We start from the raw sequence: 57,671 nt of genomic DNA, 5'->3' as shown, positions 1-57,671 counted from the left end.
TTTTTTTTCGGTCAATCTTGTAACAAATGTCAGCCACCTCTAGAATGAAGCTCTGATCATGAGAAACAAAAATGATGGTTCCTTCATACGCATGAATAAAATGCTCCAATGCCTCTATCGCATGAATGTCTAAAAAGTTTGTTGGTTCATCAAGCAACAGCAGATTGTATTCGCCTAAAAACAACTGGCAAAGCTGAAGTCGGATCATTTCGCCGCCGCTCAGTGACTTCACTTTTTTCTGAATATCCGTACCGTCAAATTGCATTCTGTGCAGGACACTGCGCAAAAACCCTTCATCATATTCCGATCGCTTGTTCACAAATTGAAAGACCGTTTCGTCAGTTGCCACTTGATAGCTCAATTGTTGAAAATACCCGATCTGCACTTTGGGAGAAAGGATAATCCCTTTCCCGTTAGAGGCAATATGATGAAGCAAGGTACTCTTGCCCGATCCGTTTGCCCCAGTAATGGCAATTTTCATTCCAAGCGGAAATTGAAAATTGACTTCATCTAGCAGCCGTTTTCCTTCCACCTGGAGCGTGAGCCGATCCGCCATTACCGGGAACTTGTTATGAAGTTTCAATACCTCCACCTGCCGAAATACAATAGGCCGTTCCGCTTGTACTGCCTCGACTTCCTGTAGTTGCTCCATCCGCTGTTCAATGGCCTTGGCCACACGATGCATTGCCTTTTGACTCGTCCCTTTCGATTTCGTCTCGGACATTCGATTAGGTTTGGCGTTCACTTCTCGTCTTGACATGCCTGCGCCCTGGGCAATTTTTTCAGCTTTTTTCATTTTTTCCTGAGCAGCTTTTTCCAAACGGCTTTTTTCTTTCACGTACTGCTCATGCTCTTGCATCTGCTGAGATCGTTCCAAGCGCTTTTGTTCAGCGTAATCGCTATAATTTCCGCCATACACCTTGACCTTTCCATCTGCCACTTCCCAAATGGTCGTCACCAACTGATCCAGCACATCACGATCATGGCTGATTATGATCAGTACGCCGTAATAGTATCGTAACTGCTCCAGCAGAAAGTCGATACCTTCCCGGTCCAAATGGGTCGTAGGTTCATCAATAAGCAGCGCCTCGTGATAATGGGTGAATAACCCAGCTAGCTTCAACCGGGTCTGCTCACCACCGCTAAGCTGAGGGGAATCGGTCGGCACCGACAGTCTGCCTATTATGGCGGGGTCCGCTTCGATCACTGTGGGAGCTTCGATTTGTTTAAAATAGATACTCTCCACATGTGACTTCACTCGCCCCTTGGCAGGCTTAATTTCCCCGGATAATAATCTCAGCATGGTACTTTTCCCCGCACCGTTTTTCCCGACAATGCCGATCCTGTCAAATTGATGTACAGCCAACCTCTCAATGTTCAACACTTCTTTATCTAAATAGATCACTTCAATATGCTCTAATTCAAAACAGATTTTTTCCATGATCGCTACCTCCGAAATTCGTAATTTCGTACCGATAGCTAAGACCGATACGAGCTTCATGCAAGCCCGTATCAATAGAATAATAAAAATTGCATGTTTCTTTCCTCCTATTTCACTCTCATCGTCAGTATTGCATTCAACATAACTAGAAAACCTACCAACGAAAATAATAGTGCTACATTGGTTAATTCCGTGAATACTCCAGCCAAACCTAACCCAATAGGCGTTGCAAGCAACGAAAGACTTGTAATAAAACTAAACACTCGCCCCAGTAAATGTGGTTCAATTTCTGTTTGAATATAAGCATAGAATGGAGCCGAAAATAACGGACCGGATAAACCGACCACGCCACTTAGCACAACAAATACATAAAAGGTTGACGGCGGGAGTACACCTGAAATAAATAAAGCAATTCCCATCAACATCATACCGACTACCATTGTTTTGATTTTATTAAACCGATCTCCTAATATACCTAAAAGCGAAGCACCGACAATTAAACCAATTGCAAAAACAATTTCAACCATACCTGCCTCTACAACCCCTTTTTCAAAATGATTCCGCACCATCAGTGGAAAATACGTTCCTACGGGGATATAGAGAACAGCTACAGCAGTCATTAACATCGTTAGTCTAAAAATAAAAGGGTGCTTCACAATAGCGTAATACCCTTCTTTCATTTCCTCTACAAAACTGCTAGTACTCTGTTCCTCTGTTCTTGCAACTCTAGGAATATGAATAAATAGTAAAATAGTACAAGCAATAGCAGCACCTAAAACATCCAATAGCAGTACCCACTTAAGCGAACTAAAAGCAAGTAAGCTCATACCTATTGCTGGTCCTGCAACATTAGTTATCGAACTGATCATCTGTCCCCAGCCTGCCACCTTTGTCAAATGTTCTTCAGGAGCAAGTAATGGCACAGATGCTTGCATGGAAGGCATATGAAAAGCAGTTGCAAGTGAGCGAACAACTAAGACGAGTATAACTAACACGTTACTCAAATCTTTAAAGTACATCATAAAAAATAAAAATAAACTGCCTATTGCAACCGTCATATCTGCCAAAATCATCATCCGTTTACGAGAATAGCGATCAACAATTGTTCCTGCAAAAGGGCCTACCAATGCTTGTGGTAAAAATCCTGCTATCCCTGCCACTGCCAATACAAGCGGTGAACCGGTTGTATCTGTTAACCACCAAATAATGCTAAACTGAACAGCAGCACTACTGAGCAAAGAAAAAAATTGACCTGTATATAACGCAATAAATATTCGTTTCCATTTCTGTGTTCCCATTATTATCGATACCTCCTAAAATTAACGTATCGATTCTGCATCGATACGAGCTTAACTTACTAAGCTCATATCAATAAAAAAGTAACATCATCATATAAATCCCTCCAATTAAAAAAGTACACAGACTACTGCTCTGTGTACTTAAAATTGGCATAAATATCCCGTAGAACGAAAGATGTCTACAACACATTTAATCCATACACATAGCAAATATGCCCTCAACTAGAGTGCATTTTTTCTAAATTACGTGTAAGAATCAATACCGTTGTAGAAAAGCCATATTTATTATCGCTCCTTTGATTTTTTATTATTGTATAAGGTATCACATTTAAAGTCAATTACATTTTCAGAACCTCCACGGTTTCCCATTCGATTTTGACAAGTTACTTTATTTGCTCACGCACACGAAACTGCACCATTTCTTTCAGCAAATCATAAGGAAGTGGTTTATCATAAGGGAACTGCACCGTACCTTTGGAATATTTATAGCCAGAGCTAGTCAATCGTTCAGCAAATGATGCTATTACACTTGGTGTTGGATGAAAACCTAAATGACGTTTCTCACCAGAAAAATGTACTAGATTTCCGTTTAGGACAAAAGTAGCCATCCCCCATAATATTTTTTCTGTGATGTCAGGCGAGCATTCATGTATCAGTTCCCGTAGTTTTTCCATACGCATGCGAACGTCACTATCATAACGGGCAATATATTCATCGATTGTATTGTAGTCTGGTTTAGCACTTTCTCTTTCCTGTAAGGTTACATGAACCATATCACCAGGTTGTTTACCGATTTGCTCACGAATATCCTTCCGAATACTGATGATATGCCCTTCTGCTCCCATTCTAACGAGTTGTCCTTGATAGGGAACGTTATCGAATGTGGCGTGGACAGCAACACGATCTTTTCCAAACTCCTTTTTTACGTTCAACGGAATTGCGATATAAGCAGCATTACTATCTGGCTTTTTGATAATTGCTCCGTTGAACTCATACACTTTACTCACTTCACCATCTCCTTTTTAAAAACAATTACAGTTACTTAACATCACGTTATTCTCCTCACGAAGTGGCTTGATATCCAGTGGGATCACGGAATATTTTGTATCAACGAATTGAGTTTGAAAAGTACCTTTATATCGAAATACCGATCCGATAAGTGGATTGTTAACTTCTACGGATATTTTATACCGTTCTTCCGAGTCATCATACCATTCACATACGAGATCGACAGCCAAATGTTATTTGTTGCCTAAGTAATCTACTATCCGTTCCCGCTCTTCGTTGTATAACATGGTAGCATCGAAACGTCTAATTTTATTGGGAAATTTAAAGTGCCGATTCCAAGTAACCGTTTCTCGTCCGAAGCGATCCACATAAGCAAAGTTTTCGATCATAAACGGAATGTTTTTACCACCTTGCGGAAACATAATATGTCTCATTGTTCCCACATATAGAGGTAATGTTACCCATTTGGAATACCAAATGTGATCCATCACACCATAGCCGACCGAAGCGATCTGGTCTTGACTATTAATTCCAAATCGTTGACGGATGCGAGGATGAAGGTTTAAGAATGCATCACATAATGCTTGTTCGTAGATAGATCTCACGAAGTGCTCCTCCTTTACGTAAACATCGTTTTGCTTGGAGCAGATCACGATTAGATAGTCGAGCTAAACTGAAATCCCAATTATAGATTATCTGCTTAACCTCAATGCATTATAAGTGTTATTTCATCAATTGCTAAGCCACCCCATTATGAATACCACATATTAAGTAATAATCAGAGGCGGATCCTGCCTTGAATGTGAAGGTTTTGTGCTCGTCAATGATTTTCTCAGCAGGGTACCATTCGTGTCAATCCGCGCTCACTATCCATCCTTACCTATTATCCCAAAGTCCGTCCATTACGTTCTCACGAACATTATACGATCCTGCTACGCGCAATAAAATTGGTGTGCTACTAATCAATTGCAACTTGCGTCTATTTGACGATCTGCTTGCTGAGCAATTGCCGGGGCAATAAATTATGATCGTAAATGATGAACTATCTCCCATTTTCGGCCTAGATAACTCACTTTTAGCCGAACTACATAAAGAAGAAGGACAACTGATCGTGCCCAAACAATTAGACGGAAATATGCGAGCTTTTAACACATTCTCTGAATACAAATGGCATATTATTTTATCCGTTTCAACAGCCGCAGTAACTGGTCAAATAGCTGCTACCATGACATTTGCACTAAGGTTTGGCATCGCCTGGACAGTACTTGCCAGCTTGCTATCACTATGGATAGCCTGTACCTTCTCTAAACCTATTTCGCAAATGGCACAAATGATGAGACAGCATGAAGCCGAACCGTTACCAGAACTACCAATACCAGAAAATATAAGACGCTACGAGGAGCGCGTTGACGAAATTGGCATTCTGTACAAACGTTATTTCAATATGCTCCAAGAAACTCGAACTCTAATTCGTGAAAAATATCAAAATAGATTAATCGCCATGTCATCCAAAATGAAAGCACTCGAAGCACAAATCAACTCTCACTTCCTGTTCAATACACTAACAATGTCAATAGTATCGCTGAACTAGAAGAAGTCGAGAGCATTGCGATCATCTCTAAGTCACTTGTAGATATGTTTCGCTACAGCATCAAACAACAAGGTGATCTCGTATTGCTATCAGCAGAGATAGAACATATTAGCAACTATATGAACATCCAATCATTCCGCTATGGCAATAAACTAAGTTGGTCAACTGCAATCGACCCTGAACTTGAGCAACAGCCTGTACTAAAACTCATACTCCAACCTTTAGTTGAAAACGCCGTCTATCATGGATTAGAACTAAAAAAAGGAGGCAGACATATCTCTGTCCATGGTTTTACAACAGAAACAGGAATTCGACTAGAAGTGCGGGATGACGGGATCGGAATCGATGAGCAGAAGCTAGAACAACTACAAACCATGTTAGCCCCTCCTCCTGCATTAGAACATTTAACGTTAGAGGAAGGCGACAGCAAATCAGACAATAGATCAATTGGATTATACAACGTACACGCTCGCATAGCCTTTTACTATGGTGCTGATTATGGCCTAGATATTAGTAGCAGCAATAATCAAGGAACAATCATTGGCATCCGCTTGCCACATCATCATGACCGCATAATATCGAGAGGAGAATAGCCATGTACAGCTATATTGTCATTGACGACGAAGCACTCATTCGTAAAAACATTATAAAAAAAATATCCAAGCTCAACCTGCCACTAGCCTGGGTTGGTGAAGCAGAAGATGGCGAAGAAGGTCTAGAGCTGATCAACAGCAAAACACCTGACATCGTTCTAACCGATATGCGGATGCCTGAAGTCGATGGAGTTACACTCCTTAAGACACTTACATCCCTTTCACTAGATACGCAAATTATCGTCATTAGCGGGTACTCAGACTTCGAATATACGAAAGAAGCCATATCTGCTAACGTAGCAGGTTACATCCTTAAACCATTTGACAATACCGAACTGTATGACGTCCTTAGTAAAGTCATTACCAAACTGGAAAGCAATCACGCCAAACAAAAAAACAAGCTGCCCTAAAAGAACAACTCGAAACACTTCAACTCGCAGCTTGGCTTTGCCAACCCATGGTAAATAGCGAAAATTTGCTGCCCATACCGCATAGCGATAATTTCCAGACTCCAGCCTTATTGGCATTAATGTCCTCGGAACGCTATGCCGTAGCACTACTTCCGTTCGGACTACCAGTTGGAGTTTCCCTGCCAAGCAATATGCACAGCTTTCCGCATACAACTATGCAAGGTGCGGCCGTTATCGTTTGTTGATCTGAAAAGTCCGCTTCTGAACTCTCACCCGACCAGTCTCTCGCTACTACACTAGGTAGATTTCGTTCACATAATAATGATAAAAATAAAAATAGTAATCACAATAACAACGAAAAGTCAATTTTAGCCGCTATTAGCAGTGAATTACCAAGCATATCCACTCTACCTAACGCGATAACGTCACTACATGCACAACTGGAGAAAAGACCCTTCTCCATGGATAACACTCTACTGTTAGCCCAAAATACACAGAACCATATCAATGCAACAAGACCAAACACAGATTCATCCCATCCCAACAAAGACATCGTTTGGGAATTGAAACACTCATTACTGCAAGCAATAGAAAACAAAATGCCACAAGACGTAATAGAACAAGTGAACACCCTATTCATTTCATGGGCCAGCGCAAGAGCAACTAACACTCCAAACAGCAAAACATTTCTGCGTACATCTCGCTCAAGAAATTTCTAATCAACTAAATATTGCCAATAACGAAACTATAGCAGGTCGCTCGATGGCAATGGCATTAATGCTCCAATCCCTTGACGCGGACACCCTGCAACAAACCTTTACAACCTGGATACTAGAACATATAGGCAGTACTCCCTCCTCCGCCAAACGCGAACTGGTCGAGCAAATCAAACACTATATCGATATCCGCTTCAATCAATCACTTACCCTTGAAGAAATTGCAGAGCGTGTATTCCTCCATTCGTCCTATGCCAGCACGCTGTTCAAGGAAAAAACAGGAATCACCTTTCAAGACTACTTAAAAAAAGTGCGATTGGATCACGCCAAACGATTACTAGAAAACACAACCTATCGAATCGAACGAATTGCCTCCATGACAGGCTATGACAACGTAAAATACTTTTATCGCCTATTTAAAAACGAAACAGGTGAAACCCCTTCGGCTTATAGAGACTCTTGTCGTGGTGTGAGGAAGGGAGTAATAGGAAAAGTATGATTGTCCAATAATTTCCTAATATAAAAAGGTTGGAGCGGATTCTTTACGCTTTCCCTCCAACCTTTTTCGCACTTCCTTTATTAAAACATTAGCGAAACGTTTGCCTCCTGTAGATTATGGGCTACAGCCACATGCCAAATTTAACGTTAATCATCTCACTAAGAAAAAAACTTTAAATTAAAGTGGAATAAGTGACTGGCAAGGTTAGTATATATTATGCTGCCATAATGTGTACTTTTCACTTGTCAAACACAAGTACTAAAGAAGCTTCACATTAACATAACGAAACCTTTTATATGACATTCTACATTCTCCGGCATTAATCATAATGCTACTAGTTTCTTTATAAGAGAGGGCTATTATAGGCAATAAGTTTTTCTAATGGGGTTTCACTATTTCTCTACTTCCACCATAGAAATACTCCTTACATTATTTATCTAACGGAGCACTAGTCTTGCTCCTAGTCTCAACATTTATATTCTACAAAATAATCATTAGTTATGGTCAATTTAACAATTCATATTGGAACAGTACATTCCTTTGTTAAAGTGACACCATAGTTTTATGGTCTTCATGGGTCCGATGTTCACCTGAGAACATCCACGTATCTATTGAAATGGGAACACGAATTAATTGATCACCACAACTATAAAAGTTAGCCAACTGAAATAATCCCCGAACTTATTTTCCATGCATTTACAATATGAATACCTAATATTGGACAAAAAATTAATAGTATCTATCTATTGGGAATCATATATTTCATAAAAATTTGAGTTACAGCGAGATTTTAGGTTGCAGTTCTTTTAATGCAATTTAAACAGTCCTAATTTTTGTGTCCACTGCTTGATGCTAGCTCTAACTAAACTGAATATATGAGGAATTTATAGCTTATCGTAGTTTTGATAGTAGTCATGATTAAATAGCCGGATTATCAATATTAACTTTATTAATTTTATCAAGTATGTTCCGTAAGATTTTAAGTATCTCATCCTTCTCTTGCGATTGTTTACCTATCCAACTGTTTATTAACAGATCTTCAAGTGCACTGACGCTTGAATGATTACCAAAGACTATCTTTGAAGTTTCATATATCTTTGCTTTGGTACTTTTTCCTTTAATAGCACTTTTCCAAAGTACCTTATCATTTATAAGGTGTGAAATACACTCTTCATCCCAAATAATATCATCTGGAGTTTCCAAAGGAAGGTAATAAACATTAGTGGAGAAAAAATCTATATATTTCTTCTGAAGATCTAATAACTGATCAGATCTCCCACCTACCACAGAATTACCATCAACTTCAAAATTAATCTTACCTTTTGTAAATTCTGTTATCATTTTATCCAAAAAAACGCTGCTAGTTGCTTCTTGTAAAGTTAGATTTACTACTTGTTTCATAACCGCACTTGGTTTTTGATCACCATCAAGAATAACAAAATGCCGTTTTGGAGATTCGTTGGAATATATCTTTATATAGCTGTTTTTTATTACACTTGCACCTCCAGGTACAAAAAAAACGTCTACATTCCCAAATTTCTCTTGTCCGAAATGTTCAATTGCTCTTATAAGTATTTTTTTCGCAAGAGAATCTTCAACTTGAATACGATAACTTACTGAATATGTGTCTCCCAACCTATAAAAAGCTTCGTTATACCAACATTCATCTTCTACTTTTATTTTATTATTACTGACTTGTTGGTAAAACAATTTAATTGCTTCTTTTGGTAAGCTCTCAACAAAATTTGATGAATGAGTTGAAATAACAATTTGATGTTTTTTCTCTAAAGCTAATTTTAAGAGTAACATTTTCAAGCGTTTTTGTGCTCCTGGATGAAGAGATACTTCTGGTTCATCAAGTAAAATCAAACTTTTATCTGCAGCTTTTAGTAATTCATGAACCAATTTTACAATTGCTATTTCTCCGCTCCCTGCGTGGGCTTCCGAATATTTAATTCCTGCCTTTTCTAGTACAACAGATGTCCCCCAATTTCCAAATAACTTGTGCCTTACAATTCGTCCTGAGTTGTACTTTTTCCCCAATATATATGAAACTAAAGCTAACTCATCTCGGGATAAATTTACCGTCATATTATTTTGATCTTTGTTACCAATTGTATATATCTTGTTGTCGTCAAACACTTTTTTTAGCATTGCAGATTGATTTCTTAAATAGTCTTGTTTTGTTTTCGAAGCTAATTGTTCTTTAAGTTCACCGAAGTAAAAGTATTGATCAAATGCACTTAACTCAGACCGAAAATCTAAATACAACACTTCTTTATCAATCGGCGCATATCTACTCGTAACTTTCATTTTATATTTCTTAATCGGTCTGCTTGTTTCCCAGTAATCAGGATTATTTTTCCTTTTCGCTCTAGTTTTTAATACTTCTTTTAGCTGATCTTCATCATAAAAGCCGTAAAGAAAACAGTGCCGATTTTTCCCATCTTCCCCCAACTCCTCAATTGGGTCAATACTAGTAGAAAACCAGAACTCACCAGGCGACTTACCTTTCGGAGCACCGTATAGTGCTTGCAAAGTGGAGCTTTTACCTGCACCATTTTCTCCAACAAATACTGTTAGTGGATAATTGAAGTTTATTTCTGTATCAGGTTCTAGATTTTTAAAAGACGGGAATCTAATGTATGTAATAAAATTTTTAAATGCCCCCGAGCTAAATGCCTTTGTGTTCTTATCAATTAAATTCATAATATTCGTATTCAATAATTCCACATCAAGAGTCTCCCTTACCAGAATTACATTTCTATTCGACTGTACCCTCCAAACAACCTTTTCATTATTTACATTTTGACAAAAAAAACTGTAATTGTAAATGATTTAGATGTAAAATATTTATTATCAATAGCGTACCTAAATTAAATCATCATCGAAAAAACAGGGTTGATTATATTTTGAAGCGATACTATAAACAAAGAAAGATACAGTAATTGTAATTTGTAACGATAATCCAATAGTAAATTTTCTATATATATCAAACAGAATCTATTTGTTCATAAGAAACAAGTGTAAACAAGATAAATACGCAATTTCTTATGAAAATCAACTTTTTAATAGAAATAGCAGTATTCTGTTGTTAGTCTTCTTATTATTTCTATTAAACTAGCAAAGACAAAGTTGGATTACCTCCACTTTTTCTTGTAGTTTATGATACTACACAAGCTGGGTTAACTTCTCATTAGACAGCTTATTACTCTTCACTTCTAAAAGTGTCTCAATTATATTTCTACCAATGACTTCAGCAAGAAATGGAGGAACCGCATTTCCTATCTGATGCCTTACTTCACTCCTATTCCCATAAAATTCAAACCAATCTGGAAAACCTTGTAGTCTAGCGGCTTCTCTCGGAGTAATTGATCTATTCTCATGAGGATGACCATATCGACCGCGTGTAAAACTATCAAAACCTCCAGTTATCGTTGGCGCGTAACCATCCCATTTTAATCGACCATATACATCCGGCCACCCTCCTTTAGATGTGTCAGCATTTTGATGACATTTTAAACGCAAATCCCAAGGGATGTCTTTCCATCCACCCCCTTGTGGCACATGAGAGAATCTTTCTATGTTTAGATCAGTAATATTGGCTCTATAATGATTAGCGTATTCTGGATGCTCTTGTCTTGAATCAATCGGTGGTTCCGGTAAATCTGCTAATACTTCACCAACAGTTTTCCAAATAGCAACAGTAGGCGGTGGTATTTGGAATGAAGCAGTAATATCTCTACGTTTTCCTACTATTATAAATCTTTCACGGGTTTGAGCTAATCCATAATCAGCTGAATTATAAAAGTGAGGATATAAAGAATAATCTACTAGTTCTTTTTCAATAGCTTTAATAAATAATTTTCCACGTTTTTTTCCTAACATTGATACATTTTCAAGTAAAAAAAATTTCGGGTTTATTTCTCTAACTAATCTTACATATTCTAATACTAAGTGATTCCGGTCGTCTCCTAAGTGTGCTCCTCTTTTCTGATTAGAAAACCCTTGACATGGAGGTCCCCCAGCAAAAAGATCAAGCTCTCCTTTTTGGATACCTACACGCTCCATTAATATCGCACCTGTTAATTTTGTTGCATCAGCAACAAAACACTTATCCGAAAGATTCTTAATATAGGTTAAAACAGCTTGTGGCTGTAAATCAAAAGCAGCACCAATTTCGAAACCTGCATCCTGTAAACCTAAACCCAATCCACCTGCTCCAGAAAATGACTCAATGCAAATAAACTCTTTCATGATAAACCTCCATTTGGTAACTAATTAATAATATACCATATCTTCTCCCACGGGGAGGAAGGAAAAAGTTATGTCCGTGTAATTGTGTAAAAAGAAAGAGGTCACTACACCCCTCATGATACAATGTTATCAACGACGATTAACATGAGTAGGAATAATAGTGACCTAAAAACATTTTACCCTAAACGTAGACGACTTAAAAGATACTATGATGAATTCCGATATGAGTACGGTTGTGAAGTCTACGGTAGTATTAGTCTTGAACGAATTGATGGAAAGAGAACGAGATGCTCATTTGAAGGCAGCAGCCTATGCGCGCACATCCGAACGTCAAGATTATAGAAATGGCTACTATGAACGGTAAGCGTCAAATAGGTTCTTTCCATAGTTAGTTGAAATGATAAATGGTAGAGTATACAATTCCATTATACTAATTTGAGAATTGAGGCTACCATTTGAAAGAAATCATCAAGTTACTAGACAAAAATTTAAGCTATCAGAATCATTTATTAATAGAGAATACGATTTTTATAAATGTGGCATCAGCACGTGACTGTGTCATATGTCTGTATTGTCATACACCCTCTAATAAAGTACATTCTCACTATAAAAAAAGCTTTCAAGACTTACCTATACAGGATAAAAAAGTGATGATCGTCCTAAATAACAGAAAGTTGTTCTGTGTAAATGAACATTGCAATAAACGAACATTTGCTGAGACCTTTGAATTGATTTCGTCCAAATCTAAAAAGACCATACGGTTAGAAAGAGAAATTATACGCATCTCTCAGCACGTCAGTTCTCTATCTGCCGCTAAAATAATTAATGCAAGGGTTGCGACTATCGGTAAGAGTACGATTTGTAACCTTTTTTAAAAAAATAATAATACCCATTCTTAAAACGAAGTATACGATGGTATGTATTGATGATTTTGCTACTAAGAAACGTGAAACTTATGGAACTGTAATGGTTGATATAGACACACACCGAATCATTGATATGATTCCATCAAGAGAACATCAAGATGTTGTCGCTTGGTTAAAAACATTTCCTAATCTCACATTAATTTCACGAGATGGTTCTATTTCTTATGCTAAAGCAATTAAAGAAGCACACCCTCAGGCTACACAAGTGAGTGATAGATTTCATCTGCTACAAAACCTTACTACAAACTGTAAAAAAGCACTTATGAAATATTTCAAGTCAAAAGTTGCGATACCTGCTGAAGAGCTACCACCAGAAAAACGTAGTGAACTTGATGAGATTAAAGAGCACCTGCCTTTTGATTTGAAAATAGAGAAGGCCACTAATGGGCTGACCAAGGCATGAGTATTTCAGGCAATATGTGAACGTTTTCGTATGGATTTACGCACTTTAAAGAAGTATCTAGGCATGTCTAAAGAAGAAAGAGAAGTAAAATGTCATAAGCATTCCCGCGAAGTGATACTGGATCGGCTACACTAAGGTGGACAGAAAAAATAAGGGCTTGTAGAATTAAACTATCATGCNATGAACTCACAGCTTCTGCTTTGGATCGTTGGATCAACCAAGCTCAGACAACGGGTTCCTTCAAGGAGAAGGACAATCGCTCTACGGAAGAAAATGAGCTGATCGCTTTAAGAAAAGAGAATCAACGTCTAAAAATGGAGGTGGATATTTTAAAGCAAGCCGCGCTGATCATGGGACGAAAGTAGCTATCATCCAGAATAACCGTGATAAATACCGGTAAACTTCCCCGGGTTTTCATGTTCACTTCAGGTTTTCCAGCTCCACTACAAGATGACAGGTCCTCCACATTGATCGTTTCTTTGGCGTCGTTATACTTTACTTTATTGTGTTACATTCCATTGTTTGAGATTCCACTGCAGCTTATTTCAACTTTTCATAAATTGTAATATATAACGGAATCTTTTCAATTGCTTCAATGCTCATGACAAACATAGTCGCCATATCCATCCTTCGTCAGAAATACAGGTTCGGCGGTCGTGTACAATTTCTCACCCCTCCAATCTCTTATAAATTTTATCAACTGATTATCCATTTTCCTACATTTAAAAACACTTTTACAAACATGAACAGATGAGGATCTGCGAGCTTTAGTAAATGGAGAAGGTGATAGTGCCCATGCTGGGCGCACTATAAAAGAACCTGGTCAGGCTAACCAGGTTCTTTTGATTTCCGATTATACAAGTTCATCTTTAAGACTATAGTCAATCATATTCAGCAATACGACAATCGCCTCTGCCCGGGTAGCTGTATCGCCAGGAACAAAACGATTTCCACCTCTACCGACCATTAGGTTATGTCTAGCCATTTGTTGTACCGCACCCTTTGCCCAGTTCGGCACATCTGCAAAATCTGCAAACTCTTCTACGCCATCAAACGTTTGCGGCAAGTCAAGCGCTCGCATGAAAATAACTGCCATTTGAGCCCGGCTAATCGGAGTATGAGGGCGGAAATTCCCGTCTTCATAGCCCGTTATCAGTCCAAGTTCAACAGCAAGCGCTACAGCGCTCTTGGCCCAATTGCTGATTTTTCCGTTATCGGTGAACGATAGTGATGAAGTATTTGCTTTATGCTGAGCTGATGCTTCATTTAACTCCAAAACACGCATAAGAAGAACAATAAACTCTTCACGACTGATTGTCTTATCTGGTTTGAAGGTTCCGTCCGTATAACCTTTCGCAATTCCTAATTGTACGGCACGTTGAATGGCTTTATCAGCCCAATGTCCACTAATATCGGTAAATACAATCGATGACGGAGTTGACGTTTCCGGTTCACTATTAGAATCAGCATCATCCCCATCTGCTTGATTCTTAACACTGTCATCACTATTCCCATTCGCAGGCTGTGTAGGAATTATAGGCGTACCTGTTCCAGAACTACTCGATTTGATCGTGAATTGGATCCCACTTGCTTGCTCGATATTGCCTCGATGATCAGACGAGCGGTATAACAGATTATATGACTGCACGTTCGAGAAAGTAACTGGCTGGTCATAATTCACCCAAGTTTCTCCATTATCTATACTGTACTGTGTTTCAGCTATTTCAAAAGTTTGAGCTTGCGTAGACAATGTCATGGTTACATTACCAGTCGTTACTCCGTTCGGCGCTACACCTGTCAATGTGGCTGTAGTCATAGGTGGTGCTACTAGTAGTGCAGGTACAAACAATGCCGAGTTTTTGCTCACAGCGATTCCTGAACCCCATTCAATCCATCCTTTTCGACCGTTTCCATCATTATCATTAACGACAAATGAAATGCTGATTAATCCATCTGACTGTTTAATCGGTTTTAATTCTGACCATGGCAACGCTAGCTTGTATATCGTTTTCTTCGTTTCCTCGTCTCGCGAAATATCCAAATCAGTATTCGTCACCTGACCGGTATTCAGTTGCGGTGTGGACTGCCAACGATACAGTTCAGCACCATTGGACGTTAATGCCATGCCATACTCAAACCAACGCGAAGCATCCCCTGGCATTCCTGATGATACCGCAAATTGTACGCTGTCGCCCTGCCAGATATCACCGTCCGAATAAGGTTGTGCGAAGTGATTATCCGTAATATATCCGGTAATATAGAGGTTATCGTCGTCCCAATCCAGCTCCAACGTACCGCTTAAATCAGCGGCCCCGCCATAATTGGGAATGTTCACGTGTCCTTCCGACAGATCAATCGTGGTGAATGTCTGGCCATTGTGCCTGTCGATCTGCAGCATATCCTCCACATCTACCTTACTAATTACCGCTTCATAAATGATGCTTCCAGTGCCATCAGCCATTACAAATTCAAACACGGCTTGTTGATTGTTACCGATATCGACTTCATCGAGCGGAAGATTGACCTCGCTAATCGCATCAGATAACAGAACGTCTTCTACTGGATAAGTAGCTTGCTTGCTGCCGATATTCCATTTGATTGCCTGCAATTGCTTTTCTTCCGGCATATAATTGTGAATGTTGAAAATGAGCTCTTCCTTATTATTATGAAAGACATGTTTCATCTCAACATCATATTGCTCCTGCACAAGCACCTCGACAGAGACAACTCCTACCATAACGTTGTTAACGAACACATCTGCTGTTACCGTATGCTTGCCTGGTTGGCTAAACGGCGGTAGTTCAACCGTCACTGTTTTGCGTTCAGCAGGTTCAGCCGACAGCATATAGCTTTGTTGTCCAATTCTAAAATCGGCATTCAGTGGATTTTCTTCATCTAATGTATTATCTACAACCAACGTCAACTGCACTGGTTGATTGACAAAGCTTTGTTGACTTAGCATATCGAATGCACTAGCCGGTTTAATCTGCTCCAATTGTCCTCTAACAAATAACGGATTTCCTGCAAGCGATATATTAAGACCTAGATTTGCATCTGATACTTGCTTTGTACCGCCCATCATATCAATGATTTCCAGACTGCCCGTCCCTTCGAGCTTCACATTGGTAGGTTCCAAAGACCAAATGACATGCACAGGAACACCTTGCTGATCAAACTGATGCCAGTGTAAGCTTTCATCCGTATCCTTGCGCTCAACATACTCTGCATTGGACAATTGCCTTGTTACTGTTGCCATCGCTACATAACCTGGTTTCGGTGTGTAGCTTCCCAGCACGTCGGTTTCGTGATGGATCAATCCAAAATTGTCTTCATTATACGTTTTGTCCGTACCATCATTTTTCAAATCGTACCAGAATATTTTCTCAATGCCAGATGCTATCGCTACTACAAAATTGCGGATCAAATATGCGGCTTGCGTTTGCTCATCCACTCCTCTATTACCCTGGTGTGTTGGCCAGCCAATTTCCGAATACCAGATGGGAAGCGCCTCATCATTATTGTATTGTTTCATCAAATTGTTAAGCTTCACGATTTGAGCGATATTTTCCTCTGGAATTCGAGGGTAAACATACGGATGTATCGATAACTTATCCATATATTGCAATCCACCGAGCTGGAATAATTGTTCCAACCATTCAAATGGAATATCTGATGTAGCCGCGCCCAGCACAGTTACATCCGGTCTTACATTCTCATGTTTAATTTTCTCATATGCCGCTTTCATCAGTTCAAAGTAAACCCCGACGTCCGCAGCTCCAGGCCCATGACTGAACGGTGCCAAATTCCATTCATTCCATATTTCTACCCACTCGATTTGCTCTCCATAATGCTCAAGCACTTCTCGGGCATATCTAGCGTATCCTTCCCGGCCCACATTCGTATACGGCGCATCCCCTCCGTCATAAAATTGATTAACAAAATCTAGCGTAATCAACGGTTTAATATGGTTATTGGCAAGCGATTGCATATACGTATTGAACTTAGGAACGAATGTGAATACATCTTTCTCCAGTTCCACTTCCGACCAGTATATTTCATCCCGCAAATGTTTTACTCCTGCTTTACGAACGAGCGGTACCACTTCTCTGCTCCACGTATGCGCGAAGTGAGTTTGCACGCCAAAGACAGAATCGTCAACGGTCGATAAATCAAATTCGGTAAGCGTGGCAAACGTCGTTTCCTTTGTTGCAAGGGCTATGCCATCAAGCAATGCGGTAACCTTGAGCTTATAATAACCTGCTGAAGGTACAGCAATGGCTAAGGAATGCTGATTATGAACAACTGCGCTTTGTCCTGATGACACCTGCTGTCCCCAAAGATTGGTAGCTTCCCACATCACCTGATCGCCGCTCGTCAGCACGTCAAATGCAGCAATCGAAGTTCCTGTAAAAACGTTGCCAGTCTCTTTCTGAACAAGCTCCAGCACCGGAACGGATACTTTAGCCATAATATCATCAAACCATACGGTGCCTGTCTGCTTGCCATCTTTCAAATTCTGTACATTGAAATTCAGTGCAATCTTAGTAAGCTGCGAATGCCATTGTCCATCATTAGCTCCACCCCAATGGGAATAGCCGTTCCCGCCCGTAGGGTTTGTCACTATCACTTGCTGCCACTCCGTAGTATCTTCTAGCGTAATCGTCTGCTGATGCGTTTGTCCGCTGCCGTCATCCAATCGCAACACGATGGAGTGAGCATCCTCTGTTTTGACCCAAAATGAGATCAGCTTAGGCTCGGTAGGTGCAAATCGCTCATATATTTGCCTAGAAATCTGCAGATCATAACCGCCTGCTGTAAAATCTCCGGTTAACTTCGCAGAATAGGAACTGTCGCTACCCGCTCGAACCGTTGTCTGATCCATCATCCAATCCCCTTGGCTGTTCGGTGGCAAAAATAATTCCCATTCCTCATCTACGCTTTCAAAATTGCCTAGTGGAAGTTCTGGCAATGTTTCTACTCCAGGTGGAATCACATTTTTCTCGACAAGAAGCGCTATCTCATCCAGCCAGACTGTCGCAGCTTTCTTACCATCGTTCAACAACCAAGCCGGTACTGTAATAGCTACTGCCAACAAAGGAAAGTGCAACTCTCCATCGTCCACTTCTCCCCATGAAGACCAATGCTCGTCAAATGACCACGGGGAAAGCTCAACTTTCTGCCACTCTGAAGTTCGCTCTAATTGCAGTTTGGCTTGATGAGTTTGTCCAGAATTATCCGTCACCCTTACGAGTATGAAATCTGCATCATCCGTTTTTATCCAGAAGGAAAGACCAACGACATCCTCCTGATTGGCGTTCTCAGGGAAATCCTTCTGAATCGAGATCTCGGAACCACCACTCTCGAAATTGCCACTCAGCTTAGCAGAAGCATGATTCAGCTTAGATGTCCCCTCGTCCCGGCTGAAGTCACCTGTCACTCCAGTAGGAAAATAAGTGATCCATCCATCCATATCCGTTTCAAAATCTCCGATGATGACCTCTTTAAATGGTGTTACCTGTGCATGAACGCTTGCCTCTCCATTCCCGGACATCCCCAGTGAAAACCATAGCAACGAAATAACTAATGTTAAGCTGACCGTCCGTTTACTAATTTTCATCATTGTAACACTCCCTTTTTTAAAAATACGGATCAACCTTTAATTCCTGACATCGTATATCCTCGCAAAATTTGCTTTTGGAAAATAAAAAATAGAATAACCGCCGGAACAAGTCCGATTACTAGTCCAGAAAAAATAGAGTTGTAGTCCGCCCCTCCTCCCGAAGCATTCGTTGTGCGCAGCATTGTATTGACAGCCGTCATAATCGGAAATTTGTCCATATCGGTCAGAACAAGCATTGGCCAGAAAAATTCATTCCATGTTCCTGTCATGGTAAATATAGCCGCAACAACAAATACAGGTTGGCAAATTGGTACTACGATTCTGATGAAAATGGGAAACTCCCTAGCCCCGTCTATTCTTGCAGCTTCTAGTAAATCATCTGGAATAGAAATGAAAAAGCTATAAAAAATATAAATAAAAAACGGATTTGCCATTGATGGCAGCCAGAACGCCCAATAGCTGTCAAATAAGTTCCAGTGAAGTAACGGCAATTCTCTTAAATTCAAATAAAGAGGAACCATATATAGCTGACTAGGTATCATAACGGCTGCTAAGATGACATAGAACATCGTTTTTTGACCACGCGGACGCAATTTTGCCAGCGAATAGCCACATAGTGCAGACGGGATGATCGCTGCAATTAAATTTCCTGCTAAGATGGTCATCGTATTTAGGATATATCTTGAAAAATGAAAGCTATTCCATGCATTCGAATAGTTTTTCCATACCCACTCTTGCGGGAAAAAAGTCGGAGGAAAGGAATAGAACTCTGTCAATGATTTAAAACTGCCTAGCACTAGCCATATAATCGGATAAATTGTAGTCGCAACAACTAAAATCATAAATAAAAACAACGTATAGTATCCGACTTTAACCCGTTTTTTTTTGAAATCCATATCGGTGATAATCGTGCGATCGATGCTTCCTGTATTTCCGAGTTTCACCTTATCACCCCTTAATTTTCTTGCCTGATCATTCGGAAATAAAGTAATGTAAATAACATGATAACGACGAATGTAATAATCGCCTGTGCTGTTGCTTTGCTGTACTCTAACATGACAAATGCATAGTTGTAATTAAGCAACATCACGGTAAGCGTCGAATTGACGGGACCTCCTACCGTCATTAGGAAAGGCTCCGTAAAAAATTTAATACCATTAATTAAAGTCAGTATAAACATCATTTCAATAACAGGACGAATGCCTGGCAAAGTCACATGCCAAATTTTACGAAACAAGCTCGCTCCATCTATTTCACTAGCTTCATATAGATCCGCTCGCACACCTTGCAATGCGGCAAGGAAAATAATCGCTATATAGCCGACCGAGCCCCATATGGTCATAAGCAGCAACGAAGGCATCGCCTGAGATGGCGAGCTAATAAAAGGCTGCGGTTCTATACCAAACCGCCCCAATAACATATTTAGCATTCCTAGTTTGGTTGGGTTAAATATCCATATCCAGAGCAATGATGAGATGACAGCAGGTACAACGGAGGGGAGGTATAAAACTACACGAAATAAACTTTTCATCCGCCGCATCTCATTCATGCATATTGCAAATATAATAGCCATGGTAAAACAAAGTGCCAACGACATAACCATAAAATACAACGTATTCTTCCAAGATATATAAAATAATTTATCAGCGAATACATCCTTGAAATTTTGAATGCCTACCCATGAAATCGAACTTCGACCTGGAACGTAATCGGTAAAAGCGATATAAAATCCTTTTACAAATGGATGCCATACGAAGAAAATAAATCCGATGACAGCAGGCAGCATGAACAACCAAGGTACGATTTCACGTTGGTATAACTTATTTTTCATACAAATCCCTTCCCTTTTGAGTTGATAACGGATATTTTGTTCATGTAACAATGCGCAAAATATCCGTTATATGCTAGCTTTGCTGACGTCGTCTGAACTAATTTACATTTTTCTCAAGAATTGCATTTACTTCTGCTGCAGCTTGATCTAACTCAGACTTCGGATCAGCATTTTTATCTGTCAAAATCGTCTGAATTGCCACAGATAACCGTTTGTACAACAGTTGTGCTTCTTGTGGCGGCTCAGGCATCAGTCCTGGTGCTAGTTCAACGTAAGGGTCGAATTTGATATTGGTCTGAGGCAGTACAGCATATTTCTGCTCTGCTTCTTTAATCATTTGCGCCGCATCGGAATTTGTACTGAATACTTGCACTTTAGGAACGCCGACAATCTCTCTTCCTTTCACTCTTGCCAAGTATTCATTTTCTACCGTTTCCTTATCAATGTTGAAATAATATTCATATAAAAACTTTAATCCGGCAATAACCTCTTCATCCGATGCATAATTCGGAAATGCCGCAATTGATCCGCCCATTTGCCATCCGACTTGCCCTTGCGGTCCTGCCGGCAGCAAACCAATCCCAATATTGGAAGGTTGCGCGCCATATTGGTTCACCGCTTGATGTACTACCCAACCATCACCCAGTACCATCGCTGCTTCACCTGTAGCCAGCAAACGCATACTTTCGTCCTGATTCGTCAGTACATTCGGATGGGCAACTCCATGTGTCCATTTTAAATCTTTCATAAATTCCAGTGCTGCTACTCCAGCATCTGAATTAAATGTAGCTTGCCATTTCCCGTCTACCAATGATTCCATCTCGCCGCCAGCTTGGAACACATAGTTTTGGAATTTCCACGCCGCTTCCCCGTCAGCGCCATTGATTTGTAAACCGAATCGGTTAGCATCTGGGTCCGTTAATTTTTTAGCATAATCTGTTAATTCATCCCAATTAGTTGGCGGTTTTTCCGGATCCAGACCAACATCCGCAAAGCGCTCTCGATTATACAGTAATAGCTGCGTATAGCCATCCAGTGGAATCGAGTAAATTTGACCATCATCCCCTCTGCTGATCTGCCCGACAATTTCCATATTAAGTGCTTCTTTCAGCTCAGGAACCTGATCCAAATAACTATCCAGCGGTTTTAACAATCCCCTTGCAGCTAATGGCTTCGTTTCCGTAGCCCACATATAAGTCATCGTATCGACTTTCTTTGCCTCAATCCGAGGGATGAATGTTTCTGGTGAATAGTTATAGAAAGTCGCAGTTGCCTCATACTCAGCATATTTTTCATTAAAAGTTGCGAACTTCCCGGAGATCATGTCTTTATATTCCTGTACTGCGCCGTCATCCGGCTTCAAATTCATCGTAATCTTAATCTGATCTACCGGTACATTGCTCTCGGCATCATTTGAAGCGCTTTCTTCTGTTGGTGACGGCTTACTCGCATTATTGCTTGATGTTGAATCACCGTTTGTTCCATTTGGCTGATCTTTGGAACATCCTGTTGCTATAGCCGCCATTACCATTAACATCAATACAGCGACAACCCCAATTCTTTTTTTCATGCGACTCATATCCTCCTATAATCATTTTGGCAGCGATTACAAATCGGCTATCCAATGATACCTTTCTGCCCGCTCATGAGTCATTATACCGTCATATTACGTTACTAAAGTGTGGGAGCCTTCGGCTCTTTGTTTAATTTATTCTGCTGTTCTTGTATAACATAGGGGATGGTCATCTTAACAATCGTCCCTTTATTTTGCACACTGTATATACGCAGTCCACAATCGTCTCCAAAATAAAGACGCAACCGCTGATGCACATTGCTCATGCCAATATGATCCGTTTTACTCTGCGATTGCGTCTGTTTAAGAGTCGCCCGTAGTTCCAATAAACGATTCAAAGGAATCCCCTGTCCATTGTCCATCACACAAACCGTTATTTTGTTCGCATGGGTATAAGCTTTGATCCTAATCACCTTGTCTCCCACCACATGTTCGAATCCATGATTAACCGCATTCTCAATTAGTGGTTGCAAACTTAAACGCACCATCCTCCCCGCTTCAGCAGGCTTGGAGATGTCAAAATGCACCGAAAGTCGTGTTCCAAAACGTAGTTGTTGAATTTTCATATAGTTTTTAGCATGTTGAATTTCCTCGGCTAACGTAACAAATTCATCCTTCGAATTTACAATGTATCGGAACAGATTAGCCAGCATTTCCACATTCTCTGCTACTACTATATCTCGATTAATAACCGCCATCATCCGTATCGTTTCCAATGTGTTATATAGAAAATGCGGGTGAATATTGGCCTGCAAAGCGGCAAATTCTGCTGTTTTCTTCTTTTGTTCAGCCATGTCCAACTTTTCCATTAACTGCTTGACAATCGATATCATTTCTTTAAAACCAATATGATTAGTCGCCTTAAATTGAATATGATTCCATACCAGTTCTTTCGTAGATGCCCCTTCAAGCGAAAGTTTCACCGTTATTTTACGAAGTTCTGCGAGCAACTGTGATATCCGCGAAATAATAGCGTAGAAGCTAATCATCACAATGACGATACTTACACTTGATGCCATCAGCAGCACATTTTTGATCCCTTGACTATACCGATTTATCGCTTGCAGCGGCATCATATTAATCGTAACCCAGCCCGTTTCCTCTGACTTGACCATATGGATCATTTGCTCCACTCCATTGATCTTCTCGGTAATTTGCCCCTTGTTTTTATTTTCTAACGACTCAATTAACACCGGAAACTCCCACGTGGTATTGACCAGATTTGGATTCTGCGAATCATAAACAACTATACCTTCTGCATCCATTACTGCCATCGTTCCCTTATCCGGCCAAACCACTTTGTCGCTGATCTGATCAATCGCCGATTTTGATATAAATATTTGCAAAGTTGCCAATGTTGTTCGACTGCTTTCCAAATCGGAAATATTGCGAATATAAGAAAAAACGTAAGGTTTAAGCTCATTGTCGCCACTAGTACCACTGAATTTCTTATGAAGACCAAACCAGTATGTATTCTCCTCTTGTTGCATAAATGTTCGATATTCATTTGATTTAGCATAATAATCGGTTAAATATAAGTCTTGAACAGGGTAACGCGAGTACACATTATGATAAGCATCATATAAAACAATGTCGTCGATGTAAGGATATAGACCGATCGTATTTTCGATCAAATTTCGAATTCTTGTCTCTTCTTTCCCATTAAGTTTGGGAAGTTGCTCATCTAATTCTCGTATATTCTGCACATCGGGATGTGTATAAATTAATGTCGCAATATTCTCAACATCACGAAATAGACCGTCTATATTGTCCATTACCTGTTGCAATATACTAGAGGAATAAGTCTCCGTCTGATTGCGAATAATCTCAGAGGAAGTTTGATAGGCTATACTCCCAATTACAAAAATTGGAATCAGCGCAATGACAATAAGGAACCAGACCCAATTAAACGACTTGGTGAACATTACATTCTTCCATCTCATTCTATGGATTGCTCCCTGCTATAGATTTTTCTAAAATCGGTTGGAGTTAAGCCCGTATATTTGCGAAATACTTGACTGAAATATCGTGAATCCTGATAACCAACTCGTTCCGCCACCAAATACGTTTTTAATTCGATATGTTTAATTAATATTTTTTTCGCAGCTTCTATACGTGTATGGGTTAAAAACTCCAAATAATTGCGCCCTGTTTCCTTTTTGAAAAACTCGCTAAAATAAGTAGGATTCATATAAAACTGCTCTGCCACAGTTGTCAGCCTAATGTCATTCATATAGTTATCCCGAATGTAGGCTTTGACTTCAACGATATTCGATGTGTTATGTTGCTGAAGAGACTGTACATTTCTTACTGTATGGGCAAACACTTCTTTCATTTTCATACTTAGCTCCGACAAGTTAGTAGTCCTTATCATCTCAAGCCGGTAATTGATCTCATCCTTCCATAGCTGTTTGACATCCGCGCCCAAATCAATCATCCACTGGTTCGCATTCATCAACAGTTTCATGCAAAAATGCTTCTCGATTTCCAAACGCTCCTCAGAATCCGCTTTGATCAAATTCGCACGCCATTCGAATAAACTATCGATTTGGGCAAATAAGCTGGTCATATCGCATTGTTCCAAATAGTGCATCATCTTTTTCTCATACTCCAAAAAATACATCAGATCATTTATGCCTTCTTGAATCAAATGAGAGAATACAGCGATTTTGGTATGCTGTCTTTGCTCTGCTGTCAAACTATGTAGCGCTTGAACAGCTTCTCGATAAGACAAATTAATATTCGCAAGTCCATCATGCGGGCTGCCCATACCAAAGCGGAAACTCAGTCCTGTTGATCGGTAAAGTGCTTGTTCCAATTTATTTAAACTAGAAATGAACACGTTTTCTTTTTCTTCCAAACTATTGTTCTCTTTTGATGTATTCCAAATAACAATTAAACGCCGATGCTCATAATGAAAGGCTTGCAGTTCAGTAAAGTTATGATGAACATAAGCTTCAGCTTGCAACATCGCCTGCTCTGCCGCAGATTCAGACTCGATAATGCCCACAGCCACCATGAAGCACGTATGTTTAAAATGCAACCCCAGCATATTACAATAATTTTCTACTAAAACAGTTTCCGATAGGCCATACATAAAAAAAGTAACTAGTTTTTCCTTTACAACATGGATGCTCATCTCAAATTGTGTGCGCCACTCATTCTGCTCCTTATCACGTTGCTGCGCAGCCTTCAATTCCTGTGATACTTTAGATAACATCTCCTCAAGCATCGATTGATTTACAGGCTTTAACAAGTAGGCATAAACCCCTTTATCAATCGCTTCCTTAGCATATTCAAATTCGTCATAGCCACTTAGAATGACAAATTTCGTTTCGGGTAAATCAATCCTTAGCCGATCAATGAGTTCCAAACCATTTAGTAAAGGCATGCGAACATCAACGATCATAATATGCGGCTTGAGGCCATTTGCCATTTCCAGCGCCTCTACACCATTCTCTGCCTCTGCAACAATGATGCAACCAAAGGACTCCCAATCGATTAAATATCTGAGACCCCTGCGAATCATCTCCTCATCGTCTACAATCATTACGTTGAGCATCCCATCACCCTCTGTAGTTTTTTTAATAGGATTATGTCACACTCTTCTCGTTTGTCAAGCAAACCACTCAAAATAAACCTTCTCACTTCCGACATGCTTCACACCGTATATCGATAACGGCCAGGTCCTACCTCATGCTCTTCCCCGGTGTCGGGAGTGATTGCTGCAGGCAGTTTAATAACCGCCGTCGTTTGCGCTGGAATCTCGATTTCGACATGAAGGCGATCGCCTTCCTTGCGCCAAGCGGAGACAATTCGTCCCTTTACCGTATCGATGCTCGCAACAACCCATGCTAACCCGTTCGGTACGCAAGGGCGGATACTAATTTTCGCGTAGCCAGGAGATAGCGGTTCAATGCCGCCAAGCCGGGTAAAAAAAGAAACGCCGATCCCACCAAACATCGCATGATCATGCGAATGCATATCGCCTTTGAAACTCCATTGCTCCCATAAGGTGGTCGCGCCTTGTGCGATTTGCCAGCCGAATCCCGGATAGTCTTCTTGAGTCAGCACTTCATACGCCAAGTCGATATGCCCGTGATCGGCTAGGACATCCATCAAATAACGAGTGCCGTATATCCCCGTATCGAGATGATTTCCCTTCGTGGCAATGGCTGCGACCAATCTGCGGACTGCCTGCGCAATATGTTCCTCGGGCACGATGTCGAAGGCAAGCGGCATCAGCTGTGCGGTTTGCGAACCGCTTCCGTATACCCCATCACCTTGATAGAACCGCTCATGGAATGAGCGTTTGATATGCATCGCCAGCGCTGCGTACCGTTGCTGATCTTCTTTACGCTGCAACACGCCGGCGGCGGCGGACACGATAGAAGCATGCCGGTAATATAACGACGTATTGACGATCGAAACTTCGTGAAAATAATTTCCCCATCCATCTACGTTAGGAGCGCACCAGTCACCAAAGCCTGCCTGAACGATTCCATCCGGCCACCGGTCAGCCAGATCGTCGATATACGATGTCATGGGCTCGTAATATTTGTGCAAAGCTTCCTCATCCCCATAGTACCAGTACAAGTACCACGGGAGCGCCACTTTGTCGCCACTCCAATCCGGATTGCCCAAACTATCCTCAATGTCACCAAGCCATTTCCGATAGTACTGCTGCATATCGAAATGATGAATCGCCATTTCTTCGACAACTGCCGAATCCATCTGGCAAGGTGTTCGCTCGTCGCGCTGACAACAATCGGTTGGGATGCTGACCAGATTATTCAAGAGCGACCAACGAATATTGCGCTGGATTTGATTAAGCAAAGCATCGGAACTGGCGAATTGGCCAATCTCTCGAACATCAGAGTGGATTGGCACCGCCTGCATGCGAATCAGTTCCGCTTCACCGCTTGCTTCCACATAGCGGAAACCGTGATACGTAAACCGCGGCTCGTACATCTCCACCCCTTGACCGTTTAAAATATAGACATCCGCCGCCTTCGCGTGTCGATTCGTCCACGGGTCAATGTTTCCATCCGAATCTAGCAACTCGCTATACTTCAACGTCAACCTGCTTCCTGCCGGCCCCTCGACCCGCACTTTCATCCAGCCGGCGATATTCTGACCGAAATCGTACACGATGACGCCCTTACGCGGACTTAGCATGCGCACCGGTTCGATCGGCTCATACGATCTTATGGGTGGCTGCGAATTCGGCTCCAGCGTTCCTTCAGGCGGGGAGACCGCAACTGCCGTCAACCACTCTCCGCCTTGGAATTCGAACGTGTCCCAACCGGGTTGTGCCTTTCGACCATCGAACGTTTCCCCATCATAGATGTCATTCACGAGAATCGGACTGTTCGTCGTCAACCAGGTCTCGTCCGTCACGATCCGCTGCGTTGTGCCACCAGCCAACTCAATATCCAATTCCAGAATCGCTGCTTTATCCCGCTTCCATTTCCAGCCCCAAGGTGAATAATTCATATTGTAGCCATTGCCAAGCCATAACCCAATGGCGTTGCCTCCAAGCTGTAGTGCAGTCGTCACATCATATGTGTCGAATAGCATTTTGCGATCATAAGGCGTATTGGCTGGAGTCAACACACGATTATCGACTTTGCACCCATTGATGCTCAGTTCATACCATCCTATCGTGTAGACACGAATAACCGCCTTGATGACATCGGCAGCAACGATGAACGCTTTACGGAATAATGGGCTGTCCATAGATACCGGCGACTCGCATAAGGATACGGTATTTTCGTCAAGACGAAGATGTCTCCCAGAGGAATCGATCTGCCCCGCAGTGAACTGCAATGTACTCGGGTCATAGAACCGATTTACATACAGTGCGCGGCCGTCAGCGTCGTAAACCCACAAACCACGATATACGACTGACTGTCCCGCTTCGGTCTTAAAGCCGATCGTTCCGGGCTGGAGCGTATGCATCTGAGTCGTCAATACCAGAAGCCCATCCAACGATACCTGAACCATGCCTATCCCTTGGACAATGGATACTTCGATATTCACGGGCAGCACCGCGAGTTCTGGTGCAGGCGCCTTACCATATTCCCGGCGGACACCATCTTTGAGCGAATAGACCGTTACAGCGCGTGCTTCCGCATCCAATTCACAGCCGTAATAATCATTCTCGTCGCGAACTCCAAACAGGATACCTGCGCCTCCCGTTTCAATCGTGATGCTCACTTCCACTCTGTACCGAGTCCAGCTCCTATGGTCGATGGTCGGTTTTGCAATCCATATCGCCTTTCTATCTTCGAAACCCGCATGATCGGTTAGTGATGTCAATACTTGATCCCTCCTACAATATTTTTTTGATTTCGTACAAGAGCAAGTAGCCTCCGGCATAAACTACCAGAGGCTCTCTCGCTATTTCGCGCCTGCCGCTACTCTAGCTTCAGCGTACGCTTTCGTATACCAATCTGTATATTGATCCGCCCCAGCATCCTTGAATGCTACAATCGCCTTGTTCTTATTCTCCTCGAATTCCGCATCATTCTTCGAAAGGATGACATTCGCCGCATACTTCGCGCCCAAGTCCTTCAATCTGGCTTCTATCTTCTTCATATCGTCCGGAACGATCGGCAACGCAATCGTATTCTCTGCGAGAATCTCTTCGTTAGTCATGCCTTTCAATACCGTATTGGCATCCGTTAATTGGCCAGCTTCAAGTCGATCCTCCCATATCTTCCCAGGATAAGGGACTTTGTAATAATCACTGAAATCTTTGTGGAGCGCCGTCATCCCCTTCTGGTACACCTCCGGTGTATTGAACAGGTTAAGCTGCATGCCATCCCCAGGATGCGTGACCATCTCACCCAAGCCGATGAAGTTTGCATCTAATCCGATACCCGTTTTATACAGCTCATCTCCACCTTCAGACTTGAGCTTAATCGCCTCGTCTGTCAATTGTGGCTTGCCGTCCTTCATCATCCAGTGTACGTCTTCGACGCCGCTATGCATCGTTCTCGCTCCATCATAACTATATAGGTAATTGAGTAATTCCATCGCTTTCTCCGGATGCTTCGAGCTCTTCGTAATCGCGTACGTTTTATCTACCCAACCAGCAGGCGATACGCCGCCGGAGAAGGAGAATCCTTCCGTATTCGGAATGGTCACGAAGCCTTTGCCGTCCTTCGCGTTGTTGTTGTTAAATTCGCCGACCGCCCACGTCACGATCCCCGACACGTATTGCCCCGCCGTCATTTTCGCCGAATAATCATCGGATTTCATCGTCAAGGCGTCAGGGTCGAGCAGCCCCATCTGCTTCGCCTTGTAGTAATACTTAAGCGCCTCCCAGTAAGTAGAGTTGGTGTCCGTCAACATATTCGTATACTGTTTAGCCCCGACCTGCTTCACCATAAAGTCGCTATTGTCGGTTCGCTCCCCTTTGTACCAAAACATCGGAAAAACATACTGCCACAATCCCCAGTCTGACCAGAACGATACACCATATATCTTCTTTCCATCTTCTGTCGTAGAATGCTTATCTACGATTTGTTTCAGCACGTTTAGCAAATCGTCCGGGCTGCTTATCTCTGGAGCTCCGATTTCTTTATAAAATTCCCATCGAATCAACGCGCCCATGCCGATGTCCGGATAGTACGATACCGGCTTCGCCTGAACCTCCGCTGGCAGGAAGTACAGCTTATTCTGTCCCTGACTCCAGTTTTTGCGGCTGAAATCCAGCGTTGAGCTAATATTATTAGCAATGTCCGGCCCATTGGTCTTAAGCAAATCATCCAGCGGAATGACGAGCCCGCCTTCGATCAACTGTTTGCCTACTTGGCCGGGTCGGCCCGAACAATGTCCGGAAGATCGCCACCGGCAAGCAGCACCTTGAATTTGTTCTCGTCCGATTCAACGAATTCAACGGTAATTCCCGTCTTCTTCTTGATTTCCTGGGCGACAGCGTTGTCCGGAAACATGTTCCACCTTGACCCTGTTTCCGGAACGAGTACTCGGATTTTCACCTCTTCCTTGGCCACATCGCTCGTATCCTCGGACGGTGTCCGATTGCCTTCCATCTTCACGGTATCGTTGCCGCTTCCCATTCCTGAACTGCATGCCGCAAACACCATCGCCATAATTAGCATAATCGCGGCTAGCTTGTGTGTAACCCGTCTTTGCATGAATAAGACCTCCTCATCAATTTGAAAACTATTGATTAACCCGTGTTAAGAGACTATCGATTAATTGTGAATAGGTAATATAGCAATAGCCACTGCGATCAAGAATGGGATTCCGACCACTGTTGTAGCCTAATTTTCATATTGCTTATCATCGGTTACCCACAATTAATCGACAGACTCGCTAATCAAGATAAGTATTTCTAATGCAACATGGTATAACTTCCGTTATTCGTCAATCTCTACGATGCTATATTTATCGGAGCCAATTACCCCTTCACAGCTCCTAGCATAATACCTTTCACGAAATAACGTTGCATAAACGGGTAGACAAGAATGATCGGCAGTGTGACGACCATTGTAATCGTCATGCGGATTGAGGCAGGTGTCATCACATTCACATTTACCCCTCGCGTCAGTTCCATCGTGCTCTTCGTAGCAAGGTTGTTCGCCTGGTTCAAATAATTGTAAAGGATAAGCTGCAACGTCTGAAGCTTCGGATTTTCCACCAGAAAGAAGTTATCGATCCATGTGTTCCATTGATTCACAGCCGCAAAAACGGTAATCGTGGCAATAATCGGCTTCGATAGAGGGAAGATAATACGGATGAAAACAGTTACATAACCCGCCCCATCGATATTCGCTGATTCCTCCAACGATGGAGGTAATTGCTCCATAAATGTTTTGATCAGCATCACATAGAAAGCCGAAACCGCATATGGCAAAATGTATAATAAAAAACTATTGTTCAAATGTAGTGACTTCATCGTCAAATACCATGGAATGAAGCCCGCATTAAAATACATCGTAACGAGCAGGAACCGGTAAATGATACGGCGGAACGGAAGCTCTGGCTTCGTAATGATGTAAGCAAAGAATGAACAGCAAATGATGGTCAATGTCGTACCAATGACGGTTCTGAGCACAGTAATAAGAGCCGCATCTTTCATCCCCTTCAACATAAAAACGCTCTTATAAGCGTCCAGTGAAAACCCCGCTGGCAAAAGCGCAATCCCTTTCTGTGCCAATGTTGGATCACTGATTGAATAAATGAAGATGTAATAAAACGGATACAACGTAACGATAAAAAGCAGATTAAGCAATATATAATTCAACAGATCGAACAACAATCCCGATTTAACGTTTCTCATATAATGCTTTCCCCCCTGACTTTTCGTGAAATATGGTTAACTGAAAACAACAGAACGATGCTAACCACAGATTTGAAAATACCAACAGCCGTCGAATAGGAATAATCATTCGTAATAAGTCCGAGCCTGTATACGAACAGGTCAAGCACTTCGATCTTATTTGCAACCATAACGTTATAAAACACCAGATATTGTTCGAAACCCGCCGACAACATATTACTAATTGCCAGCAGTAGTAGCACAAAGAACGTTGAGCTAATACCGGGAAGTGTAATATGCAGTATACTCTTCAAACGACCCGCGCCGTCGACTTTGGCTGCATCGTATAGTTCACTGTCGATGCCTGCGATCGCCGCTAAATAAATAATCGCACTCCACCCGATCGTCTTCCAGATGCCGAGCAACGTTTGAAATATCCAGACTATCCTTTCATTGCCGAGCACATTAAGCGGATCATTGATAAGTCCAGCCTTCATAAGCAATTGATTGATTAGACCTTCGGATGAAAACAGGCTAAATGCCAGTGAAAATACGATAACCCAGCTTGTAAAATTAGGTAGCGTCGTTGTCGTCTGAATTAATTTCTTGAACCATGACGCTTTCACCTCATTGAGCAAAACAGCCAGCACGAGGGGAAGGGGTGAGGATAGAATCGATAGGAAACTAAGCACTAACGTATTGATCATTACCCTCGTCATCTCGCCATCCGATAGCATCTCGCGGAAATTGTCCAGACCGATAAACTCTGTTTTACTGAGCGCAATACCCGGCAAGTAATCGTAGAAAGCGTAAATCCAGCCGAACAAAGGAATATAACTGAAAACAAAAACAATTACAATAAAAGGAATGGCCATCAGAAATAGCTTTAAGCCGCCTCTTCTCCAATTTTTCTTGACCGTGATCACTGAGGAAGCAACAACGTTTCCTATCTGCATGCAACACTCTCCTTCCTTTTAACATGTAATGCTGTCGATGCATTAATATCATCATACATTCCTGTTATAGATGGCCCAATGAAATAATTAGCGAATTCGCTGAACAATATTGTCCACTTTGCAGCGAAGCCCACCGACGCAGTTGACAGGATGAAAAAATTAAGGAAAAGCTGAATTTTTTTTAAAAACGAACTAATTCCGCCTAATTCTGACCGCCGGGCCATTCTTCACGAATAGACTCTCCGTCGTCACGTACTTCCGGAACAAGAATGCGTACCACCGTTCCTTTCTCTTCTGCATTGCCGATTCGGATGCCATAACGCTCCCCGAAATGGAGCCTGATTCTCCGATTCACGTTGTAAATACCGATGCCGCCTTCCTTATTTCGCAGCACACCATCTTCCACATCTTGCAAATTGGAGTTAATTTCCGCCAGCTTGTCCGGCTGTATTCCTTTCCCTGTATCCGTCACGAGGATTTCCACATCGTCATCCAATGAGGCCGCTTCGATCGTAATATTGATCACATGCTCATGGTCTTGCATACCGAATGTGATCGAATTTTCAATTAAAGGCTGTAGAATGAACCGCGGAATTTGGCAGTCCATAAATTGCTCCTCCACATTCAGAATGAAATTCACGCTGTTGCTGAACCGCCAATTTATAATTTTTATATAATTTTCCAAATAACGAAGTTCGTCTCTGAGTGTACACATTGGGCTTGTACTTTTAAAAGCCGGTCGTAGTAGATTGCCGAGGGCGACGATGCTCGCCACAATATGGTTTGCTTTCATGAGAGAAGCCATCCACTTGATCATATTGAGCGTGTTATACAAAAAATGGGGATTGATTTGCGACTGTAAGGCCTCGATTTCGAACTTCCGCTTCTTCTCCTGAATTTCGTTATTTTTGTGGAGCAAGTCGACGATGCTGAGCGACATTTCATTAAATCGCCTGATGACAATGCCGAATTCGTTGTTTGGAATTTTTGTGATCGTTACTCCTAATTCCCCCCGACTCATGTCAAACATCTTATCGGCAAGTTTGTTGAGCGGCTTCGTAATTTTTCGTAGCCAGGCGAGCGATACGGTGTAAATGAGCAACATACTTATAAAAAACACGAAAACAATCATTTTTTGCATAGATAAAATGTCTTCAGAAAACAACTGCAACGGAATCTCCTTGACGATGTACCAGTTCTCCCCCTGAAGCTTGTAATAAACCACCTGCATAGCACTTCCCGTTGGCACGAAACTACCGAAATCCCCTGCCACTTGAATTTGCTCATAATACGGACTAACCGTGCCGATCAACCGTCCATCCCCACTGGAAACGACTCCCCCTCGGTCGTCGACGATATAGGTTTCGCCCTCGTTGTCATCGAACGCTGCAGAATAGACAGAAGCGAGATATCGCTCATTAATATTAATGATGAGCGTAGCGCTTTTACGCTGATCATAGATTGGCTTTACACCTCGCATAACACTGATGATAGAGGTATCCTGTATGGATGAAATGTACGGATTGAAAAACGATTCTTTCTTGCCCCCGCCAATAACTACTTGAGGAAACACGTCTCGCGTTTTTAAATATTCTTCTGATTGGAAATATTCTTCCATCCACTCGTCATCAGTGTTGACAAGCGTCGTCTTGAAGCTCCCACCGATTTGACCGCGATTTTCGGTCACGATATAGATTGATTGGATATAGCTATAGTTCGAAATAAAGCTCGTAATGCGACCGATTATGCTGTTAGTCGTCTCAATTGCGTCAAATTCACTGCTGTATAGATTCGTTTCCAGAAACTTCTGTACGGCATCATCAATCAAAAACAACTTCGACAACCGGTCCACATCGCTGATCATGCTGTTCATGTTATAGTCGAGCTGACGGAACTGCTGAAACAAATACTTCTCATTCTGACCCTTGATGATCTCCAGCATATGCGAATAACTAAAATAAGAACCTAGCGAAAGGACAACGAGCGAAATTAATGTAAAATATACGATTAGCTGTTTACGTAAGCTATGCATACCCTTGACTGGCCAAATGTGACGTAGCCACCTCTGCCCGCGAAGCTTCCGCGTCTTGCTTGGACCTTGTGAAGATTCCATCTCTTCTCACCCATCCTTCATTCGAATTCAGTTTGCCGCTGTCTGCGGAACTCGTTTGGGCTAAGACCCGTCGTCTTCTTGAATACTTTGCTGAAATAAGTGCTTTCTGGGGAAAATCCGACTTTTTGGGCAATCTCATACGTCTTTAAGGGGGTACCGGTAAGCAATTCCTTGGCTCGTTCAATACGGAAGTTGTTCAAATATTCGACGAAAGTAATTTGCAGTTCTTTCTTGAACAAGTTGCTCAAATAGCTGAAGCTTAAGCTGACGTGATCGGCCACCTGCTGTAGGCTAAGATCCTCATCGTAATTCCGCTCGATGTATTGAATTGCATGTGCGATTTCCTTACTGAGCAGCCTTCGTTTGCGGACAATATCCACAATGTCGTTCAAGTACATCGTAAAAGCATCGGTCATTTCCATCATTGTTTCACAATTATTCAGCTTGCGGCTGTAGTCCATGAGCGCCTGCGTACAGGCTTCGTCCTTGTAGAGAAGAGCAGAAGCGACCCATTGCAAAAGTTGGTTGAACAAAATCAATACCGTCTCTTTGCCCGCAAACAAAGCTTCCGCCAGCCGATCAATTCGGCGCGCATACTCGGCTGCATGACGTTCACCGAACAATTGACCGAGAAAGGGAATATGCTTTAGTTCCTCGATCCGCTCCCGCAATTTCGTCTCGCTGAAACGAGTATCGCCAGTCAGAATAAGCCCACTTCCCACATAATATTTCTTATTAAGCGCCTGCCTAGATTCCGTATACAAGCTCGGCAAGCTTCTATATCCGCTCTGTACGCCACTCAGCCCGAACGTGACTGATCCTCCGAAATACGTTCCAATGACTTCCCTGATTTTGCCCAATATCCCGTACAATTGCTGCGTGATAGCCTGCTCGCTCGTGATGTCAGCGAAGCTGAAGATGGCGGTATAATGTGTTTCATCGAGATAAAATGCCTCCCCTCTTCGATAAATCGCCATTATTTCCTCCAAAATGTTGAGAAGCGTCACCTTGATCAGATGCCCTTGCTCGTCCTGGAATTTATTACAGAGAACCTGATAATGGTCTATTTCTATCGTGCACAGCACAAGCCTTGTCTCACTCAGTCGTAGCCCCGACCTTTCAACAAAATCCGTGAATTCATCAACCGAATAGACGTTATAGAACAGGAAGTCTTTCAGCATCTTCTCTTTCACAAGTCCAGTCTCAACAGCGGCAATTGTGGTCGATCGACTATCCTCCGGTACTGTGTTCTGGCTCAGCTCATCGTACGTTTTGCGCAGTACATCCTCCATCTCCTCTTCAGTCATCGTCAACTTCAGAATATAGTCCGACACACCAAGCGACATCGCCTTGCGAGCCAGGTCAAACTCCTCTAGGCATGACAATACGATGACACGGGTGGTCTTGTCCTTTTCCCTTATTTTCGTAATCAGTGTAATTCCGTCCATTCTAGGCATCCGCAAATCGGTGATCACCACGTCCGGCTTCTCCTTCGTATATAGCTCCCAAGCGGCTTTACCATCCGCTGCGTCGGCCACGACCGCCATCCCGAACTTGCTCCAGTCGATGGAGTTGATCAACCCGAGCCGCACAAGCAATTCATCTTCAACAACCATAACCTTGTACATGTAAACGCCTCCAATATGTATAGATTTTCAAATTTTTCTCCATATCATCTCCACACTCATCGTTCTCCTACCAAGATCTAAAAGAAATAAACCGGCAGTGACTACAACAGCGTTTACTCTCAATATCATGATATAGATATATAATAAGCAGGATTACCCATTTAAGAAACGATTTATTGAAAGTATCACTTTAAAAACAAAAGTGCCCTCATCATTCTTAAGAAAATAAACTACTTGTTCATCTTTCCCGTTACCACGTCTGTTAATGGTAAGTGAAACGATATTATTATCATCTTTTCTCAATTCATATGTTTCTTTTTCTATTCATACCCCTTATTAGTAGATTTATAGTAGTTCCTCACCAAGTCTAATAGAATCACTTTAATTATCCAACGATTCTATTTTCATAATATCTATAGCTAATAACATCCATACAGCTTCCCGCTTAGCCGCTCCCATTTTTGTTGCATGATAATTAAAAGCATCTAATGTGCGAGTGTCCAGTTCGACGAAACAGTACGTAAACTCGATAATAAAAACGTTTTCTTTTCAATCCAAATTAATTGTGACTTTTTCAGTTCTGTTTGTATCATATTCATTAATCTCGCTTGCTCCAAGTCATGCAAATCACCTGATTTGTTCCAATACATCTCGATCAAAAAATTCAGCTCTATCATAAATCCCTTCCTCTGTCGTCAACACTTTATCCGATAGAAAAATGCCCAGCCATAATGAATCCGTTATGTATATGTTTCTGCTTGCTTACCATACCTTGCACCATAAATTAACTTTAAGTATAGCGGAACCTTTTTCATAAACATATCTATTGAAGAGAATATCAAATATTAATCAATTCAATCAAAAAATAATAATAGTTGTCTAGGAACGATATTTTACCTCATGCGTTATAATTGATATGATGAAATGGATGCAACTTATAATAAAATTTTTGATATTTTTAACATAAAGGAGAGTCAATATGGAAGTAATCTATTTAGCAGGTGGATGCTTATGGGGAGTACAAGCTTTTTTAAAAACATTGCCAGGAGTTGTACATACAGAGGCGGGAAGAGCTAATGGAACTAGTCAGACACTTAGTGGTGATTATGATGGCTATGCCGAATGTGTGAAGACCGAATTTAATCCAGCAGTTGTCACAATTACGGAATTAATGGAATATTTATTTGAAATCATAGATCCTTACAGTCTAAATAAGCAAGGACAGGATATTGGTGAGAAATATAGAACAGGAGTTTATAGTGAAAATCCTGTTCACTTAGAAGAAGCGAACGAATTTCTGCGTAAGAGAAATGATTACGACCTTATCGCCGTTGAAGTATTACCACTTAAAAACTATGTAAAAAGTGCAGAAGAACATCAAGATAGATTAGCCAGATGTCCTGATGATTATTGTCATATTCCAGAAACACTATTAAACAAATATAAGTAAGGTAATCCAAGCTAGTAATCAGCTTGGATATACTATGAAGAATTCCAGTTCCTATCCATGTGTTGTTTGGTCCCGCCTTATTGCTAGCGATTGGCGATTGTTTGTTCATATTTGTTTTTTGTTATTTCATAAATCACTCCACTATGTCTATCAAAGTCGAAATCTTTCATATAAATCAACCCGATTTTTTCTAGAACTTTGATGGACGCAATGTTTTCTTTCATTGCCCTTCCTATAATTTTATTCAATCCAAGTTTCCTAAATCCAAAATCAATGCACGCTTTTGAGGTTTCTGTTGCGTAACCTTTGTTCCAATATTTTCTGAAAAATCGAAAACCAATGTCATACTCATTCACATTTTGGGAGTATTTCAGTCCACACCATCCAATAAATCTATTTTCTGTTTTGTTAATTACAGCAAGTCGTCCAACATTATATTTTTCATATTGGTCATAAGCTTTTAAAAATTCTTTGGCTTCAATTATACTTGCAAATGATTTATCACCTGTATATTTCAAAACTTCCTAATCGAGATTTAGCCTGTAGAAGTTTTCTGCATCTTCGGTTGTTAAGTGCCGCAAATAAGTTCTTTCTGTTTGTATAATAATCTTGTTCATTTTGTGTTGTCTTTTAGCCTGACTACTCATTCTGATCTTCAGATGCGACCTTTAAGTGAATTTTTCCAAAATGTAAGTCCCATATGTTCTTTGTCTTTATTAATACCGTTATACACAATTTCAGCAGCTGTTTTACCTGTAATCGCATAATGAAACTTATTTTGAACTGTTGAATAGAACTTTTAGTAATCTCAGCATTTCTATTATAGTCGTATGAAATTTCCGCAAATATATCTGAGATTTATTTCCATATGCGTCGTTCACTTGCCCGAATGGAACGAACAGTTTAAATCAATTCACGGAAGTAGTCCTTACCAAAAACATTCTCACCTTGTTTCATACGTTGAACATCAACTTTGAAACAAGGTGAGAATGTAATCTTTTAAGATATCGGTTGCCCATATACGGAACTTGATTGCCTTTTGTGAAATCACACGGTAGCCAATAGATATAATTGCATCTAAATTATAATATTTAACTGTTTTCGTCTGTGTCTTTCCTTCCACAGCACCGTGTGGAGTGGTACTTTCCAAAATGGAAACAACCACTTTTTCATCTAATTCTCCTGACTGAAAAATGTTCTTTAAGTGCTTGTTAATTGCTGGAACTCCAACATCGAATAGTTCAGCGATTGTTTTTTGGGTAGCCCAAATCGTTTCATCTTGAACAAGAACTTCTACTCTTTCATCAGCTTCATACATTAGAAATTGTATTTCGTTCATAATACGCTCCCATCTATATACTTATGGAACAGCTTGGCTCACTTAACTTTCTGCCAGTTCATATATTGCATCACGCAAACATTTCGATATTTGATTTTAGACAATCCCTGTACTTTTTTATTATGTGCTAGTGTTGCATAATCAGAGCTGACTGGAGTAATAATATCACGGAGTTGTCCCGTATCATCCAAATCTAGTATGCCATAACGATGCCGGCTAAGATTTCTCTTAAAGGAAACAATCTTATCTTCAAGTGAAGAAAACACACTGAATTTAGGTGAAAGGAAAGCAATGAACTTGGTAATAGTGAATATTATCCCAATTCGCAAGATGAGGTTGCATTCCTGCAAAAAATGACACTATTGACGACTCTATTGAGGTATAGAAATTGAAATTTCATTTGTAACAATCTACGATAAAATCCACTAAATAAAATTTTCTATAGATCTAGAGTTACCGTTTATCCGCGCCGAACAAATGAAAAAGAAGCAGGAGAACCTTTATCGGTCCCTGCTTCTTCCTTCGAAATGATCTGCGACACCAACTCCACATGGCTTGGGTGGGGATGGCAGATAACATGCCCTAGTGTGCCTCTTAAACATATACATAACCTACAGTCAGTTCAGTTCAATTCACCACGGCATATCTTCTAAAGGCTAACTTTTAAGCTGCTATCTTTTCAGTTACTAACTTTCAAAAGATCCTATCAATTTGTATCAATTTCTATCAATACTTTTTCTTAAATTATTTGATCGGTTGATACTTTGCGTCCAGTCCTTTTTGAACACCTGGTCGCTTTGCAATACGGCGAGACCATTCCAAGAGATTTGGATATTCGTCCAAATTCAAAAATTCATAAGACCCTTTATATGACTTTCCTAAGGCTAATTGTCCATACCAAGGCCAGATGGCAATATCTGCAATGGTATAGGTATCCCCGGTTACATAAGGACGCTCAGCCAGAGTATTATCGAGTAAATCCAGTTGACGTTTCGCTTCCATCGTATAGCGGTCGATCGGATATTTGATTGGCTCTGGTGCATATGCGAAAAAGTGACCAAACCCTCCTCCAATAAAAGGCCCTGAGCCAACTTGCCAAAATAACCAATTAAGAGTTTCAGTACGGCCATGAATATCTGTCGGTATAAGCTTATTAAATTTCTCTGCTAGGTAAAGAAGAATGGACCCTGATTCAAATATTTGCACAGGTGTGTTTTGACTTTGATCGACCATTGCTGGGATTTTAGAATTAGGATTAATCTTGACGAAATCTGAGCCGAATTGCTCGCCTTCCCCAATATTGATTTTATACAAATCATAGTCTGCGTCATCTACACCCAACTCTTTTAACTCTTCCAACATAATTGTCACTTTAACACCATTCGGAGTTCCCAGTGAATATAGTTGCAACGGAGCCTCTCCAACCGGTAATGTCTGTTCAAAACGAACACCTGCTGTCGGACGATTGCCGCCTCTGTTTGAATTCTCTTCTTCCCACTGCCACACTTCCGGTAATTCATATTTCAACATCTTAACATTCCTCCTACTATTTGTTCTTCTCTTTATTCTACTTCTTATATAGTAAATGACCAAATAATTGTTATTTGGTCATCATAATGATTCTCTATAAGGTTTAGTTTTACCATTTCAAAAAAACACATAAAAATATAGCAAGTAATTCTATTCACGTGAATAATTTATGACAACTGTTCAGAAACAACGAGACCATTTTGCAACTGGAACATTTGATAATAGAGTCCTTTTTGCGTCAATAGTTCCTGGTGTGATCCTCTTTCGACAATGCTTCCTTGGTGGAGGACGAGAATTAAGTCAGCATCTTGAATCGTTGATAATCGATGCGCGATCGCAATCGTCGTTCTCCCCTTACGCATTTTTGCTAAAGCAGCTTGAATTTCTTCTTCTGTTTCCGTATCAATATTAGCTGTCGCCTCATCAAGCACAAGAATCTTTGGATCCGTCGCAATGGTTCTCGCGAATGCAATAAGCTGCCGCTGTCCGCTAGAGAAAGTAGAGCCACGCTCAACGACTCGATGATCGTAACCATCTTTTAGCTTTTCAATAAAGTGATGGGAACGAACAAACTCCGCTGCCTCTTTTACTTGTTCATCTGTTATGGCATCGTTATGCAAACGAATGTTTTCCTTTACCGTCCCATAAAATAGGAAAGGGTCTTGCAGAACGAGTCCCATTTTTTCCCGCAACTCCTCACGTGAGTAGTCCTTAATGGACATACCATCAATACAGATTTTCCCTCGCTCAAATTCATAAAACCTCATCAGCAAATTAATGATGGAACTTTTCCCGCTTCCCGTATGACCGACTAACGCAACTGTCTCACCCGGTTTTGCCGTAAAGGATATATCTTTGAGCACATCCTTTTTCCCATCATAGGAGAAGCTGACGTTACGAAACTGAATTTCCCCATCCTTGATTTCTGCTTCATTCTCATTCTTTTGTTCCGGTGCCATTTCTGATTCATCAAGCAGCCCAAATACCCTGCCAGCAGCAATAATGGCTTGTTGGTATGACGATAGCTGATTCATCACTTCATTCACTGGCCTAAAAATACGATTCAAATAAGTTGTAAAAGCATAGACCACACCGATTTCGACAGGACTATGCAATGAGGTAATCCCAAAATAGCTGAGTGCCATAAATAAAGCGCCAATATACAAGAGCTCGATTGCAGGTCTTAAAAGCAAGCTATCTAGTTTAATATTTCTGCGTCCGGCAAGAAAATGCTTTTCGTTGATTGCAGAAAACTCTCTTTCTAGTCTTTGTTGCTGTCTAAACATTTGGATCATAGCCATTCCCTGCAGTGATTCATTAATCTTTGCATTCAACAGACCTAATTGTTCACGCATTTCCGTATAATAACGCGAACTGTATTTCCGATACACCCTTATGATCAAAAAGACAAGCGGAATAATAATTAAACAAAATACTGCCAATTTAACATTTAAAAAAAACATCGCGATAAAAATACCGATAACTAACATGCCACTTTGAATAAAACTGGCGAGAACCGTTACAAAAAGTTCCTTAATTGCCTCTGTATCATTCGTAACTCTAGAAACAGTACTTCCAGCTGGCGTCTTATCAAAATATTTTAACCCGAGCCCTTGTACTTTTGTAAAGACATCTACTCGGATTTTTTGAATAATTTTTAAAGCAATTTCCTGAAATTTGTATTGTTGAAAATACGTAATAAACGCCTTTGCTACTTGAATAGCAAGATAGCCTCCTCCTAATATAAGCAATGGCTGAAAAGGAAGATTTCTCGGTGCTAAATAGTTATCAATAAAGTGCCCAATCATTAACGGTCCGACAATTTCCCCTAATGTAGCTAGTGTCAGTAAAATAAAGGCAAAGATAATGTTTTTATAATGAGGGATCGTATAGGAAAGCAGTCGAACAAGGATGGTACGCTGCTCCTGTTTCGTAAATTCAGTTGGTTTACCCATGAGATCCCCCTTTCTCTACAATTGCTTCTAACTGCTGATGGAGATACATTTCCTTATACCAGCCATCCCGTTCCATTAGCTCATCGTGTGTACCCATTTGGGCAATCTCTCCTTCATCAAGAACGAGAATCATATCCGCATGCTGGATCGCACTTAAACGGTGTGCTGTAATAATCGTTGTTTTTCCAGCTCGAGTCTCTCTGAGTGATGCTAGTATTCCTTCTTCCGTTTTCGCATCAACAGCAGATAAAGAATCATCGAGAATTAAAACTTCCGGTTGCATTAACAGTGATCTGGCAATGGATATCCTCTGCTTTTGTCCACCGGAAAGGGAGACACCTCTCTCGCCGACAATCGTCTCATATCCATCCGTAAATTGAAGTATATCCTGATCTACCTTCGCTAGTTTCGCGGCATGATGAACGTCCTCGATTGCAGCATCTGGCATGGCGAATGAAATATTTTCTGCAACCGTCGCAGAGAATAGAAAGTGCTCCTGTGGCACATAACCAATGGCTTCACGAAGTCTTTCCAGTTTATACTGGTCTATCGGTCTTTCTCCAATTAAAATGTCTCCGCTAAAACCTTCACTCTCCCGAATGAGCAGTTTGAGTAAGGTCGTTTTTCCAGCTCCTGTTTTGCCGACTATGCCAAGGGTTTCTCCCCTTCTTAACTTAAAGTGAATTTGTTTTAAGACAGGCTGCTGTTCTCCTGGGTAAGTAAAACCGTCAATCTGAAAGGCAAGATCTCCAGTTGGAACTTGATCTAGCGCATCTGGTCTATCTTTTACATCCACTGGTTCATCTAAGATTGCTCTTATCCGGTCATAAGAAGCTCTTCCTCTTTCCAAAATATTAAACAGCCAGCCAAATGCTAGCATTGGCCAGACGAGCAAGCCTAAATAGGCATTAAACGAGACGAGCTCTCCAATGGTAATCCTTCCGTCTATGACAAACTTTGCACCAAAAGCAATCGATAAGAAAAAGGAGACCCCTACAATGATAGCGATGGTTGGGTCATATAAGGCATCCACCCGCGCAACAGCCAAGTTCTTTTTCACGACATCGGCTGATTTGTCATAAAAATCTTCGACATCTTCCTTTTCTTGACCAAATGTTTTAATGACTTTAATTCCAGTAATGCTCTCCTGCGTTTTGTCGTTCAAAGCTGAAAAGGCTTCTTGCGCCTTGGAAAACCGTTGATGAAGCAAACGCCCATACCAGTTTGTCATAATCGCCATGAATGGCATAGGAATTAAGCAAATCAGCGTTAATTCCCAACTTATTGTCGCCGCCATTACCACAACGACCGCAACCCCAATGGTTAATGAATCGACCAAGGTTAATACGCCAGCTCCTGCGGTCTGCTGAATCGCCTGTATGTCATTCGTCGCATGTGCCATTAAGTCCCCTACTCTTTTCTTTTGATAGAAGGTTTGCGACATTTTCGTAAAATGAGCATACAGCATATCCCGCAGTTGTCTAGCAAGCTTATAAGCGGAACCGAAAATCATGACCCGCCAAAAATAGCGAGCGACATACATCAAAATGCCTGCGACCGTTAAAATCATCATCCATTTCAGAAGCAAGCTTCCTGTTAAAGTCCCTTCTTTGATACTATCTACAACAATCCCAATGATTTTTGGCGGAACCAATTCTAGCATCGCTACCAAAATTAATAATAGGATTCCTACCATATATGGTCTTTTCTCCTGTTTAAAGAACCATTTCAAATCCATAAAAACCTTCATCCAACCACCACCTATAAAAATATAAATATATAAAAATATGAACCCTCTCATCTTCTCTGCACCAAATAAAAAGCACTCATTTGTGAGTGCTTGTCCTATTTTACTGCTAATTGCTGTAAACGGTTTTAACGGCCTCCCATTCACTTCAAAAATCAAAACCTATTAGTGTATATAAGGTTACAATATAAAGAGATAATTTTCAATTAGAAAGAAATATCAATTCTATCCATCGTTCTGGAGCGACGCTCCACTAGCTCGACTATTTTTCAATTAAAGCCAAATTCCTAGTTCCATGGATAGTAATAATCTCTGTGTTATGATAGTAGGGTAAACTAAAATTTATCGGCGAAAGGAGAGGAATCATAAGGTGATTATTCATCCAATCAAAGCCTTTTCTGATAATTACATCTGGTGTATGCAAAAAGGAACTGAGGCAGTTGTCGTTGATCCAGGAGAAGCGAGTGTTGTCCTTGATTACCTTGAAAAAAAGCAACTTCGTTTGGCGGCCATTGTTTTAACTCATATGCATGAAGATCATACCGGCGGGGTACGGGAGATTGTAGCGAGTCATCCGGAAAGTCTTGTTTATGGACCGAAAGAAACGAAAGGCTTGGTGGATAGTGTTGTAGAGGAAGGGGACACCTTTCACTTGTTAGGTCAAACTTTCCAAGTCTACGAATCGGGAGGTCATACGCATGGTCATATCAGTTATTTAATGGGAGCTCATCTCTTTTGCGGGGATGCCTTGTTTTCAGCAGGATGCGGCCGGGTGTTTACCAACGATTACGAAGCTCAATATGAAACTTTGCAGAAATTTAAGCGCTTGGATGATGATGTACATGTTTATCCCGGTCACGAGTATACCGAAGTTAATTTACGTTTTGCTTCCGATATACATCCGGATAACGAAATAATCTCCAAATCATTGGAAGAAGTCCGGGAATTATGTGCTAAAGGACAGCCAACACTCCCAACAACGATCGGCAGGGAGAAGGAAATTAACCTCTTTCTGCAAGTGGAAACATTGGAGGACTTTATCGCATTGCGTAACGCCCGTAATGACTTCTAGAACAATTAACTTTATTCAATCGCATCAAGTGTACTTCTATCGTATCTATGATAAGATTAAGCTAAGGTAAGAAAAAATCAATAAAAATTATGGAGGATAACAATATGAATCAAGTACTCGTTGAAATTTGTTTACGTGTTAGAGACATCGATGCTACTTTAGATTTTTATACAAATCTTTTTGATTTTGAGGTAGCCAGTCGCAGAGAATTCCCTGAGGATAAATTTGATTTAATCTATCTAAATTCGCCAGGTACTTCCGTGCAAATAGAACTTACTTATAATTATGATGCAGAGCCATATGTTATAGGTAATGGTTTCAGTCATTTAGGTGTAACAGTAAATGATTTAGAAGAAATGCATAAAATTTGTAAAGCTTCTGCTTATGAAACAGGTGAATTGAGAGGACTTGCAGGTGGAACACCTTCTTACTTCTTTGTTACCGACCCTGACGGCTATAGAATCGAAGTAAAGCGTAAGAAATAAAACATTCTACATACAAAAATGATTGTAAAAAGACTTAACCCTCGACCCTCTAATTACAAAATAGAGAAACGAGGGTTTGCTTTTTTATGTCGTATCAATACCGCTCTCTAGTTCGTGCAATCCTTTATAAATCGTATTTCTTCGACTGACTTTGAATCGTGCTGCGATCATGGTATGACTACCACGACCCATTTTTTCACCATGGAGTTAGTTCGAGAACGATAATGCACGCAACATTCTCATAACAACAACTGTGGCTTGAGCTTTGCTTGTATTCGACTTCGGATCAAGCTTGGTCTCAGAAATCCCTGTTATAATTCCAGTATCAATCATCAGAGCTACAGCAGACTGTGCATAAGCCGCCACACTCCCCCGATCAGCGTACGGATTCATCACTACATTACTCGCTCGTTTCAAATCGCCTGCATATTGCATTGCATTAGCAATAACGACCGCCATGTCTTGTCTAGTAATAAATGCATTCGGATCAAATGTAGTTGCTGTTTTCCCCTTAATTATCCCAATTTCTGTCGCAGCAATAATATCTGGTGCAAATTTCGTTTCGCTATTCACATCATGGAAAGTTGAGTTAGAGAGTGAAGGCATTACACCTAGAGCTTTGACAACAATCGTTACAAATTCTCCACGAGTAATTTTGTCCTCTGCTCCGAACAGCTTGCCATCAGTGCCAGATACGATAAGTTTGCTAGCTGCGGTCTCCACATCAGATTGTGCCCAAGCAGCCGTCACATCATCAAAGGTAACAGCGGACGCAATAACCGTATAAATGCTATTACCTGCCCTTTTCAGCGTTACATCTGCAGTACCATCTGGATGATTCGTAAATACCGTTGGCACATGATGATATTCGCCTGTCGCTGGATCAAACACTACCCCCGTTGCCTTACTTTGATTAAAATCTGCTTTGCCTAACTTGAAGATCCGGCTAATATAGATTCCGTTGAATTCTGTTAGCTCTTTCCAAATAGGATCTGAGCCTTTGACCTCAATTTTAAATTGTGTAGGTTCAACCAACGTTTTGATCCCTTTAGCCTTCATTTGATCTCCTACAGATTGAGCAGGTGTCTGAATCGTGAATCTAAAATCTAAAACATCCGATCCCAGATGTAGAGTAAGTGCTCCAATTGGTACGATGTATTCTATATTATGAAGTACAATAGACAAGGTAGCTGAAGTTCCTTTCTCAGCAATGGCCTTGATGATTAGGGCTGATATGTCTATCTCTACATTAGTATCTGTCTCTTCCACAATAAGCTGTATATGGTTGGTAGTCGATTGTCTAATTGCTCCAATCGCCTGCCTTTCATCCAACTTAGCAATCGTTTTGTTGCCTGATTTCGTTATTTGCAACTTAATCTTATCCACTGGTACTAGGGGAATATATTCTGTTCCAGAGTCCGTACTTGGTTCTGGTTCTGGTTCTGTACCTGTATCTCCAGCCAGATTAGTCATTACTTTTAGCGCCTTACTCATTGCAGATACTCTCTCAATACGGGAGCCATCTTTGTCAATACTAATAATTTCAATCACGTTCTCGCTGTTAGGGGTAAGCTTGGTTACATTAAATGTTGTTTCTTCGGTATAGCCTTGCCATACCTTATTGGCGAACACATCATAACCAGTAGCCCCTGCAACTGTATCCCATCCAACATTTATCGTAGTGTCTGTTTTGCTCATAGAAACGACATGCTGTGGAGCAGCAAGTGCATTCGTATTCATAATGCCATGAATAGGAAGATCATTCGCAAGCTGTGTGGATAATGTTCCGTTACGATCTCCAGTAATATCCCAGCTCATCACACCTGCAAGATCAAGCGTCTTCACTAGGGATGCTTTATACATCATGGACTCGGTATCGTCATAGGAAATAAAAGTACCATCTGCCTCGTTATACAAATAAGGTACTTTGGCTGATTCATTCCAATAGCGAACATAATCCGTGTTTGTAAGATAATTATTCTCTAAATCATAACTATCAAATTTCCCATTCTCCCAAGTACCGAATGGAGCAAACTCTGCACATGGAACATATTCTCCCCTCGCCTCACAACCTATCCAACCGTTACCGTAGAAGGGTACTCCCAATACTAATTTATGATTAGGAACACCACCATTCAAATGTCCTGCAACTGAACTATTGACGTTGTTATGCTTCGCACTAGCCGAAGGACTAGCCGGATCATAAAATAACGGTGTGTTATGATAACCATATGTATTCCAGCTACCGCTATAATCATAAGTCATAATATTAATGAAATCGATGTACTCCGAAGAATTAGCCAAGTCTGCATTTGCTACAAAAGATTCACCTTGATAAGAAGCGATCGTTAGCAGATAATACTTTCCATCTATTGAACCTGCTGCATCAAGGGCCTCACGTACAGTCTTCATTAACAATGTGTAATTCTGTTTGTCTTCAGGTCTTCTCGAATTATCGATATCGCCACCCACTACAGGATACTCCCAGTCAATATCAAGACCATCGAATCCATACTCACGCAGAAATTCAACCGCTGAGTTAGCAAACAAACGTCTATTTACTTCCGTATTCGCCATATTAGAAAAGTTCTTCGACCAACTCCTTCCCCCAACAGAAATCATTAGATTCAGATTTGGATTAGCTGTTTTAAGCGCTTGAAGATCACGAATATTAATTTCATCTTCTGTTGGGTCACCGAGTACCATTTCCCCATCAAATACGTATCTGTCTTGCAATGGAGTATCTGGATTCTCACACGCTCTACCTCTAGATCCCGACTCCTTCCAGCACAGATCTGCGAAAGCATAATTGATATGTGTAAGCTTATCTGTTCCAATATCTTTGGCAACATCCGCTACCGAATAGTTTCTCTCACTCGGATTTCTAGACCACGAGTTATAATAAGTAACGATATTATAATTACTTCCTGGTACAGCTGTGACAAGATCACTTGCGGGGGATTCCCATAACTTGTTCTTAGCGACTATCTTGAAATCATAGGACTCGCCTTCTGTAAGTTCTGTCGCAACGTACCGATTAGAATACGTTGAAGCGATTACCGTATCGCCTTGATAAATTTCATATTCGGTTGCTCCTGGTGTAGGAGCCCACCCTAGTGCCACGGATGATCTTGTTGAACTCACGATCTTTAGATCTTTCGGTTTGGATAATTTCCCCCATTCAATCGTGACTCTATTACTTCTAGTCGATACATCCGACGGCGTGATCTGTGCTGCAACCTCAAAATAGACGGAACCAGTAACCGTTTTTGGAACCGAGTAAGTATAAGTATTTGAACCATTCCAAATCCCAGCACTCCATCTATTATTCACATAAATATCATAACCTTTTGCCCCGGGACTTCCCGTCCAACTTAGTTTAATTTCTGATTCAGTAATGTCAGTAATCACAAGGTTATGCGGAGGAGACAATGGAGGCTCAGAGTACATATTAGGATCTGACTCCTCTGTTTTTGCTGTTACAAGAGCACTCCTATCGTTTGATGCAGCAATAGCCGTAACATAGAAAGAATAGGTCGTGTTCGGATTCAGATTGGTTATTGTTGCTGAAGTATTTCCAGTCCAAGCAGCCCAACCTCCGTTTGCATACCAAACCTGATACCCTGAATTTTCATCGACACCGTCCACCGGATCCCATTCTAACGTCACTGATTTATGTGTAACACCAGTAACCTTTACATTCTGGGGAGCTGGCAACAAGTCAACTGCCAATACTGTTGGAGCTAATGGAAGGCTAAATGAGCTCAATACAATAGCAATACTGAGAATGAGAGCTAACTTATTAGCGATCTTTTGTTTCATCTGGTTATACAATTCATTCACCTCTATACCTCATATTTTGTTTGCAATAGCTTGTCTATCAGTAGATTAGGCTAGTTTCTTAGCGGACTATACTTGAGGCCTTGGACACTCTGATAACGGAGTCAGTTAACTACTTTACTAATTAACTTTTAGTTCTTATTATATAACATAAATCCTAGCTCGAATTGTAACTTCTATTACATTTTGATCATACCTAAAAATAAAATTTTTGTTGCTGCAAAGATACCTGCATGTGTGGCGTTGCTCTTAATATCGAATCTCCCATTTCCTTTGTCACTCACGATTATTGGCGATATCGGTGATCGGACGGCAGGTTTACAAGTTACCTGTCTGCTCTAATCATGTTCATCTTCACTATCTACGTAGAGCTATTTCTTGAAATGATAAATAATACGACCCAAATGAGGACAAATCCGAATGCTTGCGCAATCGAAATAACTTGATTAAAAACAATCCAGTTAATCAACACGCTCACCATCGGAAAACTGAGTTCCGCTAATGTAGCTACGGATGCTTTCGTTGTTGTCAAACCTTTGTAATAGATGAATATACTTAATAGCCCCGGAAGTAGCGCTTGAGCAAGCAAGTTGATAGAAACTGCAGTAAGTGTACCCGCATCAGTCGCCACTAGCCATGGATCTCCTTGATTAATCGTAATGCCGATCAACAGCGGTAATGCCAAAATAAAGCGCAAAGAGGTTACCGTTACAGGCTGCATTTGTCCAACCATCAGTCGCCCCATGACAGTAGATCCACCCCATAACGCCGCCGCTATCAGCGCAAACAAGCTACCAACTTGAGTGAAATTACTGATATTTCCAAACGGAAAAGCAAATCCGAAAGTGAGTAAATATGTTCCTGCCAGCGCAATAATAAGTAGCCAGGAAAAATGCTTGGGCAATCTTTCTTTAAGTAGTAATTTGGCCATCAAAATAGCAAACAGTGGTTGTAACTTCTGCAATAAAATAACCGTATTCAAATCACCACTGGATAATCCACGCGTAAACATAATCGTTGCAATGGCAGAGCCGCCCCATGATAAGAAAAGCAACGCACCGATATGTCGCAACTTTAAACCTTGCAGCTCACTTCGATGCTTCCATAAGACCGGCATCATAATGATAAATAGAATAATATGCTCGATCAGCGTAATTTGCGTCGCAGTCATATTTTCTTTGAGCAGGATAATTCTGAATAGCGGATCGGCTCCCCATAAAGCCGCTCCGATCACGATTAGCCAAAAACCAGATTTCATCCGTCCCTCTTTCTTTTTCTCCAAAGGACTTACTTTCATACCTTTACCTACACTTTCCACACTATCAAACCCCTTGCCTGAATACGGGTCAACATTGGAAAACCCCCGTCATCGACATATCTCGACAAAACGGGGGCTAATCAAACAAGCCATCATGAAAAATTTTTTTTCAAAATAGACTTGCTTTTGATCTTCTCCCATCCGGACTTTACCGTCGGCTCTGGAATTTCACCAGATCAGTCGCAGCTTTCACACTAGTAAAGCTACGAGTCGCGGGCTTAGCACCACTCACATAACAGAGTAACACTCACCGCCGGTTAGGAATTTCACCTTACCCCGAAGATCCATATTCAATTTTTTTTATTATTTGTAAATGAAAAATAACTTTATATAGTATAGCATAAATCTATTAGAACAACGATAGTTTCATAAACTTCATGCTATTGTTCAATCAACTAAAGTCCCTTAACAGGCACTCGTGTCTTCTCACTGAACCAAAAAATCGCCGTATAAAAAAAGTTGGAGAGGAAACATTACATTTCCCATCCAACTTTTTTATGCGGGGACGTATTGGACATCCCCTCTTATTATTAAAGGCAAATTGTCCATCGGTTTCGCCCTACCTCTCGAAACAGTTACCACTCTCTAATGGCTCCACTTACAAATCTGTACACGGTAAATTGCTCATTCATCTCTCAGGTAAGAACTAACCAGTTACCCAAAAAAGATCCAGCAATCCTCTCTCGCCTTGATTTGTTAAGCTCCATCTCCAATTAGATTTACTGACTGAAATCTTCCATACAGTAAAATCTATTAACATCAATTAATTAAACTACGCCTATATCGTAATAATATCACACCATAATATTACATGTATATTCATATTCAATTTGAAATTCTACAATATTCATTATTTTAGTGTATAATCCGGTTCTACGGATACTCACATTCACCATTCGATATATTTTCTACAGCCGCTTGATCAAATATTCGAATGATATAATTCAATATTAATCTTCATTTCAGTATGAGTAACTCACACTATAACGTATAGAGATATGCTTAACAACAATTTATTATTATATCGTGTTATTTATAATATGTCAAGCCTTATACTCTTCTCTGAATTTTGACTTCTTGTTTATCACCGAAGCAATCGGAGACAGGGTAACTGCCATCCCCTCCAGCAATTTACGATACTAACTCTCCATCCAATATCAAAAGTATTCGATCGAGGCTAAGAATTTGACAATCAACTGATGCGAGAAACGACGGAAACGTTTTGTATAGAACGTTCTTTGAGTGCACATCAACACGAATAGTTTCGAGCTACCATTCTTTAATCTGTTCATCTGAAATTTTTGTTCCGTCCTCTAAGCTAGAATAACCTAGTACTGTACCTCCGCCACTTGTTTGTTTATAATCTCGAATTTACAGGGCAGCTCATGAGATAATACTTATGTAACCGCCCGTCGAAAATCCCAAAGGACGTGAAGCTCATCGAAAATCGATTGGCATATCCTTTAAGCGCGTGGCTTTAACCAGCCTCTGCATTAATCCAGGCGTAAAACGGACGCACGGTACTAGCATACGCGGCAGGGCAGGCGTATCAATCATCCATTGTAGCAACCTCCCCCACTGCCTGGGACCTTTCAACTGCTGATTAATGAATTGCTCATAGTGATGCCGCCAATGATCAAGTGTAATTTGACCGCTTAAATAACGATCTGCAAGCGCAGCGCACACTAACGCCGAGCGTAGCGCCATGGACATTCCATCGCCGCATAACGGTGGAATCATAAGCCCAGCATCTCCAACTTGGGGATATAAGTCCCAGACAAGCGGCTTGCGGCTTATATGCACTGGAGCGACAGCTACTTGTGTACCTGTAATTGGCACAGCATTTGAAAGCTTGTCCAGTAGCTGAGGGTTTCTGCTGCAAGCCGCATCTAGCCACCCTTGAATCGATTTGGGCTTATCTTGAAATGCTTTCTGCCGCAACAGTGCTGAGACATTGAACTTACCATCCTCCACCGGAGATATGCCTAAATAGCCACCTTCAAAAAAATAAAGCTCTACCGCCGCATCCATTGTAATTCCAACAACATGCGATTTGACGCCAACATACGGATTTTTCACTTTCCTTGAGTTAGAATCGGTACAATATGACGCAGTGCCTGGCATCCGTCCATTGCTGCCCCAGGCGGCAATAACCGTTCGTACTTTATAAGGAACCGTTTCCTTCCCTTGCTTCGTTTCAACGATAAAGCCCCCATTACATGGGGTGACAGCAGTTACTACCGATCCTGTCTGCACATGTGCACCTGCAAGCTGGGCCGAAGTTAGAAGTGCATCATCTAGCGCATAACGGCTTAGTCCTAATGCATGGCTTGCTAAAGGCGCTTCCAACACATCTCCATGGCTGAAGATGAGACGAGAGCGTTCGATCAAGCTGGGTCGAAGTGATTGGATATGCTCATTTACTCCGAGTGAATCAAGCATGTTTTTGGCTTCTGGTGACAGAAATTCGCCGCATACTTTGTGACGGGGAAATTTCTTACTTTCAAACAGAATGGTATTCCAGCCGCTATCAGCTAAAGACTTGGCTAAAGCGCTGCCAGCAATTCCTGCTCCGATAATGGCCGCATCATACGCATACATCACTAATCACTCCGATAATTCGAAATTTTGTATTATTTCTTAATAGTAACCACATACCGGAACAACGGTCTCCAGCAGTACGCCATCTCGGGAGTTCCAAGTACGTCTTTTAACTTCCTCCAGTCTTCAGCACGAAATCCTTTGGCTACAGACAGAGGAGCGTCATTGCGAATATAACGATTAGTGGAGATAAGATGTGCTGTCAGCCATACGGCTGACCAAGCAATCCAGTGCCGATGAATATCATTAATGACGACACCTGTTTTTGCTGTACGCAACATGCTTCCAACAACGTTAGGCAGTTCTTCCGCGCTGAAATGATGAACGAACTGCGTGCTAGTTACAATGTCAAAGCTGTCTGGGAGAAGATCATACAAGTTGCATTGCAGAACCTCAACGCGCGGTTCATTGCGAAAGAGCTGCCTTGCCTCCTCACAAGCTTCCTCTGTTATATCTACTAATGTTAGCTTTATATCTATTCCGTTGGCAGTCGCCCAGCGCAGAAGATGCCGATTTATATCGCCTGACCCTGCCCCAATATCGAGAATGGATAAACGAACAGGCTTACCAGCTTCCTGCCACAATTGCTGTACACCATACTTCATTGGTCCTGCTGCCTGAAATATACTGTTAATTAATCTGAGCTGCTGCAAAGCTTCTCGAAGCTCGTCTCCCCCCATTGAAAAATCATCCATCAGCTCATCCTCAAGCGCTCGATGCCGTAGCTTTTTAAACATAAGCTTCATCCATTTGTCGCACTTCTTGTTGAACTTGCGGAACATATTGGATTTGGATCATTTCGCAGGTAAGGCCAGGACCAAACGCGAGCGCTATGCCGCTTGTCATCTCTTTCTTTCCCTCCTCCAGTTGGCGCTTCATCTCCTCCAAAACGAACAATATTGTTGCTGACGACATATTTCCGTAATCACGCAGAATGGTGCGACTCGGTCTTGTCTGCTCGTCAGATAATTCGTATACATCTGCAAGCTTCTCGATGATTCCTTTGCCTCCAGGGTGAATAGCCCATAGATCAATTGGCTCATTGCCGCAAAGAGTGGAAATTTGTTCTGGGACAAATTGGCCGATCAACTTGGGAATAGTTGTTGATAGAAATAGATCAAAACCGAAATTGCCTACCTCCCACACCATATCTGCGGCACCGCCTTGCAGCACAATCGAATGATCATCGCCTAATAAAAAATGGTTGCCACTGACTTCCTCTGATACATGACCGACAATACAAGCCGAAGCACCATCACCAAAGAAGGAAGCACCGAATAAATCCTCGCGTTTGTTGGAGGGTTGAATATGAAGTGTACACAGCTCCACACTGACGATCAACACTTTAGCGCCATGCTGATGGACTGCTAATTCTTTAGCGAGGCACACCGCCCGCAGTCCTGCCGCACAACCTAGAAAATTAAGTGGAATTCGTTTGACATCAGGGGCAAGCCCAAGCTGTTGTACCAATTGGGTATCCATGCCAGGCAGAAATTGACCAGTGCAGCTCACTGTAATCAGATGACTAATTTCTGAGATGTGAGCTTGTCCATCTTGTAAAGCATTTCGTGCTGCTCGCAGCGCCAGCGGTACCGATTCACGCTTGTAAATATCCATTCGCTCAGCTGTCGTTGGAACAGCTTGAAGTGATTTTTGCGAAAAATAACGACAGTCTTGAGCTGCCTCCAACAAATTAGGCTCACAGGTATAGCGATTCTCCACACCGCATTGTTTGAACAGTCTCTTCGCCCATCGAGCGGAGTCCGTCTTATTGCCTAGCGCCTCACTTAAACGATGTGCCGTATCCAGCTGGTCGAGCCGATATTCCGGTACTGCTGTGCCAATCCCCAGTATCGCAATCTTTGGATTTGTAACATTCATATCGTACAGCCACCTCTCACATTATCCATTTTCGGACAAACAAGTCCGATTTAAACCAACATATTCGGACAACCCCTATAATATGTTGGATTTTTAAGAGTAATGTGAAAAAAAAGAAATACACCGCCAGGGTGTCTTTGGTTATGTTGGAGAAATCAAGTTCGGCAAACTTATTTATTACGATGTAACATATTATATGCAGGCTATGAAATGGATGATCTGAAGCAACCATCATCAGAATAGTTTATATGATGGTGTCACTCCCTTGAATTTATACGAAGTAGGTTAATAACATTTCTTTCATAATGTAGAGTTCTATAAATACAAAAAAAGCCCACTAGAGAATATCTCTAATGAACTAATTATAGGTAAGTTTGGTACCGGTGAGAGGACTCGAACCTCCACGGTTTCCCATTCGATTTTGAGTCGAACGCGTCTGCCATTCCGCCACACCGGCATAATATCAGATGATACAACTTTTCTTACACATTTGCAATAGTAAAATGGCACGCCCTAAGAGATTCGAACTCCCGACCTTTTGATTCGTAGTCAAACGCTCTATCCAGCTGAGCTAAGGGCGCATATAAAGTAATCTAAAATGGAGGCGCCACCCAGATTTGAACTGGGGAATAAAGCTTTTGCAGAGCTTTGCCTTACCACTTGGCTATGGCGCCGTATATGGAGCGGAAGACGGGGATCGAACCCGCGACCCTCGCCTTGGCAAGGCGATGCTCTACCGCTGAGCCACTTCCGCAAATGGCTGGGGATTCAGGGATCGAACCTGAGAATGACGGAGTCAAAGTCCGTTGCCTTACCGCTTGGCTAATCCCCACTATATTATATGCAGGATGATTGTCCTTATTGTATTACTATTGCTACAATTGCTCTATGTGTTGATGCTTATTTGTTTACATGGGGCGACCGAGGGGACTTGAACCCCCGAATGCCGGATCCACAAACCGGTGCGTTAACCCCTTCGCCACGATCGCCATAAAATACATTTCAATACTTATTTGTTACCATACCACTTACTATACTGGCAGGGGCAGCAGGAATTGAACCCACACCAAAGGTTTTGGAGACCTTTGTTCTACCTTTAAACTATGCCCCTAAAGATAGTGGTGGAGGATGATGGATTCGAACCACCGAACCGTTAGGAAGAGATTTACAGTCTCCCGCGTTTGGCCACTTCGCTAATCCTCCACATCTGGTGCCGTCGAGAGGACTTGAACCCCCAACCTACTGATTACAAGTCAGTTGCTCTACCAGTTGAGCTACAACGGCATATCATCCATACTTATTATTCCTTCAAGCTGTCTATCTTGAAGTGGTGGCTCGAGACGGAATCGAACCGCCGACACGAGGATTTTCAGTCCTCTGCTCTACCGACTGAGCTATCGAGCCTCAGTTATACTGAGTTTTTTAAAATAAATAATGGCGGAGCTGACGGGATTCGAACCCGCGGTCTCCTGCGTGACAGGCAGGCATGTTAGGCCTCTACACCACAGCTCCACATATGTATTACTCAAGTTAATACTGATTTTATTGGTTGCGGGGACAGGATTTGAACCTGTGGCCTTCGGGTTATGAGCCCGACGAGCTACCGAGCTGCTCCACCCCGCGACATTATAACTGATACTAAACTTAAAACTATTCTATTCCATTTACTTTTACACTAAATTGTTAAAGTAAATATTATGGTGGAGGCTAACGGGATCGAACCGCTGACCCTCTGCTTGTAAGGCAGATGCTCTCCCAGCTGAGCTAAGCCTCCGTAGATATAATGATAAATGGTGACCCGTAGGGGATTCGAACCCCTGTTACCTCCGTGAAAGGGAGGTGTCTTAACCCCTTGACCAACGGGCCTTATATAGTAACAAGCTTGAAAAATAGTGGCAGAGGGGAAGGGATTCGAACCCTCGAGACCCGGTTAGAGCCTACACGATTTCCAATCGTGCTCCTTCGACCAACTCGGACACCCCTCTAAATATGGCTCCCCGAACAGGACTCGAACCTGTGACAACTCGATTAACAGTCGAGTGCTCTACCAACTGAGCTATCAGGGAACAATAACTAATATTGCGCGTCATGCTTGTCTTACTGATGAAAGTTTACACCTTCAAAACTGGATAGGAACATCGTCGCTTGTTACACATCGCTTGCTTCATTCGTTAGGATAAGCCCTCGACCGATTAGTATTCGTCAGCTCCGCACATTACTGTGCTTCCACCCCGAACCTATCAACCTCGTCGTCTTCAAGGGGTCTTACTAATTGGGAAAATTCATCTTAAGGGGGGC

At 41.4% G+C, this 57,671-nt stretch carries 38 protein-coding genes, 16 tRNA genes, 1 rRNA gene, 4 pseudogenes and 1 riboswitch (1 of these 60 running past the window's edge); of the genes and pseudogenes, 11 read left to right on the top strand and 48 right to left on the bottom strand.

What is annotated here, in order from left to right; all coding sequences use genetic code 11:
- The 4 genes and pseudogenes from ACFSTH_RS02230 to ACFSTH_RS02215 form a co-directional block, all read right to left on the bottom strand.
- A protein-coding gene (locus ACFSTH_RS02230) for an Msr family ABC-F type ribosomal protection protein (RefSeq protein WP_377775485.1) crosses the window boundary here: on the bottom strand, nt 1-1,441 show its 5' portion. It extends 29 nt beyond the left edge of the window; only the first 1,441 of its 1,470 coding nucleotides appear in the window; the start codon lies at nt 1,439-1,441; the stop codon falls past the left edge of the window.
- Between the two features lie 107 nt (nt 1,442-1,548).
- The gene (locus ACFSTH_RS02225; RefSeq protein ID WP_377775483.1) at nt 1,549-2,739 is read right to left on the bottom strand and encodes an MFS transporter; all 1,191 of its coding nucleotides are present in this window, start codon (nt 2,737-2,739) and stop codon (nt 1,549-1,551) included.
- 383 nt (nt 2,740-3,122) lie between these two features.
- Complete coding sequence (locus tag ACFSTH_RS02220) at nt 3,123-3,746, bottom strand: DUF1905 domain-containing protein (protein WP_377775482.1); 624 nt, start codon at nt 3,744-3,746, stop codon at nt 3,123-3,125.
- A 15-nt stretch (nt 3,747-3,761) separates the two neighbouring features.
- Nucleotides 3,762-4,352 (bottom strand): annotated as a pseudogene (locus ACFSTH_RS02215) (DUF4166 domain-containing protein).
- Nucleotides 4,353-4,771: 419 nt separating this feature from the next.
- On the opposite strand from ACFSTH_RS02215, the gene ACFSTH_RS02210 reads away from it, so the two are divergent.
- The 4 genes from ACFSTH_RS02210 to ACFSTH_RS02195 all read left to right on the top strand — a co-directional run bounded on the left by ACFSTH_RS02210 (nt 4,772) and on the right by ACFSTH_RS02195 (nt 7,556).
- On the top strand, nt 4,772-5,338 hold the full coding sequence (locus tag ACFSTH_RS02210) for a sensor histidine kinase (RefSeq protein WP_377775480.1): 567 nt from the start codon (nt 4,772-4,774) through the stop codon (nt 5,336-5,338).
- Nucleotides 5,239-5,931: a sensor histidine kinase gene (locus tag ACFSTH_RS02205; protein WP_377775755.1), complete on the top strand. Its 693-nt coding sequence runs from the start codon at nt 5,239-5,241 to the stop codon at nt 5,929-5,931. Before ACFSTH_RS02210 ends, ACFSTH_RS02205 begins: the two co-directional genes overlap by 100 nt.
- Before the next feature lie 2 nt (nt 5,932-5,933).
- Nucleotides 5,934-6,341 (top strand): response regulator, encoded by a 408-nt coding sequence (locus ACFSTH_RS02200; RefSeq protein WP_377775478.1) that lies wholly within the window; start codon nt 5,934-5,936, stop codon nt 6,339-6,341.
- Between the two features lie 762 nt (nt 6,342-7,103).
- Nucleotides 7,104-7,556, top strand: coding sequence for a helix-turn-helix domain-containing protein (locus tag ACFSTH_RS02195; protein ID WP_377775476.1), 453 nt, complete (start codon nt 7,104-7,106; stop codon nt 7,554-7,556).
- Nucleotides 7,557-8,474: 918 nt separating this feature from the next.
- Here the strand turns inward: ACFSTH_RS02195 and ACFSTH_RS02190 are convergent.
- Nucleotides 8,475-10,289 carry an ATP-dependent nuclease gene (locus ACFSTH_RS02190; RefSeq protein ID WP_377775474.1) on the bottom strand — a complete coding sequence of 605 codons (1,815 nt, stop codon included), beginning with the start codon at nt 10,287-10,289 and terminating at the stop codon, nt 8,475-8,477.
- 438 nt (nt 10,290-10,727) lie between these two features.
- On the bottom strand, nt 10,728-11,813 hold the full coding sequence (locus tag ACFSTH_RS02185) for a DNA cytosine methyltransferase (RefSeq protein WP_377775472.1): 1,086 nt from the start codon (nt 11,811-11,813) through the stop codon (nt 10,728-10,730).
- A 175-nt stretch (nt 11,814-11,988) separates the two neighbouring features.
- On the opposite strand from ACFSTH_RS02185, the pseudogene ACFSTH_RS02180 reads away from it, so the two are divergent.
- The 4 genes and pseudogenes from ACFSTH_RS02180 to ACFSTH_RS02165 all read left to right on the top strand — a co-directional run.
- Nucleotides 11,989-12,174: pseudogene (locus ACFSTH_RS02180) on the top strand (transposase); the annotation flags it as partial.
- A gap of 175 nt (nt 12,175-12,349) precedes the next feature.
- Complete coding sequence (locus ACFSTH_RS02175; protein WP_377775753.1) at nt 12,350-12,688, top strand: transposase family protein; 339 nt, start codon at nt 12,350-12,352, stop codon at nt 12,686-12,688.
- Nucleotides 12,689-12,725: 37 nt separating this feature from the next.
- Nucleotides 12,726-13,142, top strand: a complete 417-nt coding sequence (locus ACFSTH_RS02170; RefSeq protein WP_377775470.1) for a transposase — start codon at nt 12,726-12,728, stop codon at nt 13,140-13,142.
- A 230-nt stretch (nt 13,143-13,372) separates the two neighbouring features.
- Nucleotides 13,373-13,536, top strand: a pseudogene (locus ACFSTH_RS02165) (IS3-like element IS655 family transposase); the annotation flags it as partial.
- 459 nt (nt 13,537-13,995) lie between these two features.
- Here the strand turns inward: ACFSTH_RS02165 and ACFSTH_RS02160 are convergent.
- The 14 genes from ACFSTH_RS02160 to ACFSTH_RS02095 form a co-directional block, all read right to left on the bottom strand.
- On the bottom strand, nt 13,996-18,762 hold the full coding sequence (locus ACFSTH_RS02160) for an S-layer homology domain-containing protein (protein ID WP_377775468.1): 4,767 nt from the start codon (nt 18,760-18,762) through the stop codon (nt 13,996-13,998).
- A gap of 29 nt (nt 18,763-18,791) precedes the next feature.
- A complete protein-coding gene (locus tag ACFSTH_RS02155) occupies nt 18,792-19,706 on the bottom strand; it encodes a carbohydrate ABC transporter permease (protein WP_377775466.1) in 915 nt (304 codons plus the stop codon).
- Between the two features lie 11 nt (nt 19,707-19,717).
- The gene (locus tag ACFSTH_RS02150; RefSeq protein ID WP_377775464.1) at nt 19,718-20,593 is read right to left on the bottom strand and encodes a carbohydrate ABC transporter permease; all 876 of its coding nucleotides are present in this window, start codon (nt 20,591-20,593) and stop codon (nt 19,718-19,720) included.
- Nucleotides 20,594-20,690: 97 nt separating this feature from the next.
- The gene (locus ACFSTH_RS02145) at nt 20,691-22,163 is read right to left on the bottom strand and encodes an ABC transporter substrate-binding protein (RefSeq protein WP_377775462.1); all 1,473 of its coding nucleotides are present in this window, start codon (nt 22,161-22,163) and stop codon (nt 20,691-20,693) included.
- A gap of 104 nt (nt 22,164-22,267) precedes the next feature.
- On the bottom strand, nt 22,268-24,109 hold the full coding sequence (locus ACFSTH_RS02140; RefSeq protein ID WP_377775460.1) for a cache domain-containing sensor histidine kinase: 1,842 nt from the start codon (nt 24,107-24,109) through the stop codon (nt 22,268-22,270).
- Nucleotides 24,106-25,728, bottom strand: a complete 1,623-nt coding sequence (locus ACFSTH_RS02135; RefSeq protein ID WP_377775458.1) for a response regulator — start codon at nt 25,726-25,728, stop codon at nt 24,106-24,108. Before ACFSTH_RS02135 ends, ACFSTH_RS02140 begins: the two co-directional genes overlap by 4 nt.
- Before the next feature lie 98 nt (nt 25,729-25,826).
- Nucleotides 25,827-28,487 (bottom strand): family 78 glycoside hydrolase catalytic domain, encoded by a 2,661-nt coding sequence (locus ACFSTH_RS02130; RefSeq protein WP_377775456.1) that lies wholly within the window; start codon nt 28,485-28,487, stop codon nt 25,827-25,829.
- Between the two features lie 81 nt (nt 28,488-28,568).
- Nucleotides 28,569-29,972 carry an extracellular solute-binding protein gene (locus ACFSTH_RS02125; RefSeq protein ID WP_377775454.1) on the bottom strand — a complete coding sequence of 468 codons (1,404 nt, stop codon included), beginning with the start codon at nt 29,970-29,972 and terminating at the stop codon, nt 28,569-28,571.
- Between the two features lie 8 nt (nt 29,973-29,980).
- Nucleotides 29,981-30,331, bottom strand: coding sequence for a hypothetical protein (locus ACFSTH_RS02120; RefSeq protein ID WP_377775452.1), 351 nt, complete (start codon nt 30,329-30,331; stop codon nt 29,981-29,983).
- Between the two features lie 266 nt (nt 30,332-30,597).
- Entirely contained in the window at nt 30,598-31,479 is an 882-nt protein-coding gene (locus ACFSTH_RS02115; protein WP_377775450.1) for a carbohydrate ABC transporter permease, read from the bottom strand.
- On the bottom strand, nt 31,476-32,414 hold the full coding sequence (locus tag ACFSTH_RS02110) for an ABC transporter permease (protein WP_377775448.1): 939 nt from the start codon (nt 32,412-32,414) through the stop codon (nt 31,476-31,478). The genes ACFSTH_RS02115 and ACFSTH_RS02110 overlap by 4 nt, the downstream gene beginning before the upstream one ends.
- A gap of 202 nt (nt 32,415-32,616) precedes the next feature.
- A complete protein-coding gene (locus ACFSTH_RS02105; protein WP_377775446.1) occupies nt 32,617-34,527 on the bottom strand; it encodes a cache domain-containing sensor histidine kinase in 1,911 nt (636 codons plus the stop codon).
- 17 nt (nt 34,528-34,544) lie between these two features.
- Entirely contained in the window at nt 34,545-36,155 is a 1,611-nt protein-coding gene (locus ACFSTH_RS02100; RefSeq protein WP_377775444.1) for a response regulator transcription factor, read from the bottom strand.
- A 485-nt stretch (nt 36,156-36,640) separates the two neighbouring features.
- Nucleotides 36,641-36,832, bottom strand: a complete 192-nt coding sequence (locus tag ACFSTH_RS02095) for a hypothetical protein (protein WP_377775442.1) — start codon at nt 36,830-36,832, stop codon at nt 36,641-36,643.
- Nucleotides 36,833-37,134: 302 nt separating this feature from the next.
- Between ACFSTH_RS02095 and ACFSTH_RS02090 the strand changes: the two genes are divergently transcribed.
- Nucleotides 37,135-37,605: a peptide-methionine (S)-S-oxide reductase gene (locus tag ACFSTH_RS02090; RefSeq protein ID WP_377775440.1), complete on the top strand. Its 471-nt coding sequence runs from the start codon at nt 37,135-37,137 to the stop codon at nt 37,603-37,605.
- Between the two features lie 83 nt (nt 37,606-37,688).
- On the opposite strand, the gene ACFSTH_RS02085 is transcribed toward ACFSTH_RS02090, so the two are convergent.
- The 6 genes and pseudogenes from ACFSTH_RS02085 to ACFSTH_RS02060 all read right to left on the bottom strand — a co-directional run bounded on the left by ACFSTH_RS02085 (nt 37,689) and on the right by ACFSTH_RS02060 (nt 44,179).
- Complete coding sequence (locus tag ACFSTH_RS02085; protein WP_377775438.1) at nt 37,689-38,123, bottom strand: GNAT family N-acetyltransferase; 435 nt, start codon at nt 38,121-38,123, stop codon at nt 37,689-37,691.
- A 137-nt stretch (nt 38,124-38,260) separates the two neighbouring features.
- A pseudogene (gene rhuM / locus ACFSTH_RS02080) lies at nt 38,261-38,392 on the bottom strand (RhuM family protein); the annotation flags it as partial.
- Nucleotides 38,393-38,572: 180 nt separating this feature from the next.
- A complete protein-coding gene (gene rhuM, locus ACFSTH_RS02075; RefSeq protein WP_377775436.1) occupies nt 38,573-38,944 on the bottom strand; it encodes a RhuM family protein in 372 nt (123 codons plus the stop codon).
- Nucleotides 38,945-39,688: 744 nt separating this feature from the next.
- Nucleotides 39,689-40,474, bottom strand: a complete 786-nt coding sequence (gene yghU, locus ACFSTH_RS02070) for a glutathione-dependent disulfide-bond oxidoreductase (protein ID WP_377775434.1) — start codon at nt 40,472-40,474, stop codon at nt 39,689-39,691.
- A 167-nt stretch (nt 40,475-40,641) separates the two neighbouring features.
- Nucleotides 40,642-42,429 (bottom strand): ABC transporter ATP-binding protein, encoded by a 1,788-nt coding sequence (locus ACFSTH_RS02065; RefSeq protein ID WP_377775432.1) that lies wholly within the window; start codon nt 42,427-42,429, stop codon nt 40,642-40,644.
- Entirely contained in the window at nt 42,422-44,179 is a 1,758-nt protein-coding gene (locus ACFSTH_RS02060) for an ABC transporter transmembrane domain-containing protein (RefSeq protein WP_377775430.1), read from the bottom strand. The genes ACFSTH_RS02065 and ACFSTH_RS02060 overlap by 8 nt, the downstream gene beginning before the upstream one ends.
- A 367-nt stretch (nt 44,180-44,546) precedes the next feature.
- On the opposite strand from ACFSTH_RS02060, the gene gloB reads away from it, so the two are divergent.
- Nucleotides 44,547-45,248, top strand: a complete 702-nt coding sequence (gene gloB / locus ACFSTH_RS02055; protein ID WP_377775428.1) for a hydroxyacylglutathione hydrolase — start codon at nt 44,547-44,549, stop codon at nt 45,246-45,248.
- A 104-nt stretch (nt 45,249-45,352) separates the two neighbouring features.
- Nucleotides 45,353-45,733, top strand: a complete 381-nt coding sequence (gene gloA, locus ACFSTH_RS02050) for a lactoylglutathione lyase (RefSeq protein WP_377775426.1) — start codon at nt 45,353-45,355, stop codon at nt 45,731-45,733.
- Between the two features lie 207 nt (nt 45,734-45,940).
- Here gloA and ACFSTH_RS02045 read toward each other — a convergent pair whose 3' ends face one another.
- The 22 genes from ACFSTH_RS02045 to ACFSTH_RS01940 form a co-directional block, all read right to left on the bottom strand.
- Nucleotides 45,941-49,576, bottom strand: a complete 3,636-nt coding sequence (locus ACFSTH_RS02045; protein ID WP_377775424.1) for a glycosyl hydrolase family 18 protein — start codon at nt 49,574-49,576, stop codon at nt 45,941-45,943.
- Between the two features lie 358 nt (nt 49,577-49,934).
- Nucleotides 49,935-50,891, bottom strand: a complete 957-nt coding sequence (locus tag ACFSTH_RS02040; protein WP_377775422.1) for a DMT family transporter — start codon at nt 50,889-50,891, stop codon at nt 49,935-49,937.
- Nucleotides 50,892-51,016: 125 nt separating this feature from the next.
- Nucleotides 51,017-51,179, bottom strand: a riboswitch (FMN riboswitch).
- Between the two features lie 1,149 nt (nt 51,180-52,328).
- Entirely contained in the window at nt 52,329-53,492 is a 1,164-nt protein-coding gene (locus tag ACFSTH_RS02035; protein ID WP_377775420.1) for an NAD(P)/FAD-dependent oxidoreductase, read from the bottom strand.
- 32 nt (nt 53,493-53,524) lie between these two features.
- Nucleotides 53,525-54,229 (bottom strand): SAM-dependent methyltransferase, encoded by a 705-nt coding sequence (locus tag ACFSTH_RS02030; protein WP_377775418.1) that lies wholly within the window; start codon nt 54,227-54,229, stop codon nt 53,525-53,527.
- Nucleotides 54,222-55,373, bottom strand: a complete 1,152-nt coding sequence (locus tag ACFSTH_RS02025) for a type III polyketide synthase (RefSeq protein WP_377775416.1) — start codon at nt 55,371-55,373, stop codon at nt 54,222-54,224. Before ACFSTH_RS02025 ends, ACFSTH_RS02030 begins: the two co-directional genes overlap by 8 nt.
- A 375-nt stretch (nt 55,374-55,748) precedes the next feature.
- Nucleotides 55,749-55,830 (bottom strand) — tRNA-Leu (locus ACFSTH_RS02020).
- Nucleotides 55,831-55,877: 47 nt separating this feature from the next.
- Nucleotides 55,878-55,954: transfer RNA gene (locus ACFSTH_RS02015), tRNA-Arg, on the bottom strand.
- Between the two features lie 18 nt (nt 55,955-55,972).
- Nucleotides 55,973-56,047 (bottom strand) — tRNA-Cys (locus ACFSTH_RS02010).
- 5 nt (nt 56,048-56,052) lie between these two features.
- A tRNA-Gly gene (locus ACFSTH_RS02005) sits at nt 56,053-56,127 on the bottom strand.
- Nucleotides 56,128-56,130: 3 nt separating this feature from the next.
- Nucleotides 56,131-56,205: transfer RNA gene (locus tag ACFSTH_RS02000), tRNA-Gln, on the bottom strand.
- Nucleotides 56,206-56,286: 81 nt separating this feature from the next.
- A tRNA-His gene (locus tag ACFSTH_RS01995) sits at nt 56,287-56,362 on the bottom strand.
- Nucleotides 56,363-56,410: 48 nt separating this feature from the next.
- Nucleotides 56,411-56,484, bottom strand: a tRNA-Trp gene (locus tag ACFSTH_RS01990).
- A gap of 8 nt (nt 56,485-56,492) precedes the next feature.
- Nucleotides 56,493-56,576, bottom strand: a tRNA-Tyr gene (locus tag ACFSTH_RS01985).
- A 5-nt stretch (nt 56,577-56,581) separates the two neighbouring features.
- A tRNA-Thr gene (locus ACFSTH_RS01980) sits at nt 56,582-56,657 on the bottom strand.
- A gap of 44 nt (nt 56,658-56,701) precedes the next feature.
- Nucleotides 56,702-56,777: transfer RNA gene (locus ACFSTH_RS01975), tRNA-Phe, on the bottom strand.
- A gap of 31 nt (nt 56,778-56,808) precedes the next feature.
- Nucleotides 56,809-56,885 (bottom strand) — tRNA-Asp (locus ACFSTH_RS01970).
- A gap of 34 nt (nt 56,886-56,919) precedes the next feature.
- Nucleotides 56,920-56,996 (bottom strand) — tRNA-Met (locus ACFSTH_RS01965).
- Between the two features lie 75 nt (nt 56,997-57,071).
- Nucleotides 57,072-57,147, bottom strand: a tRNA-Val gene (locus ACFSTH_RS01960).
- A 17-nt stretch (nt 57,148-57,164) separates the two neighbouring features.
- Nucleotides 57,165-57,239: transfer RNA gene (locus ACFSTH_RS01955), tRNA-Glu, on the bottom strand.
- A 27-nt stretch (nt 57,240-57,266) separates the two neighbouring features.
- Nucleotides 57,267-57,358, bottom strand: a tRNA-Ser gene (locus tag ACFSTH_RS01950).
- 5 nt (nt 57,359-57,363) lie between these two features.
- Nucleotides 57,364-57,439 (bottom strand) — tRNA-Asn (locus ACFSTH_RS01945).
- Between the two features lie 106 nt (nt 57,440-57,545).
- Nucleotides 57,546-57,671: ribosomal RNA gene (locus tag ACFSTH_RS01940) — 23S ribosomal RNA — on the bottom strand; the annotation flags it as partial.

The sequence above is a fragment of the Paenibacillus yanchengensis genome, assembly GCF_042684845.1.
GTDB classification, from domain to species: domain Bacteria; phylum Bacillota; class Bacilli; order Paenibacillales; family Paenibacillaceae; genus Pristimantibacillus; species Pristimantibacillus yanchengensis.
The sequence above is the reverse complement of the archived record's forward strand: the minus strand, read 5'-3'. Positions and strand labels throughout refer to the sequence as shown.

What these genes read in the sequence shown, in the direction of transcription:
- ACFSTH_RS02025 (WP_377775416.1), bottom strand. Translation starts at nt 55,373, where the DNA reads ATGAATGTTACAAATCCAAAGATTGCGATACTGGGGATTGGCACAGCA.
- ACFSTH_RS02225 (WP_377775483.1), bottom strand. Translation starts at nt 2,739, where the DNA reads ATGGGAACACAGAAATGGAAACGAATATTTATTGCGTTATATACAGGT.
- ACFSTH_RS02030 (WP_377775418.1), bottom strand. Translation starts at nt 54,229, where the DNA reads ATGTTTAAAAAGCTACGGCATCGAGCGCTTGAGGATGAGCTGATGGAT.
- ACFSTH_RS02035 (WP_377775420.1), bottom strand. Translation starts at nt 53,492, where the DNA reads ATGTATGCGTATGATGCGGCCATTATCGGAGCAGGAATTGCTGGCAGC.
- ACFSTH_RS02170 (WP_377775470.1), top strand. Translation starts at nt 12,726, where the DNA reads ATGGTATGTATTGATGATTTTGCTACTAAGAAACGTGAAACTTATGGA.
- gloA (WP_377775426.1), top strand. Translation starts at nt 45,353, where the DNA reads ATGAATCAAGTACTCGTTGAAATTTGTTTACGTGTTAGAGACATCGAT.
- ACFSTH_RS02060 (WP_377775430.1), bottom strand. Translation starts at nt 44,179, where the DNA reads ATGAAGGTTTTTATGGATTTGAAATGGTTCTTTAAACAGGAGAAAAGA.
- ACFSTH_RS02135 (WP_377775458.1), bottom strand. Translation starts at nt 25,728, where the DNA reads ATGCTCAACGTAATGATTGTAGACGATGAGGAGATGATTCGCAGGGGT.
- ACFSTH_RS02105 (WP_377775446.1), bottom strand. Translation starts at nt 34,527, where the DNA reads ATGGAATCTTCACAAGGTCCAAGCAAGACGCGGAAGCTTCGCGGGCAG.
- ACFSTH_RS02065 (WP_377775432.1), bottom strand. Translation starts at nt 42,429, where the DNA reads ATGGGTAAACCAACTGAATTTACGAAACAGGAGCAGCGTACCATCCTT.
- ACFSTH_RS02160 (WP_377775468.1), bottom strand. Translation starts at nt 18,762, where the DNA reads ATGATGAAAATTAGTAAACGGACGGTCAGCTTAACATTAGTTATTTCG.
- ACFSTH_RS02185 (WP_377775472.1), bottom strand. Translation starts at nt 11,813, where the DNA reads ATGAAAGAGTTTATTTGCATTGAGTCATTTTCTGGAGCAGGTGGATTG.
- ACFSTH_RS02210 (WP_377775480.1), top strand. Translation starts at nt 4,772, where the DNA reads ATGATCGTAAATGATGAACTATCTCCCATTTTCGGCCTAGATAACTCA.
- ACFSTH_RS02195 (WP_377775476.1), top strand. Translation starts at nt 7,104, where the DNA reads ATGGCAATGGCATTAATGCTCCAATCCCTTGACGCGGACACCCTGCAA.
- ACFSTH_RS02110 (WP_377775448.1), bottom strand. Translation starts at nt 32,414, where the DNA reads ATGCAGATAGGAAACGTTGTTGCTTCCTCAGTGATCACGGTCAAGAAA.
- yghU (WP_377775434.1), bottom strand. Translation starts at nt 40,474, where the DNA reads ATGTTGAAATATGAATTACCGGAAGTGTGGCAGTGGGAAGAAGAGAAT.
- ACFSTH_RS02140 (WP_377775460.1), bottom strand. Translation starts at nt 24,109, where the DNA reads ATGAGATGGAAGAATGTAATGTTCACCAAGTCGTTTAATTGGGTCTGG.
- ACFSTH_RS02200 (WP_377775478.1), top strand. Translation starts at nt 5,934, where the DNA reads ATGTACAGCTATATTGTCATTGACGACGAAGCACTCATTCGTAAAAAC.
- ACFSTH_RS02145 (WP_377775462.1), bottom strand. Translation starts at nt 22,163, where the DNA reads ATGAAAAAAAGAATTGGGGTTGTCGCTGTATTGATGTTAATGGTAATG.
- ACFSTH_RS02115 (WP_377775450.1), bottom strand. Translation starts at nt 31,479, where the DNA reads ATGAGAAACGTTAAATCGGGATTGTTGTTCGATCTGTTGAATTATATA.
- ACFSTH_RS02090 (WP_377775440.1), top strand. Translation starts at nt 37,135, where the DNA reads ATGGAAGTAATCTATTTAGCAGGTGGATGCTTATGGGGAGTACAAGCT.
- ACFSTH_RS02150 (WP_377775464.1), bottom strand. Translation starts at nt 20,593, where the DNA reads ATGAAAAATAAGTTATACCAACGTGAAATCGTACCTTGGTTGTTCATG.
- ACFSTH_RS02120 (WP_377775452.1), bottom strand. Translation starts at nt 30,331, where the DNA reads ATGCAAAGACGGGTTACACACAAGCTAGCCGCGATTATGCTAATTATG.
- ACFSTH_RS02095 (WP_377775442.1), bottom strand. Translation starts at nt 36,832, where the DNA reads ATGATAGAGCTGAATTTTTTGATCGAGATGTATTGGAACAAATCAGGT.
- ACFSTH_RS02100 (WP_377775444.1), bottom strand. Translation starts at nt 36,155, where the DNA reads ATGTACAAGGTTATGGTTGTTGAAGATGAATTGCTTGTGCGGCTCGGG.
- rhuM (WP_377775436.1), bottom strand. Translation starts at nt 38,944, where the DNA reads ATGAACGAAATACAATTTCTAATGTATGAAGCTGATGAAAGAGTAGAA.